General features: G+C 70.3%; 52 protein-coding genes and 3 tRNA genes (2 of these 55 cut by a window edge). 25 read left to right on the top strand and 30 right to left on the bottom strand.

Features of this window, described 5'->3' with window-relative positions; genetic code table 11:
• The 7 genes from ACWGIH_RS14925 to ACWGIH_RS14895 form a co-directional block, all read right to left on the bottom strand.
• Positions 1–328, bottom strand: the 5' portion of a protein-coding gene (locus ACWGIH_RS14925; RefSeq protein WP_453449158.1) for a Cof-type HAD-IIB family hydrolase. Its footprint begins 548 nt before the window's first position; the window shows 328 of its 876 coding nt (coding positions 1–328); its start codon is at positions 326–328; its stop codon lies off the left edge, out of view.
• 85 nt (positions 329–413) lie between these two features.
• Entirely contained in the window at positions 414–1,337 is a 924-nt protein-coding gene (locus ACWGIH_RS14920; RefSeq protein WP_453449159.1) for an LLM class flavin-dependent oxidoreductase, read from the bottom strand.
• 69 nt (positions 1,338–1,406) lie between these two features.
• The gene (locus tag ACWGIH_RS14915; RefSeq protein WP_453449160.1) at positions 1,407–1,985 is read right to left on the bottom strand and encodes an RNA 2'-phosphotransferase; all 579 of its coding nucleotides are present in this window, start codon (positions 1,983–1,985) and stop codon (positions 1,407–1,409) included.
• Between the two features lie 150 nt (positions 1,986–2,135).
• Positions 2,136–3,119 carry a MerR family transcriptional regulator gene (locus ACWGIH_RS14910; protein ID WP_453449161.1) on the bottom strand — a complete coding sequence of 328 codons (984 nt, stop codon included), beginning with the start codon at positions 3,117–3,119 and terminating at the stop codon, positions 2,136–2,138.
• A gap of 26 nt (positions 3,120–3,145) precedes the next feature.
• Positions 3,146–4,078, bottom strand: coding sequence for a metal-dependent hydrolase (locus tag ACWGIH_RS14905; protein ID WP_453449162.1), 933 nt, complete (start codon positions 4,076–4,078; stop codon positions 3,146–3,148).
• Positions 4,075–5,856, bottom strand: a complete 1,782-nt coding sequence (locus tag ACWGIH_RS14900; protein WP_453449163.1) for an SDR family oxidoreductase — start codon at positions 5,854–5,856, stop codon at positions 4,075–4,077. The genes ACWGIH_RS14905 and ACWGIH_RS14900 overlap by 4 nt, the downstream gene beginning before the upstream one ends.
• Positions 5,853–6,704 (bottom strand): M24 family metallopeptidase, encoded by an 852-nt coding sequence (locus ACWGIH_RS14895; protein WP_453449164.1) that lies wholly within the window; start codon positions 6,702–6,704, stop codon positions 5,853–5,855. Before ACWGIH_RS14895 ends, ACWGIH_RS14900 begins: the two co-directional genes overlap by 4 nt.
• A 253-nt stretch (positions 6,705–6,957) precedes the next feature.
• Between ACWGIH_RS14895 and ACWGIH_RS14890 the strand changes: the two genes are divergently transcribed.
• From ACWGIH_RS14890 to ACWGIH_RS14875, 4 genes are read left to right on the top strand one after another with little or no spacing between them, the layout of a single operon-like run.
• Complete coding sequence (locus ACWGIH_RS14890; protein WP_453449215.1) at positions 6,958–7,968, top strand: ABC transporter ATP-binding protein; 1,011 nt, start codon at positions 6,958–6,960, stop codon at positions 7,966–7,968.
• Positions 7,958–8,863, top strand: coding sequence for an ABC transporter permease (locus tag ACWGIH_RS14885; protein ID WP_453449165.1), 906 nt, complete (start codon positions 7,958–7,960; stop codon positions 8,861–8,863). Before ACWGIH_RS14890 ends, ACWGIH_RS14885 begins: the two co-directional genes overlap by 11 nt.
• Before the next feature lie 49 nt (positions 8,864–8,912).
• Positions 8,913–9,824: an ABC transporter ATP-binding protein gene (locus ACWGIH_RS14880; protein WP_453449166.1), complete on the top strand. Its 912-nt coding sequence runs from the start codon at positions 8,913–8,915 to the stop codon at positions 9,822–9,824.
• 11 nt (positions 9,825–9,835) lie between these two features.
• Positions 9,836–10,555 (top strand): ABC transporter permease subunit, encoded by a 720-nt coding sequence (locus tag ACWGIH_RS14875; RefSeq protein WP_453449167.1) that lies wholly within the window; start codon positions 9,836–9,838, stop codon positions 10,553–10,555.
• 293 nt (positions 10,556–10,848) lie between these two features.
• Here ACWGIH_RS14875 and ACWGIH_RS14870 read toward each other — a convergent pair whose 3' ends face one another.
• The 9 genes from ACWGIH_RS14870 to ACWGIH_RS14830 form a co-directional block, all read right to left on the bottom strand.
• Complete coding sequence (locus ACWGIH_RS14870) at positions 10,849–11,682, bottom strand: HAD family hydrolase (protein ID WP_453449168.1); 834 nt, start codon at positions 11,680–11,682, stop codon at positions 10,849–10,851.
• Positions 11,679–12,968, bottom strand: coding sequence for a serine--tRNA ligase (gene serS / locus ACWGIH_RS14865; protein WP_453449169.1), 1,290 nt, complete (start codon positions 12,966–12,968; stop codon positions 11,679–11,681). The genes ACWGIH_RS14870 and serS overlap by 4 nt, the downstream gene beginning before the upstream one ends.
• 570 nt (positions 12,969–13,538) lie before the next feature.
• On the bottom strand, positions 13,539–14,474 hold the full coding sequence (pheA, locus tag ACWGIH_RS14860) for a prephenate dehydratase (RefSeq protein ID WP_453449170.1): 936 nt from the start codon (positions 14,472–14,474) through the stop codon (positions 13,539–13,541).
• A gap of 90 nt (positions 14,475–14,564) precedes the next feature.
• Positions 14,565–15,797 carry an iron uptake transporter deferrochelatase/peroxidase subunit gene (gene efeB, locus ACWGIH_RS14855; RefSeq protein WP_453449171.1) on the bottom strand — a complete coding sequence of 411 codons (1,233 nt, stop codon included), beginning with the start codon at positions 15,795–15,797 and terminating at the stop codon, positions 14,565–14,567.
• A gap of 11 nt (positions 15,798–15,808) precedes the next feature.
• Positions 15,809–17,851 (bottom strand): copper resistance CopC/CopD family protein, encoded by a 2,043-nt coding sequence (locus ACWGIH_RS14850; protein WP_453449172.1) that lies wholly within the window; start codon positions 17,849–17,851, stop codon positions 15,809–15,811.
• A 14-nt stretch (positions 17,852–17,865) separates the two neighbouring features.
• Entirely contained in the window at positions 17,866–18,354 is a 489-nt protein-coding gene (locus tag ACWGIH_RS14845; RefSeq protein ID WP_453449173.1) for a copper chaperone PCu(A)C, read from the bottom strand.
• Positions 18,351–19,001, bottom strand: a complete 651-nt coding sequence (locus ACWGIH_RS14840; RefSeq protein WP_453449174.1) for an SCO family protein — start codon at positions 18,999–19,001, stop codon at positions 18,351–18,353. Before ACWGIH_RS14840 ends, ACWGIH_RS14845 begins: the two co-directional genes overlap by 4 nt.
• Before the next feature lie 80 nt (positions 19,002–19,081).
• Entirely contained in the window at positions 19,082–19,810 is a 729-nt protein-coding gene (locus ACWGIH_RS14835; RefSeq protein WP_453449216.1) for a YcnI family copper-binding membrane protein, read from the bottom strand.
• A 192-nt stretch (positions 19,811–20,002) separates the two neighbouring features.
• A complete protein-coding gene (locus ACWGIH_RS14830) occupies positions 20,003–20,824 on the bottom strand; it encodes a hypothetical protein (RefSeq protein WP_453449175.1) in 822 nt (273 codons plus the stop codon).
• A 269-nt stretch (positions 20,825–21,093) separates the two neighbouring features.
• Here ACWGIH_RS14830 and ACWGIH_RS14825 point away from each other — a divergent pair, with 269 nt between their 5' ends.
• Positions 21,094–21,540: an ATP-binding protein gene (locus ACWGIH_RS14825; protein WP_453449176.1), complete on the top strand. Its 447-nt coding sequence runs from the start codon at positions 21,094–21,096 to the stop codon at positions 21,538–21,540.
• 106 nt (positions 21,541–21,646) lie between these two features.
• On the opposite strand, the gene pdxR is transcribed toward ACWGIH_RS14825, so the two are convergent.
• The gene (gene pdxR / locus ACWGIH_RS14820; RefSeq protein ID WP_453449177.1) at positions 21,647–23,122 is read right to left on the bottom strand and encodes a MocR-like pyridoxine biosynthesis transcription factor PdxR; all 1,476 of its coding nucleotides are present in this window, start codon (positions 23,120–23,122) and stop codon (positions 21,647–21,649) included.
• Positions 23,123–23,169: 47 nt separating this feature from the next.
• Between pdxR and ACWGIH_RS14815 the strand changes: the two genes are divergently transcribed.
• Positions 23,170–23,661, top strand: coding sequence for a carboxymuconolactone decarboxylase family protein (locus tag ACWGIH_RS14815; RefSeq protein WP_453449178.1), 492 nt, complete (start codon positions 23,170–23,172; stop codon positions 23,659–23,661).
• Between the two features lie 84 nt (positions 23,662–23,745).
• Here the strand turns inward: ACWGIH_RS14815 and ACWGIH_RS14810 are convergent, their stop codons facing one another.
• The gene (locus ACWGIH_RS14810; RefSeq protein ID WP_453449179.1) at positions 23,746–25,251 is read right to left on the bottom strand and encodes an aminopeptidase P family protein; all 1,506 of its coding nucleotides are present in this window, start codon (positions 25,249–25,251) and stop codon (positions 23,746–23,748) included.
• Positions 25,252–25,350: 99 nt separating this feature from the next.
• Positions 25,351–26,784 (bottom strand): PP2C family protein-serine/threonine phosphatase, encoded by a 1,434-nt coding sequence (locus ACWGIH_RS14805; RefSeq protein ID WP_453449180.1) that lies wholly within the window; start codon positions 26,782–26,784, stop codon positions 25,351–25,353.
• A gap of 539 nt (positions 26,785–27,323) precedes the next feature.
• Here ACWGIH_RS14805 and ACWGIH_RS14800 point away from each other — a divergent pair.
• Together ACWGIH_RS14800 and ACWGIH_RS14795 are read left to right on the top strand one after the other, a co-directional pair.
• A complete protein-coding gene (locus ACWGIH_RS14800; RefSeq protein WP_453449181.1) occupies positions 27,324–28,001 on the top strand; it encodes a bifunctional DNA primase/polymerase in 678 nt (225 codons plus the stop codon).
• Positions 28,002–28,058: 57 nt separating this feature from the next.
• Entirely contained in the window at positions 28,059–28,664 is a 606-nt protein-coding gene (locus ACWGIH_RS14795; protein WP_453449182.1) for a hypothetical protein, read from the top strand.
• Between the two features lie 193 nt (positions 28,665–28,857).
• Here the strand turns inward: ACWGIH_RS14795 and ACWGIH_RS14790 are convergent, their stop codons facing one another.
• The 3 genes from ACWGIH_RS14790 to ACWGIH_RS14780 form a co-directional block, all read right to left on the bottom strand.
• A complete protein-coding gene (locus tag ACWGIH_RS14790; protein WP_453449183.1) occupies positions 28,858–29,823 on the bottom strand; it encodes a DUF5926 family protein in 966 nt (321 codons plus the stop codon).
• Between the two features lie 183 nt (positions 29,824–30,006).
• A complete protein-coding gene (locus ACWGIH_RS14785; protein ID WP_453449184.1) occupies positions 30,007–30,627 on the bottom strand; it encodes an ATP-binding protein in 621 nt (206 codons plus the stop codon).
• Positions 30,628–30,689: 62 nt separating this feature from the next.
• Positions 30,690–31,502, bottom strand: coding sequence for a glycerophosphodiester phosphodiesterase (locus tag ACWGIH_RS14780; protein WP_363210254.1), 813 nt, complete (start codon positions 31,500–31,502; stop codon positions 30,690–30,692).
• A gap of 184 nt (positions 31,503–31,686) precedes the next feature.
• Here ACWGIH_RS14780 and ACWGIH_RS14775 point away from each other — a divergent pair, with 184 nt between their 5' ends.
• From ACWGIH_RS14775 to ACWGIH_RS14760, 4 genes are all read left to right on the top strand, one after another.
• Positions 31,687–33,174: a trypsin-like peptidase domain-containing protein gene (locus ACWGIH_RS14775; protein ID WP_453449185.1), complete on the top strand. Its 1,488-nt coding sequence runs from the start codon at positions 31,687–31,689 to the stop codon at positions 33,172–33,174.
• A gap of 42 nt (positions 33,175–33,216) precedes the next feature.
• A tRNA-Ser gene (locus tag ACWGIH_RS14770) sits at positions 33,217–33,301 on the top strand.
• A 208-nt stretch (positions 33,302–33,509) separates the two neighbouring features.
• Positions 33,510–33,743: a hypothetical protein gene (locus ACWGIH_RS14765; protein WP_453449186.1), complete on the top strand. Its 234-nt coding sequence runs from the start codon at positions 33,510–33,512 to the stop codon at positions 33,741–33,743.
• 298 nt (positions 33,744–34,041) lie between these two features.
• Entirely contained in the window at positions 34,042–34,716 is a 675-nt protein-coding gene (locus ACWGIH_RS14760; RefSeq protein ID WP_453510356.1) for a sensor domain-containing protein, read from the top strand.
• A 112-nt stretch (positions 34,717–34,828) separates the two neighbouring features.
• Here the strand turns inward: ACWGIH_RS14760 and ACWGIH_RS14755 are convergent, their stop codons facing one another.
• On the bottom strand, positions 34,829–35,701 hold the full coding sequence (locus ACWGIH_RS14755; protein WP_453449188.1) for a bifunctional DNA primase/polymerase: 873 nt from the start codon (positions 35,699–35,701) through the stop codon (positions 34,829–34,831).
• Between the two features lie 373 nt (positions 35,702–36,074).
• On the opposite strand from ACWGIH_RS14755, the gene ACWGIH_RS14750 reads away from it, so the two are divergent.
• The 9 genes from ACWGIH_RS14750 (at position 36,075) to ACWGIH_RS14710 (ending at position 45,046) form a co-directional block, all read left to right on the top strand.
• A complete protein-coding gene (locus ACWGIH_RS14750; protein ID WP_363210232.1) occupies positions 36,075–36,386 on the top strand; it encodes a hypothetical protein in 312 nt (103 codons plus the stop codon).
• Between the two features lie 243 nt (positions 36,387–36,629).
• Positions 36,630–37,820 carry an acyl-CoA dehydrogenase family protein gene (locus ACWGIH_RS14745; RefSeq protein ID WP_453449189.1) on the top strand — a complete coding sequence of 397 codons (1,191 nt, stop codon included), beginning with the start codon at positions 36,630–36,632 and terminating at the stop codon, positions 37,818–37,820.
• Entirely contained in the window at positions 37,817–38,725 is a 909-nt protein-coding gene (locus tag ACWGIH_RS14740; RefSeq protein WP_453449190.1) for a bifunctional MaoC family dehydratase N-terminal/OB-fold nucleic acid binding domain-containing protein, read from the top strand. Before ACWGIH_RS14745 ends, ACWGIH_RS14740 begins: the two co-directional genes overlap by 4 nt.
• 1 nt (position 38,726) lies before the next feature.
• Entirely contained in the window at positions 38,727–39,851 is a 1,125-nt protein-coding gene (locus ACWGIH_RS14735) for an acyl-CoA dehydrogenase family protein (protein ID WP_453449191.1), read from the top strand.
• A gap of 77 nt (positions 39,852–39,928) precedes the next feature.
• Positions 39,929–40,360 carry a MaoC family dehydratase gene (locus ACWGIH_RS14730; RefSeq protein ID WP_453449192.1) on the top strand — a complete coding sequence of 144 codons (432 nt, stop codon included), beginning with the start codon at positions 39,929–39,931 and terminating at the stop codon, positions 40,358–40,360.
• On the top strand, positions 40,357–41,523 hold the full coding sequence (locus ACWGIH_RS14725; protein ID WP_453449193.1) for a lipid-transfer protein: 1,167 nt from the start codon (positions 40,357–40,359) through the stop codon (positions 41,521–41,523). The genes ACWGIH_RS14730 and ACWGIH_RS14725 overlap by 4 nt, the downstream gene beginning before the upstream one ends.
• A gap of 52 nt (positions 41,524–41,575) precedes the next feature.
• Positions 41,576–42,493: a DUF1906 domain-containing protein gene (locus ACWGIH_RS14720; protein ID WP_453449194.1), complete on the top strand. Its 918-nt coding sequence runs from the start codon at positions 41,576–41,578 to the stop codon at positions 42,491–42,493.
• A gap of 172 nt (positions 42,494–42,665) precedes the next feature.
• Positions 42,666–43,229 (top strand): SigE family RNA polymerase sigma factor, encoded by a 564-nt coding sequence (locus ACWGIH_RS14715; RefSeq protein ID WP_453449195.1) that lies wholly within the window; start codon positions 42,666–42,668, stop codon positions 43,227–43,229.
• 167 nt (positions 43,230–43,396) lie between these two features.
• Complete coding sequence (locus ACWGIH_RS14710) at positions 43,397–45,046, top strand: long-chain fatty acid--CoA ligase (RefSeq protein ID WP_453449196.1); 1,650 nt, start codon at positions 43,397–43,399, stop codon at positions 45,044–45,046.
• Between the two features lie 72 nt (positions 45,047–45,118).
• Here ACWGIH_RS14710 and ACWGIH_RS14705 read toward each other — a convergent pair whose 3' ends face one another.
• Positions 45,119–49,537, bottom strand: coding sequence for a PAS domain-containing protein (locus ACWGIH_RS14705; RefSeq protein ID WP_453449197.1), 4,419 nt, complete (start codon positions 49,535–49,537; stop codon positions 45,119–45,121).
• A gap of 246 nt (positions 49,538–49,783) precedes the next feature.
• Positions 49,784–50,269, bottom strand: a complete 486-nt coding sequence (locus tag ACWGIH_RS14700; protein ID WP_453449198.1) for an SSI family serine proteinase inhibitor — start codon at positions 50,267–50,269, stop codon at positions 49,784–49,786.
• Positions 50,270–50,443: 174 nt separating this feature from the next.
• Here ACWGIH_RS14700 and ACWGIH_RS14695 point away from each other — a divergent pair.
• Both ACWGIH_RS14695 and ACWGIH_RS14690 read left to right on the top strand, forming a co-directional pair.
• Positions 50,444–50,534: transfer RNA gene (locus ACWGIH_RS14695), tRNA-Ser, on the top strand.
• A gap of 191 nt (positions 50,535–50,725) precedes the next feature.
• Positions 50,726–50,798: transfer RNA gene (locus ACWGIH_RS14690), tRNA-Arg, on the top strand.
• A gap of 79 nt (positions 50,799–50,877) precedes the next feature.
• Here the strand turns inward: ACWGIH_RS14690 and ACWGIH_RS14685 are convergent.
• From ACWGIH_RS14685 to ACWGIH_RS14675, 3 genes are read right to left on the bottom strand one after another with little or no spacing between them, the layout of a single operon-like run.
• On the bottom strand, positions 50,878–52,158 hold the full coding sequence (locus ACWGIH_RS14685) for a tyrosine-type recombinase/integrase (RefSeq protein ID WP_453449199.1): 1,281 nt from the start codon (positions 52,156–52,158) through the stop codon (positions 50,878–50,880).
• A complete protein-coding gene (locus ACWGIH_RS14680; RefSeq protein ID WP_453449200.1) occupies positions 52,158–52,361 on the bottom strand; it encodes a helix-turn-helix domain-containing protein in 204 nt (67 codons plus the stop codon). The genes ACWGIH_RS14685 and ACWGIH_RS14680 overlap by 1 nt, the downstream gene beginning before the upstream one ends.
• Positions 52,361–53,818, bottom strand: a complete 1,458-nt coding sequence (locus ACWGIH_RS14675) for a replication initiator (RefSeq protein WP_453449201.1) — start codon at positions 53,816–53,818, stop codon at positions 52,361–52,363. Before ACWGIH_RS14675 ends, ACWGIH_RS14680 begins: the two co-directional genes overlap by 1 nt.
• 128 nt (positions 53,819–53,946) lie before the next feature.
• On the opposite strand from ACWGIH_RS14675, the gene ACWGIH_RS14670 reads away from it, so the two are divergent.
• Positions 53,947–54,921: a GntR family transcriptional regulator gene (locus ACWGIH_RS14670; RefSeq protein WP_453449203.1), complete on the top strand. Its 975-nt coding sequence runs from the start codon at positions 53,947–53,949 to the stop codon at positions 54,919–54,921.
• A gap of 429 nt (positions 54,922–55,350) precedes the next feature.
• Here ACWGIH_RS14670 and ACWGIH_RS14665 read toward each other — a convergent pair whose 3' ends face one another.
• The gene (locus tag ACWGIH_RS14665; protein ID WP_453449204.1) at positions 55,351–55,614 is read right to left on the bottom strand and encodes a DUF7848 domain-containing protein; all 264 of its coding nucleotides are present in this window, start codon (positions 55,612–55,614) and stop codon (positions 55,351–55,353) included.
• Positions 55,615–55,634: 20 nt separating this feature from the next.
• The gene (locus ACWGIH_RS14660; RefSeq protein ID WP_453449205.1) at positions 55,635–55,982 is read right to left on the bottom strand and encodes a hypothetical protein; all 348 of its coding nucleotides are present in this window, start codon (positions 55,980–55,982) and stop codon (positions 55,635–55,637) included.
• A gap of 201 nt (positions 55,983–56,183) precedes the next feature.
• Between ACWGIH_RS14660 and ACWGIH_RS14655 the strand changes: the two genes are divergently transcribed.
• Positions 56,184–56,527: the start of a helix-turn-helix domain-containing protein gene (locus tag ACWGIH_RS14655; RefSeq protein WP_453449206.1), read on the top strand. The gene runs 910 nt beyond the window's last position; the window shows 344 of its 1,254 coding nt (coding positions 1–344); it begins with the start codon at positions 56,184–56,186; its stop codon lies off the right edge, out of view.

Below are 56,527 nucleotides of genomic sequence, written 5' to 3'. Positions count from 1 at the left end.
GCCGGACGACGTCGAGCGCGTCCTCGCGCCCCAGCTCACGCACCTTCACGAAGCGATGGCCGCCCGACCCGTCGTGCAGGTCGACCACGGCTGCGCCGTTGCCGCAGATGGCGAGGCCGTGGCCATGCACGTGCGCGCTGACGACGTCCATCCAGCGTGCCGGGCGTCCGGTCACGAAGAAGACCTCGATCCCGGCCCGCTCGGCGGCGGCGAGCGCGGCGACGGTGCGATCGGACACGGATTTGTCGTCACGAAGGAGAGTGCCGTCCAGGTCCGTGGCGATCAGCCGGGCCTTGGGCCGGTGGGGGGCGGATGCGGCCGGGGTCATGGGCCGTGGGGTAGCTGAGGTCACGCCATCGATTGTCCCGCATCTGCCTGCACGGGCGTGCGCTGGGGCGCACATCTGAGTGCCTTTATGCCCCTGCTGTGCTGTCTCCCAGCTGCACCAGCGCCTCCGTGGCGATCCGCTCGAAGATCTTCTCGTCGGCCGCGAAATCGGTTCCGGGCAGCGGCCAGTGCAGCACGATCTCGTTGAAGCCCAGCTCAGCGTGGTTGCCGGCGAAGTCGACGAACGCGTCGAAGGAATCGAGGGGGCGGTCCGGGGTGAAGCCGGTGAGCAGGATCTTGTCGAGCTCGGCGACGTCCCGGCCGATCGCGTCGCAGGCCGCGGCCAGCTTGTCGGCCTGTCCGCGGATGGCTTGAAGTGATTGCTCCGGGGTGCCGTTCTCGAAGAGTTTGGGGTCGCCCGTGGTCACCCACGCCTGCCCGTGGCGCGCGGCGAGCTTCAGGCCGCGCGGTCCGGTGGCGGCGACCGCGAAGGGAAGGCGGGGCCGCTGGACGCAGCCCGGGATGTTGCGCACCTCGGACGCGGAGTAGTGCTCGCCCTCGTACGAGACGACGTCCTCGGTGAGGAGGCGGTCGAGCAGCGGCAGGAACTCGCCGAAGTGATCGGCCCGTTCGCGCGGGGTCCAGGGCTCCTCGCCCGCCTTGAGCAGCGCGGTGGCGTCGAAGCCGTTGCCGCCCGCGCCGATGCCGAGGGTGATCCGGCCGTCGGACACGTCGTCCAGCGTGATCAGGTCCTTGGCGAGGGTCACCGGGTGCCGGAAGTTCGGGGAGGTGACCAGGGTGCCGAGGCGCAGCCTGTCGGTGGCGGCCGCGGCGGCGGTCAGGGTCGGCACCGCGCCGAACCAGGGACCGTCGCGGAAGGTCCGCCAGGAGAGGTGGTCATAGGTGTACGCGGTGTGGAAACCCAGCTCCTCGGCCCGCTGCCAGCGCTCCTTGCCCCCCTCGTGCCAGCGGCGGACGGGCAGGATCACGGTGCTCAGACGCAAACTCATGTAGCAGAGCGTATGCCCCCGGAAACCGCGTCCTTGCAGCTCGCCCGGCCGGAGGGGTGTCCGGCCGGGTCAGTGGCCGGTCGGGAAGCGGAGATACCCCGGGGGCACGGCGGCGGTGAGCCAGACGCCGTTGGCGCTGACCTGGAAGACATGCCCGTCACGGTGCATCGCGCCCGCGTCGACGGAGAGAACGACGGGCCGTCCGCGACGGGCGCCGACGCGGGTGGCGGTCTCGCGGTCGGGCGACAGGTGCACGGCGTGACGGTTCATGGGCCGCAGGCCTTCGGCGCGGATCGCGGCGACGCTGTGGGCCACCGTGCCGTGGAAGAGATACGCGGGCGGGGGCGCCGGAGGCAGATTCAGGTCGACGTCGACGGAGTGACCCTGGCTGGCGCGGATCCGGCCGCCCGCCACGGCGAAGCGCTGTTTGTCGTTCACGGCCACCACGTGCTCGAGCTCTGCGCGGGTGAAACGGAAACCGTGGGCCGCGGCTGCCGCGACCAGGGCGTCGATCTCCACCCATCCGTTCTCGTCGAGTGTGAGTCCGATTCTCTCCGGCTGATGGCGCAGGTGCCTGGAAAGGTATTTCGACACCTTCACGGTGCGCCGCTCGGCCGCCGCGTCGGCGGAGGGTGCTTCTCCATTCATCCGTTCAGCCTCGCGCCGAACCGTTCTTCTCGCACTCGATTTTCGTCCACCGACTTTTCATCCGCTACTTTTCGTCCACAGGTTTGATCCACAACCAAGTCCAGTTATCCACAGGGGAATTGGCGATTCTGTGGACAACACCCAGTCAAATTAAGCCTTTTGATCAACAGATCCCGCATTGGGCCGACTTGCGGCGAGTGCGTCCAATGTCCTGGCCTGTACCTCGCGTTCAGCGGCCGCTGCCACGAACGCCGCTGCGTTCTCCCGGCCAACCAGCGCCTCCACGGCCCGCATTGTCGCCGAGGGCAGTGCCACCGGAAGCGGCTCATTCGTACGGTGGGCCGGCTGTCCCGAGGCGAGGTGGTGCTGGAGGTGGCGCGTGGCGAACAGGCGCATGGCACGGGCGAGTTCAGCGTCGACCGATTGCTGGGCCAGCGGCCTCAGGCGCCGGACGAGAGCGGCAGCTTCCGCCGCATCCGCCTCGCTCGGCGGATGCTGACCGAGGTAGCGCGCGAAGACATGCTCGGTGGTGAACTCCAGGAAACGGGCGGCTATGTGCTCGACCTGACCCCTCAACTCCCGCAAATGACCCGAGATCGCGGACAGCGGAACTCCGGCGGCATGCAACTCCACTGCCACCGCCAGCTCTTGGGGGCTCGGCACGAGGAATTCGTCGTCCCGCCCGGGCACGGGCTCCAGCACGCCGAGGGCGATCGCGTCGGCCACCGCGGCCTCGTCCGGTTCTCCGCCGAACGCCGCGTCCAGCTCCGCCCGGGTCATCCGGTCGGCCTTCTCGTCCGTCCACGGGCCACCGACCTCGGCTGCGAGGCCCAGGACGCCGCCGAGCCCCCGGCCCGCGTCCCAGGCCTCGAGCAGCTCCTTGATGGAGGCCAGGGTGTAACCCCTGTCGAGCAGGTCGGCTATCTGTCTCAACCGGGCCAGGTGCGTGTCGCCGTACACATTGGCCCGGCCGCGCCGCTCGGGCCGGGGGAGCAGGCCGCGGTCCTGGTAGGCGCGGATCGTGCGGACCGTGGCGCCGCTGTGGTGCGCCAGGTCCTCGATGCGGTACTCGGCCGGCCTGTGCCCGGCGCCGTGATCCACGAGCCCCTGCCCGGCGTCCGACTGCTCGTCCACGCTCCCCGCCTCCGTAAACCCTCGTGCTAGGCGATGGCCGCTCGGCCGACCGCAGCGGCCGCGGCCCGTGCCGCGGGTGACTCCGTCAGATATTCGACGGCCTTGCGCAGCGAGCCTTCCTGCGAGGGATGGTACGACCGCCGCAGATAGCGGGGTATGGCCGTGCCGATCTCCCGCCACGTGGGCAGCAGGCCCTTCCTGACGGCCTTGTTGTGCTCCGCCAGGGAGTAGCGGAGGCGCCCCGCGAGCTGGGGGTCCCTGCGCATCAGATAGGCGGTGCCCCAGACCCACAGGTACAGCATCACGGGCGCCGTGACCGTCATGCCCGCGATGCGGCGGGCATAGCGGGGCAGGCCTTCGCCGCCGCAGTGCTGATACATGTCGAAGGCGACCGAGCGGTGCTCCACCTCCTCCGCGCCGTGCCAGCGCAACAGGTCGAGCATGACCTCGTCGGCATCCGCGCGGTCCAACCCCTCGGCGTGCAGCACCCAGTTCCCCAGGACCGCCGTGAACTGCTCGATCGCCGCGACGACCGCGAGGCGGAACCGCAGCCACTCCTGCGTCGGTATCGGAGCGCCCAACGGCGGTGCCTCGCCGAGGAGTTTTTCGAAGAGGAAATCGACGTACCTGGTGAACCCGGCGGTGTCGAGCCGCTGTGCCGCCAGGTGGTCCAGCACATGTGCGTGCTGCACGCTGTGCGTGGCCTCCTGGCCCATGAAGCCCTTGACGTCCTTCAGCAGCACCGGATCGGTGACCAAGGGCAGGCCTTCCTTGAAGACCTTCACGAACCACCGCTCCCCCGCGGGGAGAAGCAGATGCAGCACGTTGATCACGTGGGTGGCGGTGGGCTCGTCCGGTATCCAGTGCAGCGGGGTCCGCTCCCAGTCGAACGAAACCCGGCGCGGAACGATCGTGTAGTGCTCCTCGGTGTTCGTGCCGGTGCTTTTCTCCGTGCTCACAGCGGCGGCTCCAATCGGGCTATCGCACGCAGGGCCTTGGGCGTGAAGCGGGACATGAGGTGGGCGCCACGGGCCTCCGGGGTGACCGGCACCACGGCCTGGTTCTTGACGACCGCGCGCAGGATCGCGTCCGCGACCTTCTCCGGGGGGTAGTTCCGCAGGCCGTACAGGCGCGAGGTCTTCTTCTGGCGGCGCTTCTCCTCCTCGGCGTCGACGCCGGCGAAGTGCGTGGTCGCCGTGATGTTCGTGTTCACGAAGCCCGGGCATATCGCGGAGACCCCGATGCCCTGCCCCGCCAGCTCCGCGCGCAGGCACTCGCTGAGCATCAGGACAGCGGCCTTGGAGGTGCTGTAGGCGGGCAGGGCCTTGGACGGCTGATACGCCGCCGCGGACGCGGTGTTGACGATGTGGCCGCCCTGGCCGCGCTCCGCCATCTGTTTGCCGAAGAGCCGGCAGCCGTGGATCACGCCCCACAGATTGACGTCGAGGACCTTCTTCCAGTCCTCGGCGCTCGTGTCGAGGAACGAGCCGGAAAGGCCGATCCCCGCGTTGTTCACCAGGACGTCGACGATGCCGTACTCCCTGGCGACCTTCTCGGCGAGCTTCTCCATGGCTTGCTCGTCGGCGACGTCGACCGTCTCGCCCCAGGCCTCGGGGGCGCCGATCAGACGCGACATCTCCGCCGTGCGGGCCGCGCTCTCCGCATCCCGGTCGACGGCCACGACGCGTGCGCCCGCCTCGGCGAACGCGAAGGCTGTGGCGCGGCCGATGCCGCTGCCCGCCCCGGTGACCAGGACCAGCTGGCCGCCGAAGCGATCGGCGTGCTTCCCCGTGGCCACGCTGTCGTTCGCGGGCACTCCGTCCTCGTTCGACGTGACGAAGTCGGTGATCCAGCAAGCCAGTTGATCGGGGCGTGTGCGCGGCACCCAGTGCTTGGCCGGGATGCTGCGGCGCACCAACTCCGGGGCCCACAGCTCCAGCTCGTCGTAGAGCCACTCCGACAGGAACATGTCCCCGGACGGCGTGATGAGCTGGACGGGGGCGTGCGCGTACGCGTCGGCGCGGGGCCTGCGCATCCGGGCGCGGACGTTGTCGCGGTAGAGCCAGGCTCCGTGCGCCGCGTCCGAGGGCAGCGACGACGTCGGGTAGTCGCCCGCAGGCACCTTCTCCATGCGCTGGAGGATCTTCGGCCACTGCTTGCCGAGCGGCCCGCGCCAGGCGAGCTCGGGGAGCACCGGGGTGTGCAGCATGTACACGTACCAGGACTTGGCGCCCTGGCCGAGGAGCTGGCCGACCCTGCGGGGCGTGGGGCGGGTCATCCGCTTCTTGATCCAGTGCCCGAAGTGGTCGAGCGAGGGCCCTGACATCGAGGTGAAGGACGCGATGCGCCCCTCGGTGCGCTTGACCGTGACGAACTCCCAGGACTGCACCGATCCCCAGTCGTGACCGACCAGGTGCACCGGCTTGTCCGGGCTCACCGCGTCGGCGACGGCCAGGAAGTCGTCGGTCAGCTTCTCCAGCGTGAAGCCGCCGCGCAGCGGCTGCGGAGCCGTCGACCTGCCGTGGCCACGCACGTCGTACAGCACGACGTGGAAGCGGTCGGCGAGGCGCTCGGCCACCTCCGACCAGACCTCCTTGGAGTCCGGGTAGCCGTGCACGAGCAGCACCGTGGGCTGCGTCGGGTCGCCGAGCTCGGCGACGCACAGCTCCACCCCGCCCGTGCGCACCCGGCGCTCGCGGGCGCCCTTGATCCCCTTGGTGTTTCCTCCCGTGGTCATGCGGCGGCCCTCTCCTCAGCCCAGCGCCGCACATGCGGCAGATCGTCGTCCAGCCAGAACGCGCTCTGTTCGGGGTCCCTGGAGTCGGTGACGACCAGGATTTCCTCGAACTTCGCGCCCGTACCCCTGAATCCGAGGTGCGGTTCGACCGCCCAGAGCCCCTTCTGGGGCGGGTGGTCGGAGAATTTGTACGGCGACCAGAGCGGCGACCAGCCGTCCCGGTGGCCGTGGATCGCGTCGCTCGCGAGGCCCTTCAGGGACTGCGTGCCGAAGCCGAAGACGTGCGGCGACAGCCGGCGCTCCTTGACCCGGTCGACCTTGTGCGCGATGACGCCGAAGGGATACGCGCGATGACGATTCGCGTAGCCCTGGCGCACCATGAGCCGGTCCACGTCCTCATAGATCTCGCGCAGCGGGCGGCGCTCGCGCACCTCGCGCAGGATCAGCTCGCGGTGTGCCTCGAGGTCGGCGAGCAGCTTGTCGTGCACGGGATTGAGACCGAGGCAGCCCGAGTAGCCGATGTCCGCCGTGCAGCCCTTGTAGACCGGGGCCATGTCGAGGATGAAGGGCATCCCCGGCTCGAGCCGGCGGTTGGTGGGGAAGAACTGCAGCGGAATGCGGAAGTTCGCGAACGCCGTGCGGTCCCCGAACCAGGCGAAGGGCAGGTGGAACCAGTCCCGCACACCCCGCTCGCGCAGCCAGTCACGCTGCATCCGAGCCGCCTCGCGCTCGGTCACCCCCGGCCTGAGCTGCGCCGCGACTGCCTCCGCGCACTCATACGCGAGGGTCTGCACTTCCCTGAACCCCCGCAGCTCCGCGGAGAGTTCACCTGCCACTGCTGAGGTCATGCCACCGTCCGTCCGTGTCCGGTCCATCGCAGTACGCGTCCGTAACTTGACACTGATGAATGTGACAATGCTCGGCGGCTACGTCAATAGCTGTGCACGAGCCGGGCCCGACTCCAGGGCTGGCTGCGGGACATCCCCCAAGGGTCGACCTCAGGAGGACCCTTACGGGCCCGTAATACCCGAGAGTGAGGCGAGGACAGGACCCTGGTCTGACGCCCGATGTGGCCTGCGCCACTACCTTCGAATCGTGACTGTGATCGCGACCGAAAGCCTGAGCAAGCGGTTCCCGAGGGTGACCGCACTTGACCGGCTCTCCATGGATATCGGGCCCGGTGTGACCGGACTCGTCGGAGCCAACGGAGCCGGCAAGTCCACACTGATCAAGATCCTGCTGGGTCTGTCCCCCGCCACGGAGGGCACCGCCGCCGTGCTCGGACTCGACGTCGCCACCAGTGGCGGTCAGATCCGTGAGCGCGTCGGCTATATGCCCGAGCACGACTGCCTGCCGCCGGACGTCTCGGCCACCGAGTTCGTCGTCCACATGGCGCGCATGTCGGGGCTGCCGCCCACGGCGGCCCGCGAGCGCACCGCGGACACACTGCGGCACGTCGGTCTGTACGAGGAGCGCTACCGCCCCATCGGGGGCTACTCGACGGGCATGAAACAGCGCGTCAAGCTCGCGCAGGCCCTCGTCCACGACCCCGACCTGGTCTTCCTGGACGAACCGACCAACGGCCTCGACCCCGTGGGCCGCGACGAGATGCTCGACCTCATCCGCCGCGTCCACACGGACTTCGGCATCTCCGTCCTGGTCACCTCGCACCTGCTCGGTGAGCTGGAGCGCACCTGTGACCACGTCGTCGTCATCGACGGCGGCAAGCTCCTGCGGTCCAGCTCCACCACCGACTTCACCCAGACCACCACGACGCTGGCCGTCGAGGTGACGGACACCGACGAACACCCCGACGGCACCCAGGTGTTCCGCGACGCGCTGCAGGGCCGGGGGGTCGCCACCCACGAGGGAAGCGGCCTGCCCGGCGCCGGGCACACCGTGCTGCTCGAAGCGACCGGCGAGGAGACGTACGACCTGGTCCGCGACCTCGTCGCGGACCTCGGCCTCGGTCTGGTCCGGATGGAGCAGCGCAGGCACCACATCGCCGAGGTCTTCCAGTCCGAACGAACCGAGCAACCCGAACCAACCGAGCAGCCCGAGCAACCCGAGCAGACGGATGCGCGGAAGGAGGCGGTCCGCCATGGCGGTTGAGCAGCCCCCGGCACACGCCGGTGAACAGACCCAGATCCACAACATCGGCTATCGCAACTACGACGGCCCGCGCCTGGGCCGCGCCTACGCCCGCCGCTCGCTCTTCTCGCAGAGCCTGCGCGGGGCTTACGGCCTTGGCCGCTCGGCCAAGTCCAAGGTTCTCCCCATGATCCTCTTCGCGGTGATGTGCGTACCCGCCGCGATCATGGTGGCGGTCGCCGTGACCACCAAGGCGAACGACCTCCCCCTCGACTACACCCGCTACGCGATCGTGCTGCAGGCCGTCATCAGTCTCTATCTCGCCGCCCAGGCCCCCCAGACCGTCTCGCGCGACCTGCGCTTCAAGACCGTCCCCCTCTACTTCTCCCGCCCCATCGAGCACAGCGACTACGTACGCGCCAAGTTCGCGGCGATGGCCTCGGCTCTCTTCGTCCTCACGGCCGCACCGCTGCTCGTCCTCTACGTGGGAGCGCTGCTCGCCAAGCTCGACTTCGCCGACCAGACGAAGGGCTTCGGCCAGGGTCTCGTCTCCGTGGCGCTGCTCTCGCTCCTCTTCTCCGGTCTCGCCCTCATCATCTCGGCGATCACACCCCGCCGCGGCTTCGGGATCGCCGCCGTCATCGCCGTCCTGACCATCAGCTACGGGGCGGTGTCCACGGTCCAGGCCATTGCCTACGAACAGGGCAGCACCGACGCCATCGCCTGGCTCGGTCTCTTCTCGCCGATCACGCTCATCGACGGCGTACAGACCGCCTTCCTCGGCGCGACCTCCGCCTTCCCCGGAGGGGAAGGCCCCTCGTCCGGCACGGGCGTGGTCTACGTGATCGTCGTCCTCGCCCTCATCGCGGGCTCCTACGGCGCACTGCTGCGCCGCTACCGAAAGGTCGGGCTGTGAGCGCCCACCCGTCGCCCGCCACCACCCTTCTAAGGAACGGGCTGCGCCCATGAGCACTATCCTCATCGACCACACCAGCCGCTGGTTCGGCAACGTGGTGGCGGTCAACGACATCACGATGAACGTCGGTCCGGGCGTCACCGGCCTCCTCGGCCCGAACGGCGCGGGGAAGTCCACCCTCATCAACATGATGGGCGGATTCCTCGCCCCCTCCACCGGCAGCGTCACCCTCGACGCCAAGCCGATCTGGCGCAACGAACAGATCTACAAGGACATCGGCATCGTTCCCGAGCGCGAGGGGATGTACGACTTCCTCACCGGACGCGAATTCGTCGTCGCCAACGCCGAGTTGCACGGTCTGGACGAGCGGGCCGCGCACAAGGCCCTCGCCACGGTCGAGATGGAGTACGCGCAGGACCGCAAGATCTCGACGTACAGCAAGGGCATGCGGCAGCGCGTGAAGATGGCGTCCGCCCTCGTCCACGAACCCTCCGTGCTCCTGCTCGACGAACCGTTCAACGGCATGGACCCCCGCCAGCGCATGCAGCTGATGGACCTGCTGCGACGCATGGGAGACGAGGGCCGCACGGTTCTGTTCTCCTCGCACATCCTCGAAGAGGTCGAGCAACTGGCCTCGCACATCGAGGTGATCGTGGCCGGCCGCCACGCGGCGAGCGGTGACTTCCGCAAGATCCGGCGCCTGATGACCGACCGCCCCCACCGCTACCTCGTGCGTTCCAGCGACGACCGCGCCCTGGCCGCCGCCCTGATCGCGGACCCGTCGACGGCGGGGATCGAAGTCGACCTCAAGGAAGGCGCCCTGCGCATCCAGGCCATCGACTTCGGGCGCTTCACCGCTCTGTTGCCACGCATCGCCCGCGATCACGACATCCGGCTCCTCACGGTCTCGCCCTCGGACGAGTCCCTCGAGTCGGTCTTCTCCTACCTCGTCGCGGCCTGAAGGGAGCCATCGTGTACGACCCCACTGTCGCCCGGCTCACCTACCGGGCCCTGCTCGGCCGCCGCCGGGCACTGATCCTCCTGGCCCTGCCCGTCCTGCTGGTCGTCATCGCCGCCGCGGTCCGCGGATTCAACGGCGCCGACGACCAGGTCGCCTCCGACCTCCTCGGTGGCTTCGCGCTCGCCACGATGGTGCCGATCATCGGTGTCATCGCGGGCACCGGAGCCATCGGCCCGGAGATCGACGACGGCTCCGTCGTCTATCTCCTCTCCAAGCCGGTCAAGCGGCCCACGATCATCGTCACCAAGCTCACCATCGCCATCGCGGTCACCATGGCCTTCTCCGCGGTCCCGACGTTCATCGCGGGCATGATCCTGAACGGCAACGGCCAGCAGATCGCCGTGGCCTACACGATCGCCGCCCTGGTCGCCTCCATCGCGTACGCGGCGATCTTCCTGCTCCTGGGCACCATCACCCGGCACGCGGTCGTCTTCGGGCTCGTCTACGCCCTCGTGTGGGAGACCCTCTTCGGGTCGCTCGTCCCTGGTGCGCGCACGCTCAGTGTCCAGCAGTGGTCGCTCGCCGTCGCCCAGAAGACGGCGGGCGGCGACCTGGTCACCTCGGACGTCGGACTGCCGGTCGCCACGGTGCTTCTTGTCGGTGTCACGGTCCTGGCCACCTGGTACGCCGGGCAGAAGCTGCGGTCGCTGACCCTGGCCGGGGAGGAGTGATTAATTCGGTGGCGGGCACATCGCGGCGCGGGCACAGTAGGTGTGTCACCGCGCCACGACCCTGGCGCCCGCTTACCGGGAGAGGAGCCGACGTGTCCTTCACCAGTCCGTCGAGTTCCCGGCAGGGCAGCCCGCGGCAGGCTCCGGAGTAGTCACTCGCTCCGTGGAGCCCCGCCCGGCGGAGAGCTGCCCGGGGCGGCCGCTTCGAGCGCGCACCTCGCTGCGCGGGCCGCCCACCCGAACACGCACTGAGCCGGGCACCGCCATGCGGAGCCCGGCTCAGTGCGTGGTGCTCAGACCCGCTGACCGAGAAGCTTCTCCAGGACCGCCGCGATGCCGTCGTCCTCGTTCGACGTCGTCACCTCGTCGGCAACCGTCTTGAGCTCCTCATGGGCGTTGGCCATCGCCACGCCGTGAGCCGCCCAGCCGAACATCGGTATGTCGTTGGGCATGTCCCCGAAAGCGATCGTGTCCGCGGCCTTCGCGCCGAGGCGGCGCGCCGCGAGGGACAGGCCCGTCGCCTTGGAGAGACCGAGGGGAAGCAGCTCGACGATGCCCTCGCCGGCCATCGTCACGCCGACCAGACCACCCGCCACCTGACGCGCGACCGAGGCCAGCTCGTCGTCGCTCAGGCCCGGGTGCTGGACGTACACCTTGTTCAGCGGAGCGGCCCACAGCTCGGCGACATCCGTGAACGGGACGGCGGGCAGCGGACCGTCCTGCACCACGTACCCAGGACCGACGATCACCTCGCCGTCGAGGCCGTCACGGCTCGCGGCCAGCGCCAGCGGGCCGATCTCCGCCTCTATCTTGGCGAGGGCGATACCGGCCAGCTGCCGGTCGAGCGTGACCGACGTGAGCAGCCGGTGCTCGCCCGCGTGGTAGACCTGCGCGCCCTGCCCGCACACCGCCAGGCCGTCATAGCCCAGGTCGTCGAGGATGTGCCGGGTCCACGGCACGGCACGGCCGGTGACGATGATGTGCGCGGCGCCCGCCGCGGTGGCCGCGGTGAGCGCGTCGCGCGTACGCGCCGAGACCGTGTCGTCGGAGCGCAGGAGCGTTCCGTCGAGGTCGGTCGCGACCAGCTTGTACGGGAAGGAGGGCGTGGCGGGAGCAGGGTGGCTCACTTGTTGATGGGCTCCAAGATCTCTCGTCCCCCCAGATACGGACGCAGCACCTCGGGCACCCACACGGAGCCGTCGGCCTGCTGGTGGTTCTCCAGAAGGGCGACGATCGTGCGCGGGACGGCGCAGAGCGTGCCGTTCAGCGTCGCGAGCGGCTGCGTCACCTTCTTGCCGTCGCTCTCGTCGCGCATCCGGATCGACAGCCGGCGCGACTGGAAGCTGTCGCAGTTCGACGCGGACGTCAGCTCGCGGTACTTGCCCTGCGTCGGGATCCACGCCTCGCAGTCGAACTTCCGCGACGCTGATGAGCCCAGGTCGCCGGTGGCCACGTCGATCACCTGGAACGGCAGGCCGAGGCCCGTCAGCCACTGCTTCTCCCACTCCAGGAGCCGCTGGTGCTCGTTCTCCGCGTCCGCCGGGTCGACGTACGAGAACATCTCGACCTTGTCGAACTGGTGCACGCGGAAGATGCCGCGGGTGTCCTTGCCGTACGTGCCGGCCTCACGGCGGAAACAGGGCGAGAAGCCCGCGTACCGCAGGGGCAGCTTGTCGGCGTCGATGATCTCGTCCATGTGGTAACCGGCGAGCGCGACCTCGGAGGTGCCGACCAGGTAGTAGTCGTCCTTCTCCAGGTGGTAGACGTTCTCGGCGGCCTGGCCGAGGAAGCCCGTGCCCTCCATGGCGCGCGGGCGGACCAGGGCGGGCGTCAGCATCGGGATGAACCCGGCCTCCGTCGCCTGGGCGATCGCCGCGTTCACCAGGGCCAGTTCGAGCAGGGCGCCGACACCGGTCAGGTAGTAGAAGCGCGATCCGGAGACCTTCGCGCCGCGCTCGACGTCGATGGCGCCGAGCAGCTCGCCGAGCTCCAGGTGGTCCTTGGGCTCGAAGCCCTCGGCCGCGAAGTCGCGCGGGGTGCCGATGGTGTCGAGGACGACGAAGTCCTCCTCGCCGCCGACCGGGACGTCCGGGTGGACCAGGTTGCCCAGCTGGCCAAGGAGCCGCTTGGTCTCCTCGTCGGCCTCGTCCTGCGCGGTGTTGGCCGCCTTGACGGCGGCGGAGAGCTCGCCGGCCTTCTTCAGGAGCTCGGCCTTCTCGTCACCCGAGGCCTTGGGGATGAGCTTGCCGAGCGCCTTCTGCTCGGAACGGAGCTCGTCGAAGCGGAGCCCGGACGACCTGCGCCGCTCGTCGGCGGAGAGCAGGGCGTCGACAAGCGCGACGTCCTCTCCACGGGCGCGCTGGGAGGCGCGAACACGGTCGGGGTCCTCACGGAGCAGGCGAAGGTCAATCACCCCACCAGGCTACCGTCGAGCGCTTCCGGCTCTCGACTCGATATAGCACCGCGTAGCGTTATGACCGATTTGCCGGAATGGGAATTCCTGCCTCGATGCGTCCCATGAGTGCCGGGCTCAGGGTCAATGAAAAGGGTGCCATTCCCCGAAATGGGGCAGAGGGGACTCGCCCCCTTGACCCGATCTCCTTGCGTGGGGCGGGACTTGAGGCCTCGTTGTCCACAGGAATATCCCCTGTCGAAAAGTTATCCACAGGCTGTGCGAAAGATCTGTGGATGCCGGAAGAGATCGTTCCGAAAGCCGCATGCGCGACGAAGGATTCCCGTCCCAAACCACCCTCACACCCACTTTCGAGTGGAAATGGTTCGCTCCAAAGAGTTGATCAATGGAAAAGAGTGGACGAGGGGTGACGTGCGCGGCTGTGGACGGACTTGTGGGTTGTAGGCCGATTTGTCGACCATGTCACGCTTCGTTGTCGACTTGTCCCCAGGTCGAGAACGGCCCCTGTGGATAACTTTGTGGACAACGTAAATCAGCAGGTAAGACCGCTCGCTCGACCCGGCGGTCGGCTCAGAACCGGCCGTCCTGGCACTGGGTCAGCCAGTCCGACGCCGCGAGGAACTCGCCGTCGGTGGTCCCCGGCCGCGGCGGCCGCAGATCGGCGGGCGACACTCCCGCACGCGGGTACGACCCGAGGAAGCGCACCTGAGGGCAGATCCGCTTGAGGCCCATCAGGGCCTCGCCCACGCGGCGGTCCGTGATGTGGCCCTCGGCGTCCACGGAGAAGCAGTAGTTGCCGATGCGCTGGCCGGTGGGCCGCGATTCGATCCGCATCAGGTTGACGCCCCGTACGGCGAACTCCTGGAGCAGTTCGAGCAGGGCGCCGGGATGGTCGTCGCCGAGCCAGATGACCACCGAGGTCTTGTCCGCGCCGGTCGGCGCAGCGGGGCGGGCCGGGCGACCCACCAGAACGAAGCGGGTCTCGGCGGTCGCCGCGTCATGGATCTCGCTGACCAGGGGCTCCAGGCCGTACGTCGCCGCCGCGAACTCGCCCGCGAAGGCCGCGTCGAAGCGGCCCTCCTGGACCAGGCGCGCACCGTCCGCGTTCGAGGCGGCCGACTCCCACAGGGCGTCCGGCAGGTTCGCTGCGAGCCAGTTGCGGACCTGGGGCTGGGCAACCGGGTGGCCGGTCACCGTCTTGATGTCCTTGAGCTGCGTGCCCGGCCGGACGAGCAGCGCGAAGGCGATCGGCAGCACGACCTCGCGGTAGATCATCAGGGGCGCGCCCTTGGCGAGCTCGTCGACGGTGGTCGTGACACCGCCCTCGACGGAGTTCTCGATCGGCACCAGCGCGGCAGCCGCGTCGCCGCTCCGGACCGCGTCCAGCGCGGCCGGCACGGACACCATCGGAACGAGCTCCCTGGTGGCCGCTTCCGGGAGCGTACGGAGGGCGGCCTCGGTGAAGGTGCCCTCGGGGCCGAGATAGGTGTAGCGCATCGCCGACATACCGTCACCCTAATGGCCTGCCCGTGGCACGGCTCGCGCGTCTCACGAAGCGGCGCCCGCCCCGCGTACCCACGAGACCGGGTCCCAGCGCTACCCCTCCAGCAGCCGCTGCCCCACGTACTCGCCCTTCGCGGCCCCGCCCGGCACCGCGAAGAGCCCGCTCGCCTCGTGCCGGATGAACTCCGACAGCGCGTCCCCGCGGTCGAGCTTGCGCTGCACCGGCACGAAGCCGCGGAGGGGGTCCGCCTGCCAGCACACGAAGAGCAGGCCCGCGTCCGGCTCCCCGTCCTTGTCGAAGCCGTCGTGGTACGAGAACGGGCGGCGCAGCATCGCGGAGCCGCCGTTCTGGTCGGGTCGGGTGATGCGGGAGTGGGCGTTGAGGGCGATGACGTACTTGCCATCCGCACCCGCCTTCTCCAGCTTCGGCTCGGTGGTCTCCGTGCCGCCGGTCAGCGGTGATCCGTCCGACTTGTGGCGCCCGATGACCGCCTCCTGGTCCTTGACGCCGAGCTTCTCCCAGTCGTCGAGGAGCATCCGGATGCGGCGCACGACGACGTACGAGCCGCCCGCCATCCAGGACGGGTCCCCCGTGGCGGGCACGAAGATCCGGCGGTCGAAGTCGTCCTCCGACGGCTTCGGGTTGTTGGTGCCGTCGATCTGGCCCATCAGGTTGCGGGTCGTCATCGGCTGTGCGGTCGCGCCGGGTGAACGGTTGAAGCCGTTCATCTGCCAGCGCACCCGTGCCGCGTCGCCCGCCTCCTTCTGGAGTGCGCGCAGCGCGTGGAAGGCGACGAGCGGGTCGTTCGCGCCGATCTGCACCCACAGGTCGCCGTCGCTGCGCGCCTTGTCGAGGTGGTCGGAGGAGAAGTCCGGCAGCGGGTCGAGCGCCGACGGGCGCTGCTTCTCCAGGCCGGTGCGCCCGAAGAAGCTGTGCCCGAAGCCGAAGGTGACGCTCAACGACGACGGGCCCGCGTCCCGGGCGACATCCGTGTCCTCGCCCGCCGGAGCCTTGCCCGCCATCAACCGCTCGGCCGTCGCCGACCAGCGCCGCAGCAGCGCGGCGGCTTCCTTGCGGCCCGCGCCCGCGGTCAGATCGAAGGCGACCAGATGGCCGCGGGACTGGACGGGCGTGGTGATGCCGGGCTGATGTTTCCCGTGAAACATGACCGTGTCCGCGCCAAGGGACGCAAGCGACGCCGCTTTCCCGGGGGTGTCCGAGGGCGCCGCCGCATACCCGGCCGCACCACCCGCCGCGCCGAGCGCGAGACCGGTGGCGCCAGCGGTGCCGAGCAGCCGCCGTCTCGAAATCCCGTTGTCCGCCATGGTGGTTCCGTTCAGCCGATCTGCGCGTTCTTGTTCACGGTCACTTGGTCGATGTCGGAGGTGCGCACCGTCACCGCGACCTTCCAGTTGCCCGCCATCGGGATCTGGACCCCGGTGGAGCTCCAGTGTCCGGTGGCGATGTGGTCCGGGACGACGGGCAGCGGTCCGACATCCTTCGACTTGAGGGTGAACGACACCTTCACCTCGGGGATGTCGAAGGCGCTGCCGTTCGGCCGCTTCACGAAGATGTGCATGTCGTTGCTGCCGGTGCGACCGGGGTCCAGGTCGAGCTGCAAGGTGCCCTTGCCGTCCTCGGAGCCCGTGTCGAAGGGGATCTTGAGGGTGAGCGGACCGGTTCGCTGGGCGGCCGCGGCCGTCTTCGAAGCCGCCGCTTCCTCCTCCGTGCGGCCCGGCTCGGTCGAGGTGAGGACCGTGGTGACGGCGAGCAGGACGACGGCGACGCCCGCCTCGGCGAGCACGGAGCGCCGCAGGCCTGACCGGTTCGGGTCGGCGTCGCGGATCCGCTTCTCGCGGGCGGTGGTCATGGCGGCCTGCTGGCGGGCGAGTTGAGCGGAGCGCTTGGCGTCCTTGGAATCCTTGGGGCCCTTGGAGTCCTTGGGGCCCTTGGAGTCCTTGGCGTCCTTGGAGTCCGCGCCGGCGCCCCCGGCGGGCACGGTCACCGGCTTCTTCTCCACACGCTTGGCCGCCGCGCGCTTCTCGGCCTGCTTGTGGGCGTGCTTCTCGACGACGCTCGCCGCGGCGGCCTCCGGCGCCATGTCGCCCGCCTGGCCCGCGATCCGCGCCGTCCAGCGCCGGGAGATCCAGGCGATGCCGACGAGGACGACCACCAGGCCGATCTTGATGAGGAGCAGCTGTCCGTACCACGTGCCGGTGAGCGCCGACCATGAGCCGACCTGCCGCCAGGACTGGTAGAGCCCGGTCGCGGCCAGGGCGACGACGCTGCAGAACGCCACACGCGAGAAGCGCCGCACCGCCCCGGCCTCCACCGACGGCGCGAAGTAGAGGGCGACGACGAGCGCCGCGAGCCCGCCGAGCCAGGCAGCGACGGCGAGCAGGTGCACGACGTCCACAGGCATCGCGATACCGGCCTGGATGCCGGTCGAGGCATGCTCGGCCATGGCCCAGGTCGCGCCGAGTCCGACGGCGACGACGCCTCCGCCGATCGCGAGCCCGAAGGTGAGGTCCTTGCGCTCCTTGGGGTCGGTCCGCTTCTCGTACGCGCCGAAGAGCACCGCGATGAAGAGCGCGGCGGCGGCGAGCAGCAGCAACCGTGAGACGAGCGCGGCGCCCGTCTTCGTCTGGAGCACGTCGCCGAGCTTGGCCATGTCGAAGGCGTCGGCGAGCTTCCCGGACCCGGTGTAGGGCGCGCGGAGCAGCAGCATCACGAGGGTGGACGCGGTGAGCGTGACCCAGCCCGACACCACGAGACGCTGCACGGGGCGTACGCCGGCGCCGCGCGGCCAGCAGCCGAGCACGAAGGCGGCCCCGCCGACGACGAGGATGAACCCGGCGTACGAGAGGTAGCGCGTGAAGTCGTAGAGCCCGCCCACGAACCCGCCGCCCGCCTCCTGGTCCGGCAGCGCGACCTTTGTGTCGGAGGGCGCCCCCACGGAGAAGGTGTAGGCGCCGGAGATCGGGTGGCTGTCGGCGGAGACGACTTGATAGGCCACGGTGAAGGTGCCGTCGGGCAGCCCCTTGTGCAGCTTCACGCCGTACGTGTTCGAGCCGAGGTCACTGGTCTTGCCGGTGTCGACGCGCTTGCCGGCCGGGTCGAGCACCCGTACGGAGCCGTCGGACATGGCGACCTTCTCCGAGAAGGTCAGCGACACGCCGGCGGGCGCCTGGTCGACCACCGCCCCCTGCTTGGGATCGCTGCCCGTCAGCGCGGCATGGGCGGAGGCGGGTGCCGCCGTGGCCAGCAGGGCGCCGAGGAAGACGGCGACGACGAGCAGGAGCCGTCCGACGCCGGGGGTTATCCCGAGGCGGGCGGCGGCCCCGGAGCGAGCTCCACTGCGGGGAGCGATGGTCTGCATCAGCGATCAGTCCCTCAGTGCGACGCGTGCTTGCCGGGCTTGGGGTTGTACGTGGCGGCCTTCACCGGGACCTCAATCTCGATCGGGTCCGACTTCTCGAAGTGCAGTGTCACGGCGACCTTGTCGCCCTGCTTCGGCTTCTGCTTCAGCTCCTCGAACATGAGGTGGTTGGCGCCCCGCGCGAAGTCGAGCTCGCCGTTCGCGGGCACGTCGAAGGACTTCTGTTCCTTCATCGCGTTGCCCTTGGTGCTGTGCAGCGTGACCTTCTTCGCGATCCCACTGGTGACCGAGGTGAGCTTGTCGGCGCCGCCCTTGTTCGTGACGGTGAAGAACCCGGAGGCCATGGTGTCCATGACGGGCTCGGGCATGAAGGCGCCGGCGACCTCGAGATCGGGCTTGTCGGCGGCCTTGGCGGCCTTGTCGGGGGAGGCGTCCGAGCAGCCCGCGAGGGCGAGCCCCGCGGTCACGGCCAGGGCGCCGCCGAGAAGGATGCGGCGGTTCACGGAGTCGCTCCCTTGACGATCTTGGGGAGGTCCTTCGTGTAGTCGTCCACGGTGGTGTCCTCGCCGTACAGCACGTACCCGGCGTCGGTCTTCGGCGAGAACGCGATGACCTGCGTGCCGTGCATCGAGACGACCTTGCCCTTCTCCTTCTTGGAGGGCTCGATGCTGATGCCGAGGGTGCGGGCGCTGCCCTGGATGGTGTCGAAGTCACCGGTCAGACCGATGAAGTCGGTGTCCTGTGCCTTGAGCCACTTGCCGAGGGCCGCGGGGGTGTCGCGCTCGGGGTCGGTGGTGACGAAGACGACCTGGAGCTTGTCCTGTTCGGCCTTGGGCAGCGCCTTCTTGGCGACGGCGATGTTGCTCATCGTCAGGGGGCAGACGTCCGGACAGTTGGTGTAGCCGAAGTAGACGAGCGTGGGCTTGCCCTTGGTCCGCGCGCGCAGGTCGTACTTCTTGCCGTGCGTGTCCGTGAGGACGAGGTCCGGCTTCTCGAAGGGCTTGTCGAGGATGGTCGCGGCCTTGTCGCCGTTGGACTCGACGGAGACGTCCGCGACGGGCTTCTTGCCGTCGTCACCGCCACCGCAGGCGGACAGGGTGAGGGTGGCCGCGGCCAGCATGGCGGCGGCGAGCAGCTTCTTCTTGCGCATACGAAAATGTCCCAGATGTGAGGGGGGCCCGGGCGTACCGGGGGCAGGCGAAACGCCCCCGGTACGGCCCGAAGGGTGGCTCAGCTGTTGGCGCGCCGACGCCCGGCGAGCACGCCGAACGCCACACCCGCGGCGCCGACGACGATGCCGACGATGCCGAGGACGCGTGCGGTGGAGTCGCTGCTGTCGGCCGAGGCGGTCTCGCTCTCGTCGCCGGACTTCGCGTCTTCCTTGGCGTCGTCGTCGTGCGAGGCGGCGGCGCCGTGGCCCTCGGAGGCGGCGGTGAGGGCGAGGGCCGGCGCCGGGTACTCCGGCTCCTCCTGGCCCTTCTGCTGCGGCTCGATCCAGCGGACGACTTCCTTGTTGTCGTACGTCTGGACGGCCTTGAAGACGAGCTCGTCGGCGTCCTCGGGCAGTGCGCCGATGGAGAGCGGGAACTTCTGGAAGGTGCCCGGCTGGACACCCTTGCCGTCGGCGGTCCAGGTGACCTTGGAGACGGCCTCGTCGATCTTCTCGCCGTGCATCTCCAGCGGCTTGTCGAGCTTCGTCTTGGTGACCTTCGCGGTCCAGCCGGGGACGGGCGCCGTCATGACGGAGGCGAGCGGGTGGTCCTCGGGGAAGGAGATCTCGAGCTTGTTGGTCGAGGCGTCGTCCATCTCGTTCGGCACCTTGAAGTTGACCGTGGCGTAGCCGCCCTTGGCGGCCTCGCCCTCGGCGGAGACGCTGACGTGCGCGAAGGCGGGGACGGAGAGCAGCAGGACGGCGGAGGCGGCGACGCCACCGACGACGGAGACGCGGGAGGCCTTCACGGTGGACAGCGCAGACAGAACAGACATGGCAGAAACACTCCACTTTCAGCGGTGATGATCAGCACCGCCGATCAGGTCGGCAGCGGTGATCAGGGGAGAGTGCGCGCGGCGGCGAACCGAGCGGGCACGCGCGCGTGGACGCCGCCGCGCGTGAGGCACCTCTCCGTAGTGCTGCGGTAGGAGTGCGTCGCGTCAGGCAGCGAGTGCGAGTGCGGCGGTGGCCGGCGGCCCTCGCCTGATCACCGTGTGCTGGAGCGCGGTGGTGGGCGGCTTCGGCGGACCCAGGAAGGCGGTACGGGGCGCGCGGAGATCGACGCCGGGAGCTCCGGGGAGCCCGGCGCGGAGGGCGCGTACGAGACCGAGCGCCGCGCGCAGAGAACGGACGAGCGCCCCCTCGGCGACTCCGTACGCCCCGTGTGCCGAGAGCCGCACAAGGCGGAGCAGCGCGATGTCGCCGCGGCGCAGCAGCCATCCGGCGGCGACGGCGGCGAGTACGTGTCCCAGGAGCATCGGAAGCGACGGGAGCAGCGCCATCGAGCCCATCGCGGTGTCCGCCGTGGTGGCCGGAGCGCTGTGATGCGGGGAGTGGCCCGCCGCCCCGGCGCCCGGTTCCATGCCGGCGGTCGTCAGGATCCGGTGGGCCTGGGCGGGGCTGAGGGTGGCTGCTCCGGCCCCGCACACCAGACGCGCGGCCCGCTCCACCATGGAGGGCTCGGCGGACGCCACCGCCGTGCCGCCGTGCTGGCCGACACCGAAGAGCGCATGCAGGCCCACCTGCCCGGCAGCGAGTACGGCGGCGATGCCCGGCAGCGAGCGCTCACGCCCGGCGAGCGGTGCCGCCACGGCGAACACGGCGAAGAACCCGACGCCCAGCGTCCACAGCGGGACGGCGGCGCAGGAAGCGAGCACATGGCCCCCGGCGGACAGCACGACGCAGAGCACGGCGAACACCGCGGCTCTCAGCAGCCGGATGTCGACTCCGGTGCGCGCCTCGCGCTGGTGGGGGGCAGTCATGGCCGGAACATCATCGCACTGGGCCCAACCGCCGCATACGTCAGGTCCGCAAGCTCCCATGGATGCCGATGAGTGGCGTTCGATGCCCATCAGCACCGAATGGGTGCTTTTGGAGGGGCGCGAAAGAGGCTCGTGAGAGGCGTGTCTACACCGTCCCCAGCCATCCGCGCGTCGGCCGTATGGGCGGCATCACGTCAACTGCGCGCTTATACACGGGCGCTTGCGGCAATACGTATCGGTATGTCGAGCCGCGGCCAGGAGGCTGGAGCATGAGCATGTGGTGGTCTCTCCATTTGCGGCGCGAAGCTGCGAGCGTCCCGCTGGCCCGCCGATTGCTGATCGGCACGATGGAGACCGCGGGGGTGGACCCCGACGTCTCGTACGACCTGTCGGTGGCTCTCAGCGAGGCCTGCGCCAACGCGGTGGAACACGGCGGCGACGCGGTGCCTCCGGAGGGCGCGGCCGGTGCCTACCGGGTGACGGCCTACCTGGACGGCGAGAAGTGCCACATCGAAGTGGTCGACTCGGGCCCGGGATTCGTCCCCGTCGCGCAGCCCGCATCCGACACCGCCGAGCACGGGCGCGGTCTGTACCTCATCCAGGAGCTCGCCGACCACGTGCACTTCGGCAACAAGCCGGGGGGCAGGGGCGGCACGGTGATCAGCTTCGACAAGATCCTCAAGTGGCGCGAGGACACGCCGCTCGTCACGGCCTGAGGATGCTCGTCACAGCCTGAGGCCGCTCGTCACAGCCTGAGGATCCGTCCTGCCGACCGCTCTGCCGCCCGGGCCGTTGGGTTGCCGAGCCGGGTGTCCCGATGGCTCAGCCGGGCGGCAGCGCCCTGCACAGGGCCTCCAGGGCCGCTCCGTAGGCATGCTCCGGCGGGGTGGAGTAGCCGACGACCAGGCCGTCGGGCGCGGGCATCGTGGCCTCCGGGTGACGGAAGACGGCGAGGCCCTCCAGGGCAAGGCCCTGCCAGGAGGCCGCCTTCGCCGTGGACTGTTCGGTGCCGGGCGGCAACCGCAGGACGGCGTGCAGGCCCGCGGCGACACCGGTCGGGCTGATGTGCGGGGCGTGCGCGGCCAGAGCGGCGACGAGCTGGTCGCGGCGCCGGCGGTAGCGCTGACGCATCCGGCGGATGTGCCGGTCGTAATGACCTGACTCGATCAGATCGGCCAGCGTGAGCTGGTCGATCACACTCACCCACGCCTCTCGCTCGCCCTTCGCCGCGAGCACTCCGTCGATGAGGTGTTCGGGCAGAACGAGCCACCCGAGGCGCACCCCCGGAGAGAGGCTCTTGCTGACCGAGCCCATGTAGACGACGCGTTCGGGGTCCAGGCCCTGTACGGCACCCACCGGCTCCCGGTCATAGCGGAACTCGCCGTCGTAGTCGTCCTCCAGGACGAGGCCGTCGCGGGTGCGCGCCCAGTCGATCACCGCCGCGCGGCGGGTCGGGTGCAGGGGGCCGCCGGTCGGGAATTGGTGTGCGGGCGTGAGCAGTACGCCCCGGATGCCCTGACTCCCGGTCAACTCCTCGATCCGGGCGCCCTTTTCGTCGAGGCCGAGCGGGACCGTCCGTACGCCCGCGGTGGCGAGGATCGACCGATGGAAGCCGAGGCCGTACGACTCCACGGCGAGGGCGTAACCCCTGCCCGAGCGGAGCCGAGAGCTTGGCGAAGGCCCTTGCAGCATCCCGCCTCCCCCGCTCCCGAACAGCAGCCGCAGGGCGTGCGCGAACCCTGAGCACACCACGATCCGCTCCGGGTCGGTACGCACTCCACGGGCGCGCCCCAGATAACCGGCGAGCGCCCGGCGCAGCTCGACGCGCCCCCGCGGGTCACCCGGCCCGAAGGCCTCGTTCGGCGCGGAGTTGAGGGCGCGCCGGGCCGCGGCGAGCCAGGCGGTGCGCGGGAAGGAGGCGGCGTCCGGCTGGCCCTGCCGCAGGTCGTACGTGGGCGGGGCGGGCGCGGTGGGCCGGGCGGGCGCCCGCTTGGGGACGCGGGTGCGGGCGGGCGGCGCCGCCCGTTCGGCCACCCGGGTGCCGGATCCCTGCCGCGCGGTCAGCCAGCCCTCGGCCACCAGCTCGGCGTAGGCGTCGGCGACGGTGTTGCGGGCGATGCCCAGATCGGCGGCGAGGGAGCGGTAGGGCGGAAGCCGCGTCCCCGGAGCGAGCCGCCCCTCGCGCACGGCGTCCCGCAGCGCGCGGATGAGGACGGCCCGGCGGCCACCCGCGCCGGAGAGCTCGAGGTGCAGGTCGCTCCCGATGCGCTCGGCCAAATTGACCCATGATTCCGCCATGGGAATGCACCTTATCCGAGGTCTATTCCGCCCGTAGATTCATGGACATGACGAACAACGAGAACGCCGCAGCCGCACAGATTCACCCGCACACCCCCCGCCTCAACTTCGCCAAGGCCGCCCCCAAGGCCTTCAAGGCAGTGATCGGACTCGACGCCGCCGCCCGCGACGGCCTCGACCCGGCCCTGGTCGAGCTGATCCAGATCCGCGCCTCGCTGCTCAACGGCTGCGCGTACTGCCTCCACATGCACACCTCCGACGCACGCAAGGCGGGCGAGGACGAGGCACGGCTGCACATGGTGGGCGTCTGGCGCGAGGCCAGGAACTTCTTCACGGAGAAGGAGCAGGCGGCCCTCGACCTGACCGAGGCCGTCACGCTCGTCCACCGGGGCGGTGTCCCGGACGACGTCTACGCCCGCGCGGCCGCACACTTCGACGAGACGGAACTGGGCCACGTCCTGGCTCTGATCTTCACCATCAACACCTGGAACCGCATCGCCCTGAGCACCGCCAAGGTGGCGGGCGAGGACGAGCGCTAGACCTCGCCGGAGAACGCGAAACCGGGCCCCTTCTTAAAGAAGGGGCCCGGTTCCTGAAACGGAGCGGGCTCGGCCGGAGAGGGCTCAGCCCTTGAGCTCGGCCATCCACGCCTCGACGTCGTCCGCCCGCCGCGGCAGCGCGGCCGACAGGTTCTTGTTGCCGTCGGCCGTCACGAGGATGTCGTCCTCGATCCGCACGCCGATGCCGCGGTACTCCTCGGGCACCGTCAGGTCGTCCGCCTGGAAGTACAGGCCGGGCTCGACGGTCAGGCACATGCCGGGCTCCAGGACACCGTCGGCGTACGTCTCCCGGCGCGCGGCCGCGCAGTCGTGGACGTCCATGCCGAGCATGTGACCGGTGCCGTGCAGGGTCCAGCGGCGCTGCAGACCCAGCTCGAGGACGCGCTCGACCGGGCCCTCGACGAGGCCCCACTCCACGAGCCTCTCGGCGAGCACGCGCTGCGCGGCTTCGTGGAAGTCGCGGTACTTGGCGCCCGGACGCACGGCCGCGATGCCGGCCTCCTGGGCCTCGTACACGGCGTCGTAGATCTTCCGCTGCAGCTCGTCGAAGCGGCCGTTGATCGGCAGCGTCCGCGTCACGTCGGCGGTGTAGTACGTGTGCGTCTCCACACCGGCGTCGAGCAGCAGCAGCTCCCCGGAGCGCACGGCGCCGTCGTTGCGCACCCAGTGCAGCGTCGTGGCGTGCGGGCCCGCGGCGCAGATCGAGCCGTAGCCGATGTCGTTGCCGTCGACGCGGGCGCGCAGGAAGAACGTGCCCTCGATGTAGCGCTCGCTGGTCGCCTCGGCCTTGTCCAGGACACGCACGACGTCCTCGAAGCCGCGGGCCGTCGAGTCGCACGCCTTCTGCAGCTCGCCGACCTCGAACTCGTCCTTGACCAGACGGGCCTCGGAGAGGAAGACGCGCAGCTCCTCGTCGCGCTCGGCGGTGACCTTGTCGGTCAGCGCGGCCTCGATGCCCGCGTCATGTCCACGGACGACGCGGACGGAGCCGGTCGCCTCGCGCAGCTGCCCGGGGAGCTCGCGCACGTCGGACGCCGGGATGCCGTACAGCGTCTCGGCCTCGGTGAGGGAGTGCCGGCGGCCGACCCACAGCTCGCCCTGGCCGTCCAGCCAGAACTCGCCGTTCTCGCGGTTGGAGCGCGGCAGCAGGTAGATGGTGGCCTCGTGGCCGCTCGTGCCGTCCGCGAAGTCCGTGGGCTCAAGGACGAGGACGCCGTCAGTGCTCTCATTGGGCCGGCCGCCGGTGAGGTACGCGTACTCGACGGAGGCGCGGAAGGCGTACTCCGTGTCGTTCGAGCGGGTCTTGAGGTTGCCGGCGGGAATCACGAGGCGCTCGCCCGGGAAGCGCGCGGAGAGCGCGGCACGGCGGGCGGCGGTGTGCTCGGCCTGGGCGATCGGCTGCAGGTCGTGCAGCTCCGTGTCGGCCCATCCGGACTTCATGTTCTCGGCGAGCTCGTCGGAGACGCCCGGGTACAGGCCGTTCTTGCGCTGCTTGATCGGCTCTTCCTCGGACTCGATCTCCAGGTCTTCCGGGGTCTCCGGGTTCTCCCGAATGAGCTCCTCCGACACGATCTGCCTCCTATGTACGACACTGGGCCCCCTCCATCGTACGGGCGTACGGAAGGGGGCCCAGAGCCGGAAGGCCCATTACATGGCGTATCGCGGGGGTCACTCGAAACGGGCCGCGAGGAGAATCACGTCCTCGTCGCTCTCGACCGTGTCGAGCCCGTCGGGCAGCACCGTCCGCAGGATGTGGTCGACGAGCGCGTCCGGGTCGTCGCGCACCTGCTTGGGCACGCTCGCCGCGGCCGCGTGCAGCCGCGCGAAAGCCCGGTCCATCGGGTCGCCGGTGCGGTGCAGGAGGCCGTCCGTGTAGAGCAGCACCGTTTCTCCCGGTGTCGTCTGGAACTCCACGCTCGGCGCCTCCCAGCAGGCGAGCATTCCCAGGGGCGCCGACAGCGAGGTCTCCACGAACTCCGTGCGCCGCTCGCCGATCACCAGGGGCGGGCTGTGGCCGGCTCCCGCCAGGATGATCTTGCGCAGCGCCGGTTCGCAGTACGCGAAGAGGGCCGTCGCGGACCGCGCGGGCTCGGTGAGCCGAAGGAGCAGCTCCAGATCGGACAGTACGGCGACGGGGTCCTCGCCCTCCATGACGGCGTACGCCCGCAAGGAGGCCCGCAGGCGCCCCATCGCGGCGACGGCGCTCGGCCCGGCCCCCGTGACGGACCCGACGGCAAGGCCGAGCGCGGCGTCGGGCAGCGGCAGTGCGTCGAACCAGTCGCCGCCGCCGAGCGCGGAGGTGCGGTGCCGGGCGGCGAGCCGCACCCCGGCGACCCGCGGCAGGCGCGAGGGCAGCAGTTCCTCGCGCAAGGTGGCCTCCGTCGTGCGGGCACGGTCCAGTTCGATCAGCCGCGCCAGGTGCTCGGCGGCCTGGCGTGCGTAGAGACCGACGAGGTGGCGCTGGCGCTCGGTCGGCTCGGCGGGCTCGTCGTACAGCCAGACGGCGGCGCCGATCCGGCCCGCCGTCTCGGTGGACAGGGGAAGCGCGTAGCTCGCGGCGTAGCCGAGCCGGGCGGCCACTTCGCGGTGGCGGGGGTCGAGGCTGCTGTCGGCGAGCAGATCGGCGTCGACGATCTCGGTCTCGGCGGCCCGGGGCGTGGGCGGCGCGTCGAGGAGCCGCCCGAAGGCGGTGGCGGCGCGGGGGACCGTCTCGATGTGCCCGAGGTCGGCGCGGGCGAGGCCGAGGCCGACGGTGGTGTCGGGGCCGAGACCGTCGGTCGGCTCGAGGACGAGCAGGCCGCGGCGCGCGCCGACGAGGGCGGCTCCGGCGCGGAGCAATTCGTGCAGGGCTTCGTCGAGGGCGGCCGTGCGGGCCAGGCGTTCGGTGAGCTCCTGCAGCGTGGTCAGATCGGAGATCCAGCCCGCGAGCCGGTCCTGGATCAGGAGCGTCGGTGCGCCTTGGGCCTGTGGGGCGGGCGGGACAGTGTGGTCTTGTGGCGGAACAGTTGAATCGATTCCGGCCACTTTCGGGAGGTGCGGTGCGTTCATGGCTGACGGCTTTCCGGCCGGTGCGTATTGCTCAATAGCATCGCAAACCCCCATGTCATTCTGCGCCGCTAGCAATGTTCTCCACATCTACACGCACTGGTTAGGGGATGTCCAGCATTGTCCAGCTGGGATTCCTGGTGTCCGTGGGAATTCTGTGGCGTATCGCGATCTTGAGAACTTGGCTCAAAAGTGCCTGAGGCGACGGCTTATTGCGATCGACTGGGATTGTTCAACAAGGGGTACTCCCAAGCCCTCAGGTTCGGGAGGCGCGTCACAGCGGCCGTGATGGGTACGTACTCGGTGATGACCAGGGGCAGTTGAGATCCGCCCGGAACCTGGTGACGGACCCGGGCGTCTTAACTCACGACGACCGTGCCCCATCCTCCCGTGGGGGAGGCGGCGAAGAAGTACGCGGGACAGCAAACGCCAGGCACCGCCACCCCACGCCACGCTAACGCTCGGCCCTAACGGGTTCCCCATGCCGCAGGCTGGGGATGTGATGCGCCAGTTCTACGCACAGCGAAGTGATCCACACATGGTGTGATGTGGCCCGCCGTGTTCCTCGGCGTGTAAACGGAAAGGAACGAGCGCTCATGCGCGAGATCCTCGGAAGGCGAAGCAGGCTCCTGGCCAGGCTCACCGGCAGGAAGTCTGACCAGAGTCCCGGTCTGATCGGTGCGGCCCTGACCTCTGCCACGGCATGGAAGTGGCCCGTGGTTCCCGGTGTCGGTCTCGACCGTCGAGACGGCACCCGATGCGCCTGCCCCGACCCCGACTGCACAGTGCCAGGAGCCCACCCCCTCGACCCCGGCCTGCTGGCCGCGACGACCGACGAGCGCATGGTGCGCTGGTGGTGGACGAACAGCCCGGACGCGCCCATCGTGCTCGCCACCGGCGCGGGCGCCCCGTGCGCCGTCAGCCTGCCCGCCATCGCGGGAGCGCGGGCCCTGACCGCGCTCGACGAGATGGGCATCAGGCTCGGCCCGGTCATCGCGACCCCCGCCCGCCTCTTCCTGCTCGTCGCGCCGTACTCCATGGAGCAGTTGGGCGACCTGCTGTACGCGAAGGACCACGTACCGGGCTCGCTGCGCTTCCACGGAGAGGGCGGCTATCTCGCGCTGCCGCCCTCCGGGACCGGCCAGGGGCAGGTGCGCTGGGAGCGGGCTCCGCTGCCCGGCTCGGCGGCGCCGTGGGTGCCCGATGTCGAGGCCGTGGTGGACGCGGTGGTCGACGCACTCACTCGTACGGGTGTGAGCGCGCCCGAGTTGTAGGGGAAATGGGCGCGCGGGGAGCCGGGCGCCCGTCGAACGTCGTTAGGGTCAGGCCTCATGAACCCCCGCCTGATCGCGCTCATGGGCGTCGTGGCCATTACGGTTCTCCTGCCGCTCGCCGGCGCGTCCGCGGGGCCCGTGGGCGACGGTGACGCCGAAGCCGGGCCGACGGAGCGGTCGGCGGACGCGGCACCGGGGGCGGCGCCGGATCCCGACGCGAAACAGCCCTCCACGGAGAAGCCGACTTCGCGACGCTCCACTACGGAGGACGCGGCTTCGTCCGCGGACGACTCCTCGCTCCTCACGGGGCTCGGCCTCGACAGCGCCGCGCAGTGCGGCCCCGAAGTCACCTCCCCCAAGGGCATCGAAGCCCAGACGTGCGTCCTGACCCAGGGACGCGACACGTGGGGGCGCACGTACTACCGCAACACGACAGGCGATGAGCTGAGCGCCGTACTGAGCGTTATGGCGCCGGGTGGGCGCACCGTGCAGATGCATTGCGCGGTCGGTGCGGCGGACGAGCCGGGGGCGTGCGAGACACCCCGGGAGCGTACGACGGGGAATGCAGCGGCGTATTCGGCGGTGGTGGAGTTCGCTGACGGGAGTGGCGGGCCGTTGCTCCTGCGCTCCGGAAGCAACTCCGCGCGGCCGAAGGCCAGTTGACTCAGCAGGCCGGGCCGGACATGGAAGCGCCCGGTTGCTGGCGACGGGGGATGCACCAGCAACCGGGCTACCTGAACGGTAACAAGAGATCTGCTCTGGGCAAATTCGATCTCGGATATCCGGACAGGGATTTACCTGCGACGACAGGGAGTTGTGACAGGAGTCACCCCTCCCCATCCGACTGACTGGTGGGTCAGCTCAACGTCACCTGGCGGTTGGTGAGACCGCCGCGCGCCCGGCGCTCCTCCGGCGTGAGCGGGGCCTTGTCGTCCAGCGCCGTCGCGAGCCGCTCGGCGAACTCCGCTGCGGGCTTCTCGATGTCCTCGGCGCTCATTCCGGTCGGCAGGTCCCACACCGGAACGGTCAGACCGTGCGCCCGGAAGGATCCGACCAGACGGGTGCCCTCGCCGAGGCTCGACGTGCCGGCCGCGTGCAGCCGGGCGAGCGCGTCGAGAAGCTGCTCCTCGGGGTGCGGCATGACCCAGCGCAGGTGGTTCTTGTCCGGGGTCTCGCACCAGTACGCGCTGTCCACGCCGGAGAGCCGCACGGTCGGGATGGCGGCGGCGTTCGCCCGCTCCAGGGACGCCGACACCTCCGTGGAGGCGTTCTCCGAGTCCGGCACCCAGAACTCGAAGCCCGTGTGCACGATCGGCTCGAATGCGCCCTCGGGGTCGAGGAGATCCTGCAGGCGCGGCCCGTCGGCGGGGGCGCGGCGGGCCTGGACCGGCGAGCCGGGCTCGGCGCTCAGGGCGCGCTGGAGCGTGTCGGCGAGGTCGCGGCTGATGTCGCCGGACGCGGTGTCGTTCTGCAGGCCGAGCAGGACCGAGCCGTCGTCGCGGCGCAGGGCGGGCCAGGCCATCGGCAGGACGGTCGCCAGCGAGACGGAGGGCACGCCGTCCGGCAGCCCGTCCTTGAGGGGCAGTTCGACGGTCGCCGCCGGGACGAGCTCGCGCAGAGCCACCCAGTCGCCCTCGCCGGGCAGGCCTTCGAAGGGGCGGTGCACGAGCTCGGTCACCGCGTGCGCGGCGGCCCGGCCGTGACAGGCCTTGTAACGGCGGCCCGAACCGCAGGGGCAGGGTTCGCGGGCACCGACGACAGGAACCTGCCCGTCCGTCAGCTGCGGCTGCTTGCCCTTGGTCTGAGGGCGCTTCTTGGCCATCTTGGGTGTCTCCCGGATGCGGCTTTCCAGCGTGGCTCTTCGTACGTCTTGGGCGTACGGGCGCGAGCCTAGCCGCTCACCGTCAAGGCACCGGGTTTCAGCCTCGGCCGGACGGAGCCGTCATCGGGAGCCTTCCATCGGCAGCCCTCCATCGGGAGCCTTCAGTTGAAGCCGGCGCCCGAGTCACCGCTCGCGGTCGTCGAAGGGGTCCGCGAACGCGAGGTCGGGCACGGCCGAGCCCGCGGGGGCCGCGACGCGCGTAGCGAAGTCCTCGTGGCAGTGCCCTGCTTGTACGACGACCCAGACCGTGACCTCGCCGTGGGTGTCGTCACGCACACCCCATGTCTCGGCGAGGGCCGTGATGATGTTGAGCCCGCGCCCACCGTGCGCGGTGACCGAGGGGGTGGCCGGAACGGGACGGGTCGGGCCGCCGCCGTCCGTCACCTCGACGGTCAGCCTGCCTGTCGCGTCCACGCGCCAGGCGGCCCGGACATCACCGTCGCCCACCATTCCCTCGCCCAGCGGCCTGCCGTGCCGGCAGGCGTTGCTGAGCAATTCCGAAAGGATCAGTACGGCATCGTCGACGACCGATTCCGGCACCCCGTTCCCGCGCAGTTGATCGCGCATACGGTGCCTTGCTTCTCCCACGCCCGCCGGGCCATGGGGTACGGCCATGCTCGACGACGCGGGCACCTCCCGTGCCACCACCAACGCCACCCCCGAGACCTCCTTCGCCCCACGCCACGGTGTGAATGCCCCAATGGACTGGACCGGAAACCGGCCAATCCTTGTGCGGTGACGCACTCGTAACGATCGAATACGGACCGAACGCGCCGGTGTACACCCCGTAACAGACGGGATCGTGGTTAGCGGCGGCCCAACTGGGACAGCACTTGCTTGGGGCGATTGGTGATGATGGCGTCGACGCCGAGTTCGGCGCAGAGCTCCACATCCTCGGGTTCGTTCACGGTCCACACGTGCACCTGGTGCCCCGCACGCTTGAGTTTGGCGACGTAGGCCGGGTGGTTGCGGACGATCCGCATGCCAGGACCGGCGATCCGGACGCCCGCGGGCAGGCGGCCGTCGCGGTGGCGCGGCGAGACGAACTGCATCAGGTAGACCGTCGGCAGGGTGGGGGACGCGGCCCGCACGCGCTGCAGTGAGCGCGCGGAGAAGCTCATGACGCGTACGGGAGAGGGACCGTCGGCGGGTGGGGAATCCAGACCGAAGCGCTTCAGTAGAAGAAGCAGCCTTTCCTCGACCTGACCCGCCCAGCGGGTGGGGTGCTTGGTCTCGATGGCCAGCTGGACATCGCGCCCCGACGCGTTGCTTTCGGCCACGAGCTCGAGGAGCCGCTCCAGGGTGAGGACGGAGGTGTCCTCCCAGTCGGGGAGTTCGTCGGCCTCACCGTGGTTGTTCTTCCACGAGCCGAAGTCGAGGGTGGCGAGATCGGCGAGCTCCAGGGCCGACACGGCTCCCCTGCCGTTGGACGTGCGGTTCACGCGGCGGTCGTGGACGCAGACGAGGTGCCCGTCCGCAGTGAGGCGTACATCGCATTCGAGAGCGTCGGCCCCGTCGTCGACCGCCTTCTTGTAGGCGGCCAGCGTGTGCTCGGGGGCGTCTTCGGAGGCTCCGCGGTGGGCGACGACCTGGATCTGTTGCTGTCGTGCGAGGGTCACCGCGTCATGGTGCCATCACGGGGTACTCGAAAGCTTGCCCAAGGTGTCGCACGCAGAGCCGGATCCACAGGATCGGCTTATGGTGCCCTGACAGCCCATGGGAAAAGCTGACTGCAGACAGATGCACAGTTGGGCACAGCCAGGCCGTGACCGAGAACGACAGCGTGGACCGAGGAGAAGAGCTGTGAGCACCGAGAACGAGGGCAACGAGGTACCCCCGGCCCCGTCAGCGCCCCCTGCGCCGGTGGAGTCTCCCGCTGCTTCCGCCGACCCCGTGACGCACGCTTCCGGAACCCCGGGCCCCGTGCCGAACGCTTCCGGAGCACCCGACCCCGTGCCGTCGCCCGCCGCCCCCGGCCAGGAACCGTCGGCGCACCACGCGCCCCCGCACGCCGGTACCACCGCGGGCGCGCCCTCGCACGCCTCCGGGGCCGGGGCGTGGCCGCCTCCACCGCCGCCCACCGTTCCCTCGTACGCCCAAGGTGGAGGCTCCGGCTCCGGATGGGGCGCGTCCTACGCGGCGCAGCACCCGGAGGGGTCCAAGCCCGCGGGACGGCGCGGTGGCCTGATCGCCGCGGTGCTCGTCGCCGCCCTCGTCGCAGGCGGTGTCGGCGGCGGCATCGGCTTCTGGGCGGCCGACCGGAACGACAGCAGCACGGGCTCGACCACGGTGTCCGCGTCGAACACGCCGGCCGACCTCAAGCGTGACCCCGGCACCGTCGCCGACATCGCGGGCAAGGCGCTGCCCAGCGTCGTCACCATCGAGGCCCAGGGCGGCAACGGCGAGGGCGGCACGGGCACCGGCTTCGTCTACGACAAGCAGGGCCACATCCTGACGAACAACCACGTCGTGGCCTCCGCGGCCGACGGCGGGAAGCTCGCGGCCACGTTCTCGGACGGCAAGAAGTACGACGCCGAGGTGGTCGGCCGTGCCGAGGGGTACGACGTGGCGGTCCTCAAGCTCAAGAGCCCGCCGTCGAACCTGAAGCCGCTCCCCCTCGGCAACTCCGACAAGGTGGCGGTCGGCGACTCGACGATCGCCATCGGCGCCCCCTTCGGCCTTTCGAACACGGTCACGACCGGCATCGTCAGCGCCAAGGACCGCCCGGTGACCTCCAGCGACGGCGCGAGCAGCAAGAGCTCGTACATGAGCGCCCTGCAGACCGACGCCTCCATCAACCCCGGCAACTCCGGCGGTCCGCTGCTCGACGCGGGTGGCGCGGTCATCGGCATCAACTCCGCGATCAAGCCCGCGGAGAGCGGCGGCGGCCTCGGCGGAGGCGGCCAGTCCGGCTCCATCGGTCTGGGCTTCGCGATCCCGGTCAACCAGGCCAAGTACGTCGCCCAGCAGCTGATCAAGAACGGCCAGGCCGTCTACCCCGTGATCGGCGCCTCGGTCGCCCTGCAGGAGAACACGGGCGGCGCCACGATCTCCCGGGAGGGCGCGAGCGGTACGCAGGCGGTCACCCCGAACGGCCCCGCGGACAAGGCGGGCCTGAAGCCCGGTGACGTCATCACCAAGCTGGACGGCTCGGTGATCGACAGCGGCCCGACCCTGATCGGCCAGATCTGGACCCACAAGCCGGGCGACACCGTCGAGATCACGTACAAGCGCGACGGCAAGGAGCACAAGGTCGACGTGATCCTGGGCGAGCGCAAGGGCGAGAGCTGACCCGCTACTCTTGTCCCCGCACCGCCCTGAACGGCGGTGCGGGGTGGGTTGCCCGAGCGGCCTAAGGGAACGGTCTTGAAAACCGTCGTGGCGCGAGTCACCGTGGGTTCAAATCCCACACCCACCGCACTTCTTGAGAGCCCCTGACCAGCGCAATCGGTCAGGGGCTCTCGGGTTTTCGGGTGGGGGGCGGGTGCTTGGGGGCGCGTAGGTCACCTTGGATGAACCTGGTACTCCACGTGGCCGCTGCGCGGCGAGCCTGGGAGAAGGCGCGGGTCGATTGAGGTGTCGTTTTGCTGCAGAGGATCACTGGATCACCCCAAAAGGAGATAACCGTGTTGCAGCGCATCGCATCCGCCCTCGCCGTGGCCACCGTCGCCGGATTCCTGGCTGCCGGCACCGCCGTCGCCTCGGACGGACCGACCGGCACCCTGGACGAGGGCCGCTACGCAGGGCAGTCGTTCACCAACATGGGCGGCCCCTACGGCATCACCACCGCCGGCCAGGTGGACGGCGGGCACCGCGACGGGACCGCCCTCAACGGCGTCTTCGACGGGTTCAACGACTGACGGCTTCTCCGTCTGGTCGGGGGGTGTCTCTCATCGGGAGGCACCCCCTCCTTGTGCCCCGGACGCCCCGGCGCCGTCCTGGGGTGGTGCCAGCAACACCCCGGAGAGGCCGGGTCACCGTATGTCCCGGGCCGCTCGGATTCGCGAACGTGGAGGACGTCAGCACGGCACGTCCCCGGCACGTCCCCACCGCGAAGATTCGAGGCCCGTCATGAGCACCAGCGCACTGCCTTGCCCAGCCGCTCCCGCCGCCGTTCCCGCTGCTGCTCTTGCTGCTCCCGCCGCTTCTTCCGCCTCCTTGGGTGAGCGTGTCCCGGAGTCGCCGGGCTTCTGGCGGGCGCCGTTCGCCGTCTCGACGTACCGGGAGATCGGCTACACGGTGGCTTCGCTGCCCATCGCCATCGTGGGCTTCACGTTCGCGGTGACGATGTTCTCGCTCGGCGTGGGGTTGTTCGTCACCGTGCTGGGCCTGCCGGTCCTCGCCGCCGCGCTGGCCGGGGCGAGGGGGCTCGGGGCGGCCGAACGGGGGAGGGCCCGGGGGATGCTGGGGCTCGATGTGGTCGGGCCTGCCGCCGTGCGGACGCCGACGGGTGCGGGTGCGTGGGGCGGGATGCGGGCGCGGCTCGCGGACGGTGCGGGCTGGCGGGCGCTGCTCTTCCAGGTCGTGATGTTCCCCTCGCGCGTGGTGTCCTTCGTCCTCAGCGTGACGTTCCTGGTCACCGGCTGGGTCGTCGCGCTCCTTCCGGCGTACTCCTGGGTGTTCCCGCGGTACGTCGACTGGCCCGGCTACCGGGTGTTCGACTACACCTCCGGCGGTGAGCGCCACGCGTACTACCTGGAGTCGCCGGTGCAGATAGCCGGGGCGTCCCTGCTCGGCCTCCTCATCGTCTTCCTCACCCCGAAGCTGGTCCGGGCCCTGACGAACATCGACCGCGCCGCGGTGCGTTCGATGCTCGGCCAGCCTCGGCGGTAGGTGTGCCGGAGAACGCGGTAAGGGGCGTCCGCCATTGCGGGCGTCCCTTACCGCGCCCCCTGCTGCGTCACACCTGTCACATCTGTCCTACCTGTCACACCCGTCCCGCCCGTCACGCGTACCCCGTCAGCCGCTCCGCCGACGCGATCGTCGAGCGGGCCTCGCGCTCCGTGAGGCCCACCTGGAGCGCGGCGGCGACGAGTTCGGCGGCCAGTGATGCGCCGATGCCGTTCTCGTAGGCGCGGCAGGCGGCCCAGAACAGGCGGGTGTTGCGCTGGCCCTCGTGCGCGGCGAGGACGAACTGGACCAGGCCCTGGCCTCGTTGGGCCGGGGCCGGCATCTGCGGGAGCGGGGGGTGGTGGGCGCGGTTCGGGGGCGTGAGCAGGCGCAGCAGTGCGGGAGGGCAGCTCGCCGGAGGGAGATGGGCGGTACCGGCCACGGTGCTGTAGACGCCGTGCTCGGTGCGCGAGCCGGGGCCGACGAGATAGCCCCCGGCGCCCCTGATGTCGATGCCGGGGGCCAGGCGGCCCGCGGAGTTGGGGACGACGGCGTCGGGCGGGCCCGCGAGCCAGATGTGACGGCCGCCGCTGGGGGTCGCCACGACCACCGTGGCCGGGATCGTGAAGAGGTGGCGCAGCGCGAGTTCCCGCAGGGCCGCCGGAGCGTCCGTACCGGACTTGGTGTCCAGGTCGATGCCGATCAGATGGTGTGGGGGCAGACCGCACGCGATGCCGTAGCCGGTGGCCCAGGGGGCGGCGGCGAAGAGTTCACGGATGCGCAGGGGATCGGTCGACGCGTCGTACACGCCGTGCCCGGGGCGGCCGCATTCGCCGTGGCAGGGGGGCGTATCGGGTTGCTCGTGGTGGGGGGAGCGGAGCGCCGGCAGCTTCGTCCGGGAGAGCGGGATGACGGCGAGGCCGCGCTCGGCGGCGGACAGTGCGTGGGCGAGTACGAGGGCTGTGGCATGGCGGTCGATGGTGGCCATGACTTCATTTTCGTACAAGCGTTCGAAGAAAGGAAGAGGGGCGAGTGCGGCGCGCGGACAAAACGCGGACGCGCCTGCCGATCTTTCGGCTGTGGCGGAACGCTTCAGCCCGTGCGGCGCCTGGGTTTGAGCCTGCTTTGTGGGGCTGAACAGGGGCTTTGGGGGAGCCGAGCATGTTTATCGACTTGTACTCACGCTTGCGGGGGAATCGGGGCTTCCGGGGTGGTTCGCCGGGGATTCGGTGGGCAACTCTGGACTCGCGACGTCGTGCAGAACCCCTCAAGGCGGTCGGCCAACTGCCTTGGAACAAGACGCACTTCAGGTGCGCCCCGGCACATCGCCGGTGCGTACCCCCGTAACGGAGGAAACTGACATGGCAAGCATCCGTACCGCCCGCGTCATCGCTGCAGCCGCGGCCCTGCCCCTGGCTGCCGCACTCTTCACGGGTGTCGCGACGGCCGACAACGGCTCCTTCGCGAACGACGGATCGAATGCGGGCGTGGCGACTGTCAACGGCAGCGGCGTCGGCGGCAACAACAGCGGCAACTCGTCCACGTCGCAGCAGCAGGCCGTCGGCTCGGGCGCCTCGAACCAGAACAACACCGCCCAGGTGAACGGTTCGGCGTTCACGGCGATCGACCAGTCGAACGAGAACATCGCCGTCAACTTCACCCACCTCTGGTGAGGTGACGGGGCCTCGGGGTGGCTCCCCGGGGTCTGCTGGATGGGGTGTGTGGCGTTCTGCGCGGCGGTGCATCTGCACCGCCGCGCAGTCGTGTCCGGACCTTCCGTAGCGCTTCCGTAGCCGGGCCCCCGCGCCCCCGGCCTCCCGTATCCGGGGTGATCTCTTGACACCACGACAGTTTCTGACGGACAGTCAGAAACCATTGTCGGTGCGACGCCCTGACGCGAAGGAGAGGCCGCCGCCGTGCACCTCGCCCCCACCGAACGCCAGCAACGGTTGCGCGCCGAACTGCGTGGCTACTTCCGCGATCTGATGCCGGGCGGGCCACCCGAAGGCAGCGACCCGGAGGGGCAGCGCCGGCTGCTGCGGCGCATCGGGGCGGACGGCATGCTCGGCCTCGGCTGGCCGGTCGAGTACGGCGGGCAGGGGCGCGGGCCCGACGAGCAGTTCGTCTTCTTCGACGAGGCCTACCGCGCGGGCGCCCCCGTTTCGATGGTCACCCTGAACACCGTCGGGCCGACCCTCATGAAGTACGGCACCGAGGAGCAGAAGGCCGCTTTCCTGCCGCGCATCCTCAGCGGTGACCTCGTCTTCGCGATCGGGTACAGCGAGCCGTCGGCGGGTACGGACCTGGCCTCGCTGCGGACACGGGCGGTGCGCGAGGCCGAGGGGCCCGGTGGCACCTGGGTCATCGACGGGCAGAAGATCTTCACGTCGAACGCCCAGAACGCCGACTGGATCTGGCTGGCCTGCCGCACCGACCCCGAAGCCCCCAAGCACCAGGGCATCTCGATCATCCTCGTCCCGACCGACGCACCCGGGTTCTCGTGGACGCCGATCGAGACGGTGGGCGGCCTGACGACCACGGCGACGTACTACGACGGAATCCGCGTGCCCGCCACGCACCTCGTCGGCGAGGAGAACGGCGGCTGGGGGCTCATCACCAACCAGCTCAACCACGAGCGGGTGGCGCTCGCGGCGATCGGCATGCAGGCCGAGGACTTCTACGCCGCGGCCCTCGCCTTCGCCCGCACACGCGACCCGGTCACGGGCGAACGCCGGATCGACGCCCCGTGGGTCCGGTCCCGGCTGGCCGAGGCGCAGGCCCGGCTGGCGGCGACGCGCCTGCTCAACTGGCGCCTGGTGGGGGACGTCGGGGCGGGCGCGCTGGCGCCGGGAGACGCGAGCGGCGTGAAATTCGCGGGCACCGAATCGGCGGTGGAGGTGTACCGGATATGCCAGGAAGTCACGGGCGATGCGGGTCTGGTCCGGTCCGGTTCCCCCGGCTCCCTGACGCTCGGGACGGCGGCTGAGGGGGAGCTGGAGCGGATGAACAGAGCGGCACAGATCAATACGTTCGGGGGCGGGGTGAGCGAGGTGCAGCGGGAGATCGTGGCGACGATGCGCCTCGGGATGCGGAGGGGCCGGCGGTGACCGATCTTTCGTACGAGACGCTGAAGGCCTTCGAGGGGCGGGCCGCCGCTACGTCGGGCGAGGGCAAGGACCCGGTCAACGAACCGATGATCCGGCACTGGTGCGAGGCCATGGGCGACACGAACCCGGCCTACGCGGGGGCGGATCCGATCGCGCCGCCGACGATGCTCCAGGCCTGGACGATGGGCGGGCTCTCCGGGCACCAAGGGCGTTCGGCCGCGTACGACGAGCTGTTCGCGCTCCTGGACGGCGCGGGGTACACCTCCGTCGTCGCGACGGACTGTGAGCAGGAGTATCTGCGGCCGCTGCGGCCGGGTGACGAGATCACCTTCGACGCGGTCATCGAGTCGGTGTCGGAGCGCAAGACGACCAAGCTCGGCACGGGCCACTTCGTCACGACCCGGATGGACGTCAGAGCGGGCGGCGAACCGGCGGGCACCCACCGCTTCCGGATTCTCAAGTACGCACCCGCGCGGCAGAAACCCCGGGGCAAGCGACCCCGCCCGGTGATCAACCGGGACAACGCGGGGTTTTGGGAAGGCGTGGCCCGGCATCAGCTTCTGATCCAGCGCTGCGGCGGCTGCCGGACTCTGCGCTTCCCCTGGCTGCCGGGCTGCAACGCCTGCGGGTCGCTCGTCTGGGACACGGTCGAGGCGAGCGGCGAGGGCACGGTCTATTCGTACGTCGTCATGCACCACCCGCCCTTCCCCGCCTTCGATCCCCCGTACGCCGTGGGGCTCATCGAGCTGGCGGAGGGCGTGCGCATGGTCAGCAATGTGGTGGGAGTGCCGAGCGACAAGGTGCGGATCGGGCAGCCGGTACGGCTCGAATTCCAGCAGGTGGACGCGGAATTGGAGCTCCCGGTGTTCCGGGCCGTCGAGAGCATGGCGGGGGGCGAGGGCTGACATGGACTTCACCCCCACGGAGGAGCAGGCCGCGGCACGGGACCTCGCCGCGGAGATCTTCGGCGACCTGGCCACGCCCGAGCGGCTCACGGCGGCGGGGCCGGGATCGGACGCCGAGCTGTGGAAGGCGCTGTGCGCGGCGGGGCTGCCGGGCGCGGTGGAGGATGTCGGGCTTCTCGGGCTCGTGCTCTTGCTGGAGGAACAGGGGAGGACGACGGCCCAGGTTCCCTTCGCGGCGAGCTGTGTCTATGGGCTGCTCGCGGTGGCCGCGCACGGCACCGAAGAGCAGCGGAGGCGACTGCTGCCGGGACTGCGGGAGGGCACGGCGGTGGCGACGGGGGCATTCCCGGCGCGGGGTGGCGTGGTGGCCGTCGCGGAGGGGAAGCCGGCCGGCGGGGCGCCGGGAGCGACCGGCGGGCTGACCGAGGCGCTGACCGGAACGCCGACTGGAACGCTGATCGGGGTGGTGCCGTGGGTGCCGTGGCTGCGGGATGCCACGGAGGTCCTGGTGGCGGTGCGCGAGCCGGAGACGCGGGGCGGCCACAGCCTGTGGCGGGTACGGGTGGCCGACGCCGAGACCGAGCCGGTGGAACTGACCGCGCCGTGGGCGGCGGGGCGGCTGGTCCTGGACGGGACGCCCGGGGAGCGGATCGGCGGACGTGAGGCGTACGAGGACGTCCTGGCGAGCGCGCGGACCGCCTTCGCGGGATTGCAGGCCGGGGTGTGCGCGGGGTCGCTGGCCCGCGCGGTGGCGCACACGAACGAGCGGGAGCAGTTCGGGCGGCCCCTCGCGGCCAAGCAGGGAGTCCAACTCCGGGCGGCGGACGCCCATATGGACACCGAGGCGATACGGGTCACGGCGTACGAGGCGGCATGGCGGCGTGACGCGGGCCTGGCGTACGGCATCCATGCGCTGACCGCCGCGTGGTGGGCATCGGAGGGCGGAAAGCGAGTCGTGCACGCGGGCCAGCATCTGCACGGCGGCATGGGGGCCGACCTCGACCATCCCGTGCACCGGCACTTCCTGTGGGGGCGGCAACTGGACGCGTACCTGGGATGCGGGAGCGAAGTCCTGGCGGAAATGGGCGACTTGATCGCACGGAGCACGCACGAGGGGGCGGCATGACGGGGGGACAAGGTGCTGAAGGAGGAGACGGCGTGACGGGGAGGGGGAGACCGTATGCCGGAGGAGAAGGGCGCGGCGTGCGCGTCGGGGACGAGCTGCCGGAGCTCACCGTCCCGGTCACCCGGACGTTGATCGTCTCCGGTGCGATCGCCTCGCGGGACTACCAGGACGTCCACCACGACGCCGTGGCGGCACAGGAGAAGGGCTCCCCCGACATCTTCATGAACATCCTGACCACGAACGGTCTGGTGGGCCGGTACATCACCGACCACTTCGGTTCCGGGGCGATCCTCCGCAAGGTGGCGATCCGGCTAGGTGCGCCCAACTACCCCGGGGACACGATGGTGTTGACCGGCTCCGTGGAGCAGGTCGACGGCGACACGGCCACGGTGAGGGTGGTCGGCGCCAACGGCATCGGCAAGCACGTCACCGGAACGGTCACGCTCACGCTGCCGGGCGGGGAACGAAGCGGTGCGTCGGACGGGCCCTCGGCAGGGGGCGCGGCATGAGCGTACGTACGCGCGACCGCCTGGGCGGGAAGGCCGCAGTGGTCGGGATAGGGGCCACCGAGTTCTCCAAGGACTCGGGGCGCAGTGAGCTCAGACTCGCCGTGGAGGCGGTGGGCCGCGCGCTCGACGACGCCGGGCTGAGCCCCGCCGACGTCGACGGCATGGTCACGTTCACCATGGACACGAACCCGGAGATCACCGTCGCGCAGGCGGCCGGTATCGGGGAGCTCTCGTTCTTCTCGCGCGTCCACTACGGCGGTGGTGCCGCCTGCGCGACCGTGCAGCAGGCGGCGCTCGCGGTGGCGACGGGGGTGGCCGAAGTCGTCGTCTGCTACCGCGCGTTCAACGAGCGCTCGGGCCGCCGCTTCGGTTCGGGCGTGCAGCACCGGGAGCCGTCGGCGGAGGGGGCCGCGCTCGGCTGGTCCCTGCCGTTCGGGTTGCTGACCCCCGCCTCCTGGGTGGCGATGGCGGCCCAGCGCTATCTGCACACCTATGGCCTCACCCCCGATGCCTTCGGCCATGTGGCCGTCACCGACCGGAAGTACGCGGCGACCAACCCGGCGGCCTATTTCCACGGGAAGCCGATCACGCTCGCCGAGCACGCCGCCTCGCGCTGGATCGTCGAGCCGCTCAGGCTCCTGGACTGCTGCCAGGAGACCGACGGCGGGCAGGCGCTCGTCGTGACGAGCGTGGAGCGGGCCCGCGATCTGCCGAATCCACCGGTGGTGATCGCGGCGGCGGCCCAGGGGGCGGGCCGGGCGCAGGAGCAGATGACGAGCTTCTACCGCGACGACCTGAGCGGGCTGCCGGAAATGAGCGTGGTGGCACGGCAGTTGTGGCGCGGCTCGGGGCTCGCGCCCGGCGACATCGACGTGGGCATCCTCTACGACCACTTCACCCCGTTCGTGCTGATGCAGCTGGAGGAGTTCGGCTTCTGCGGGCCGGGCGAGGCGGCGGACTTCGTGGCCGAGGAGGCGCTGCCGTTGAACACGCACGGAGGGCAGCTGGGGGAGGCGTATCTGCACGGGATGAACGGCATGGCGGAGGCGGTCCGGCAGGTGCGCGGCACGTCCGTGAACCAGATACCGGGCGCGGCGCGCACGCTGGTCACCGCGGGCACCGGCGTCCCCACATCAGGGTTGATTCTGGCGGCGGACGGCTGAACGCGGCGCGTGTCCCGGGGGCATCGGGGGCTCGGGGCCCTTCACTCGGCGTATGAGCTGCCGAAAGCTGATGATGGGACTTGTCCTCTCCGCGACCCTCGCCGTCGCCCTCCCCGCCCCAGCCGCCCCTGCCGCCTCGCCGGTCTCGCCCGCTCCGGCCAAGGGCGCACCGCCGACCGGTGCCGTGAGCGGAGCCGGGGCCGGGGGCCGCGGGGCCGGAACGGAGGGCGGAGCTGCCGGGTGGCCGGCCGGGGTGTCGACCTTCCGCGGCCGGGCCTTCGACACCTGCCTGGCTCCGTCCGCCGACACGATGCGCCGCTGGAAGGCCTCCAAGTACGGCGCGGTCGGCGTCTACTACGGGGGCCGCGGCCGGGCCTGCAAGCGCCAGCCGAACCTGACCCGCGCCTGGATGCGCACGGTGCGGGGGCAGGGGTGGAAGGTGTTGCCCGTGTACGTCGGTTCGCAGTCGCCCTGCGTCACGGCGAAGCACAAGAAGAACGTCCGCATGGGGCGGTACCCCGTGCGGCAGGGGACGCAGGAAGGGCGTGACGCCGTACGCAAGGCGAGGGCACTCGGGATGCGGCGGCTCAGCCCGCTCTACCTGGACATGGAGTCGTACACCTACCGGCAGAAGGCGTGCGCGCACGGCACCCTGGCGTTCGTGCGGGCCTGGAACCGCGAGGTGCGCAGGTTCGGGTACGTTCCCGGCTTCTACAGCAGTGCGAACTCCGGCGTACGGCACATGGAGACGGCGCGCCGGGCAGGGGTGCGGGATCTGCCGTCGGTGATGTGGTTCGCGCGCTGGCACACGCGGCCGCACCTCTACCGCGAGCCGGTGCTGCGGCGCACCGCATGGCACCCTGAGCGGCGCATCCACCAGTACGCGGGCAACGTGAAGGAGCGGCACGGCGGGCGCACGATCAAGATCGACCGGAATCTCGTGCACGCACCGGTGGCCCGCGTCGGCTAGTCCCCGGGCGGGCCGGGAGCGCGGCCCTCTCAGGGGTGAACCCTCAGGGGTGTGCTCCGCCTCCTCCACCTTCAGGAGGTGGAGCTACCACCCCGCGTACAACCTGAGGCGGACACGGCTTAGGGACCTGCGGCCGATCCGCTGAAGTAGGGGGCGCTTCTAGCGTGGAGCCATGACCGTATCCATGGTGCCCATGTGCGCCAGCGCATCGAAGGCCGCGACGCGGACCGCGAGTCCTTCGGCGTATCCGTCGTTCGCGTCGTACGTCCGGGCACGTCAGCCCGTGTTGCTGCGCACCGCGCGCTCGCTGACCGCGAATCCCAGCGATGCCGAGGATCTGCTGCAGACCGCCCTCACCAAGACCTATGTCGCGTGGGACCGGATCGAGGACCACCGGGCGCTCGACGGCTATGTGCGCCGGGCCCTCCTGAACACCCGGACCTCGCAGTGGCGCAAGCGCAAGGTCGACGAGTTCGCGTGCGACGAGCTGCCCGAGCCCGAGGTGACGCCGGTCGCGGACCCGGCCGAGCAGCAGGTGCTCAGGGACGCGATGTGGCGCGCGATCATGAAGTTGCCCGCGCGGCAGCGGGCGATGGTCGTCCTGCGGTACTACGAGGACCTCAGCGAGGCCCAGACCGCCGAGGTGCTCGGGGTGTCCATCGGCACCGTCAAGAGCGCGGTGTCCCGTGCGCTCGGCAAGCTGCGCGAGGACCCGGAGCTCACGCCGGTCCGGTGACCGGACGCACGCCGGTCCGGTGATCACCGCAGTTCCGCAGGACCTTTCTTCTCCCGACCTAGTGACATACCGTGCGGTATGCGGCAAGAATCTGGCGAGCCCTACTGCCAGGTAGGTCATCCGGGAGCCGCCCCGGATGAATGCCGCGCGCCCATCGGGAGGACGCCGTGCTGAGCACGATGCAGGACGTACCACTGACCGTCACCCGCATCCTCCGGCACGGGACGACCGTGCACGGGTCGTCGCAGGTCACCACGTGGACCGGTGAGTCCAGCCCGCAGCGCCGCAGCTTCCGCGAGATCGGTGAACGAGCGGCCCAGCTGGCGCACGCGCTGCGCGAGGACCTCGGGGTCGACGGCGACGAGCGTGTGGCCACCTTCATGTGGAACAACGCCGAGCACGTCGAGGCCTACTTCGCGGTCCCCTGTATGGGCGCCGTCCTGCACACCCTCAATCTCCGGCTGCCCGCCGACCAGTTGACCTGGATCGTGAACCACGCGGCCGACCGCGTCATCATCGTCAACGGCTCGCTCATCCCGCTGCTCGCGCCCCTCCTCCCGCAGCTGCCGACCGTCGAACACCTGGTGGTCTCGGGCCCCGGCGACCGCTCGCCGCTGGCCGGAATCCAGGCGCAGGTGCACGAGTACGAGGACCTGATCGCCGCCAAGCCCACGGCCTACGACTGGCCCGAGCTCGACGAACGCACGGCCGCCGCCATGTGCTACACCTCCGGCACCACCGGAGACCCCAAGGGTGTCGTCTACTCCCACCGCTCCATCTACCTGCACTCCATGCAGGTCAACATGAGCGAGTCCATGGGCCTGACGGACGCGGACACCACGCTCGTCGTCGTCCCGCAGTTCCACGTCAACGCCTGGGGCCTGCCGCACGCGACCCTGATGACCGGCGTGAACATGCTGATGCCGGACCGGTTCCTGCAGCCCGCCCCGCTCGCCGAGATGATCGAGACCGAGCGGCCCACGCACGCGGCCGCCGTCCCCACCATCTGGCAGGGCCTGCTCGCCGAGCTCTCCGCGAAGCCGCGTGACGTCAGCTCGCTCGGCCAGGTCACCATCGGCGGCTCGGCCTGCCCGCCCTCGCTGATGGAGGCCTTCGACAAGCTGGGCATGCGGGTCTGCCACGCCTGGGGCATGACGGAGACCTCCCCGCTCGGCACGGTCGCCCGCCCGCCGGCCAAGGCCATCGGCACCGACGACGAGTTCGCCTACCGCCTCACCCAGGGCCGCTTCCCCACCGGCGTCGAGGCCCGCCTGGTCGGCCCCGGCGGCGAGTACCTGCCGTGGGACGGCGAGTCCGCGGGCGAGTTGGAGGTGCGCGGGCCGTGGATCGCGGGCGCGTACTACGGCGGCGCCGGCGGCGAGGAGCTCAAGCCCGAGGACAAGTTCAGCGCGGACGGCTGGCTGAAGACCGGCGACGTCGGCGTGATCAGCGCCGACGGCTTCCTGACGCTCACCGACCGCGCGAAGGACGTCATCAAGTCGGGCGGCGAGTGGATCTCCAGCGTCGAACTGGAAAACGCGATCATGGCTCACCCGGACGTCGCCGAGGCGGCGGTCGTCGCCGTCCCCGACGACAAGTGGGGCGAACGCCCGCTCGCCACGGTCGTGCTGAAGGAGGGCGCGAGCCTCGAATACGCCGCCCTGCGCGACTTCCTCGCGGGCACCATCGCCAAGTGGCAGCTGCCCGAGCGCTGGGCGATCGTGCCGGCGGTGCCCAAGACGAGCGTCGGCAAGTTCGACAAGAAGGTGCTGCGCAGGCAGTACGCGGCCGGCGAACTGGACGTCACGAAGCTCTGACGCGAGGCCTGACAGCGGGTTGATGCGCCGCGCCCCCGGCCGGGGGCGCGGCGCATCACCGTACTGCGAGGTCTAGTTCGTGCCGATCTTCGCCAGCAGGTCGACGATGCGGCCCTGCACCTCGGTGCTCGTCGACCGCTCCGCGAGGAACAGCACCGTCTCCCCCGCCGCGAGCCGCGGCAGCTCCGTCTCGTCGACGGCGGCGGTGTAGACGACGAGTGGGGTGCGGTTCAACTGACCGTTCGCGCGCAGCCAGTCGATGATCCCGGCCCTGCGGCGACGCACCTGCATCAGGTCCATCACCACCAGGTTCGGCCGCATCTGCGCGGCGAGCGTCACCGCGTCCGCGTCGCTCTCGGCCCGCGCCACCTGCATGCCACGCCGTTCCAGCGTCGCGGTCAGGGCGAGCGCGATCTCCTCGTGCTCCTCGATGAGCAGGACGCGCGGCGGGTGCTGCTCGCTGTCGCGGGGCGCGAGGGCCTTCAGGAGTACGGCCGGGTCGGCGCCGTACGCCGCCTCGCGCGTCGCCTGGCCGAGTCCCGCCGTGACGAGCACGGGAACCTCGGCGGCCACAGCGGCGGTGCGCAGCGACTGCAGAGCCGTACGCGTGATCGGCCCGGTCAGCGGGTCCACGAACAGCGCCGCGGGGAATGCCGCGATCTGGGCGTCGACCTCCTCGCGGGAGTTCACGATGACGGGACGGTAGCCGCGGTCGCTCAGCGCCTGCTGGGTGGTGACGTCGGGCGCGGGCCAGACGAGCAGGCGGCGCGGGTTGTCCAGCGGCTCGGGCGGCAGTTCGTCGTCCATGGGCTGCGGCTGGGGCCGGTTGGCGACCTCGACCGCGCCGCCGGGTCCGTCCAGCGGCTCAGGGCCCTCGTCGGCGTCCTCGTCGGGTGCGCCGATCGCGTACGAGCGTCCGGTGCCCTCGCTGGAGGACGCGATACGGGACTGCGGGTGGGTCTGCGCCTGGGGGTGCGGGCGCGCCGTTGGCTCCGGGCGGTCATCGCCCGCGGCGGCGGGGGGAGTGGACAGCCTGCGCCGACGCCCCGAACCTCCCACGGAGCCGCCGAGCGACCCGCCCTGGGAGCCGCCGAGGGTGTGCGACTGCGCCTGGCCCGAAGCCGCGGGCTGCGCGGGCGCCTGCTCCGGGAGCGGTCCGGCGGTAGGCGGCTGCGGGGCCGGAGCGGGCTGCGGGGCTTGAGGGGCCTGCGGGGACTGCGTTGTCTGCTGGGACTGCGGGGCCTGTGGGGCCTGTGGGGCCTGTGGGGCCTGCTGGGTCGGGGGAGCCTGCGGAGGCTGCGGTGCCGTCGCCGGAGCTGCCGAACCTGCCGGGGCACCCGGAGCTGCCGGAGCCTGCCCCCGCCCCTGCAACCCGAGACGGCGCTGCTGCTGCTCCGCGATCTGCTGGCCGAAGGGCACGCCCTGCCCGAGCGTGCGCACGCTGATGGCGCGCCCCTGCGTTGAGTTGGGGTCGGGCGCGGCCTCGGCGGGCAGCGGCTGCGCGGCCCGCCCGCCCTGGGTCCCGCGCTCGGGCGGGAGCGCGACACCCCTGCCGGGCGTGTGGACGCCGCGCGCCGGAGTGCCTTCGGCGTACGTCGTGGGCTGCGAGGGAACACCGGCGGGCGGCGTCCCGTGCGCGCTCCCCGCGGGACCGGCGGCCGCGGGCGACGCGGGAGGAACGGGCGCCCCCGGCGCGGCGGGCGCGGCAGCGGCGGCGGGCGCCGCCCCCTGCTCCAGCCCCTGCCCCTGGCTTTGGTCCAGCCCCTGCGCCTGTCCCTGCCCCTGGTCCTGGTCCTGGTCCTGTGCCGGACGTGACCGGCGGCGGCCCGTCGGCGCGTCCGCGGGGTGCGGCTGCGGCGGGGTGTGGTCGTCTGCCGGGTGGTGCAGGGCCGCTTCGTGCTGCCCCGTGTCGTCCTGGTCCGCGGAGGCCGGCGGCAGCGCGAAGACGCGCCCGCTGGGGGCCTCCTCGGCGGCGGCCCGCTCCTTGGCGGCGGCCAGCGCACGGCGACGCCGTCCCGTCGGACGAGGCGAGCCCTCACCGGAATCACCGGCGACCGCCACAGCCGTCCCGGCCCCGGAAGCACCGCTCCCGGAAGCGTCGCCCGACGGCAGAGCGGGCGGCAACGCCAACTGGTCGTCGTTCCGTCGAGCCCGCTGCCCGGAAGCGGCAGGAGCCACCGCCCCCGCGGGAACCGGCACGCCCTGCGGCGGCACCGTCTCCCCCAGAGCCGCGGACCCGGCAGCATGCTCGGCAGCCGTCACCACGGAGCCGACGGAGCCGACGGAACTCACGGAACTGGCAAGGCCCTCCGCGGCGCTAGGCCGGCCACGCCGCCGCCCCGTACCACCGGCAGCCTGCGTGCCCTCGGCCCGCGCGGGCGCCTCCGGAGCAACCGGCCCCTCAGCCGAAGCCGCGGCATCCGCGGTGGCCTGCGCCTCGGTGGCCTGCGCCTCCGCGGCCTCCGCCGCACGCCGGCCTCGACGCCGCCCGGTCCCGCTGGGTGACGCCGGGCCCCCCTCGGGGACGGCACCCCCCGATGTCCCGCCGTCGGAAACCGAACTCTCCAGGAAGGAGTCGACCGAGGGGCCGGCGGCCCGCCGTGCCCTCCGCCGCCCGCCACCCGTGGCGGGCGAAGCCTGCGCGGGCACCACGACCGAAGAGCCGACAGAGCCGACAGAGCCGTCCGTGCCACCGGCGCCACCCGTCACCGCGGGCGCGGCAGGCGCGGCGGGAACAGCCCCGCTCCCGGCGCCGATCGGTACTTCGAGCACGTACGCGTTGCCGCTCATCCCCGGCACCTCGTGCGTCTGCAGCACACCGCCGTGCGCCCGCACGATGCCCCGGACGATCGGTTCGTGCACCGGGTCTCCCCCGGCGTACGGACCCCGTACCTCGATGCGGACGACCTCGCCGCGCTGGGCCGCGGCCACGACCACCGTCGAGTCCACGTACCCGCCGGGGGCCACGGCCGAAGGGGCCGCGCCGGCCCGCGCGTTGCCCGTGGCGTCGATGCCCGCCACGTCGGCGACCAGGTGGGCGAGCGCCGTGGCGAGCCGCCCCGGGTCCACCTCGACCTCGATCGGCGGCGCGTGCACCGCGAACTGCGCGCGTCCGGGCCCGATCAGCTCGACCGCGCCCTCCACGCCGCTCGCGACGACGGCGTCGAGCATGACCTTCACGCGCGTCAGCTGATCCGCACCCGAGTCGAGCAGCTGGAAGCCGAGGACGTTGTCGACAAGGGTGGTGATGCGGGCGTACCCGGCCGAAAGGTGATGAAGGACCTGATTCGCCTCGGGCCACAACTGCCCGGCGTCGTCCGCCGCGAGAGCCGACAGCTCACGCCGCAGCTCGTCGAGCGGACCCCGCAACGACGAACCGAGCACGGCGAGCAACTGCTCGTGCCGCGCGGCCAGCGCGTCGTACCGCGCCTTCTCGCGCTCGGCCAGCGCGTCGTACCGCGCCTTCTCGCGCTCGGCCAGCTCCTCGAACCGGTCCTTCTCGCGCTCGGCGAGCGCCGCGTACCGCTCCTGCTCGGCGGCGATCTCCTCGGCGCGCTGCTCGGCGGCGGCGGCGAGTTCCGCCGCGTGCCGCTCCGTCGCGGCCCGCAGCTCCTCCGTGCGGCGCTCCGTCGCGGCCTTCATCTCCTCGGCGTGCGCGGCGATCGCGGCCTCGTGCTCCTCGGCCAGCGCGTCGTAGGGCCGCCGGTCGGTGAACGTCATGACCGCGCCGACGAGCTGGTCCCCGTCCCGCACCGGCGCTGTCGTCAGGTCGACGGCGACCCGGTCGCCGCTCTTGGACCACAACACCTGCCCGCGCACCCGGTGCTTGCGCCCGGAGCGGAGCGTGTCGGCGAGGGGGGACTCCTCGTACGGGAAGGGCTCACCGTCGGCGCGCGAGTGGAGCACCAGATGGTGCAGTTCCTGCCCGCCGAGGTCGCTGGCCCTGAAGCCCAGTATCTGCGCGGCGGCCGGATTGACGAGGACGACCCGTCCGTCGGTGTCCGTGCCGACGACGCCTTCGGCCGCGGCACGCAGGATCATCTCGGTCTGCCGCTGGGAACGCGCGAGTTCGGCCTCGGTGTCCACGGCGCCCGAAAGGTCGCGTACGACGAGCATGAGCAACTCGTCGCCGGTGTAGCCGTAATTGTCGTACGCGTCCCGGATGTCCTCGAGGTTCGAGCTGGTGACCTCGACGGGGAACTCGCTGCCGTCCGTGCGCCGCGCGGTCATCCGCGTCGGCTTCGTACGCCCGCGCTCGTCGATGGATTCGGGTCGGCGCATCGATCCGGGAATGAGCCGGGAGTCGAACTCCGGCAACAGATCGAGGAGCCCTCGTCCCACGAGGGCGGTGCCCGGTGTCTCGAACGCCTCCAGCGCGATCGCGTTCGCGTTCACGACGGTCCCGTTCGCGTTCACGAGGACCAGCGCGTCCGGGAGCGCGTCGAGTATGGCTGCGAGGCGAGCAGCGCCTCGGGATGGCCTGCTGCTCACGACGACGCTTCCTCCCTGGTTACTGCTGCTTGCCGACTCGCCCAGGCCATCTTGCCCCGCGGCCCGCGGCGTGTCACGGGAGGGAGTCTACGGGGAGTGGTTGTGCGCGCGACGCCGGATGAGAGGGAGGTCGCACGCAGAAGATGTGTGGCTTCCGTACCGCCTGGTCACGACGAGGTCCCGGCGGGCCGGTTTTCGCGGTGGCCGGGAATCGTTCCAGAAGTGGCCGGAACAGATCGGCCGGAGTCAGGCGCCGGTCTCGGGCAGCACCGGCACGAGCCTGTTCCACCGGGAGATCTCGCATCCGTTGCTGCGGTTGTACGTCGCGTCGACGGGCCGCCCGTTCCACGTTCCGGTGATGTGCGCGGTGGCGGGGCCGCCGTACTGCATGGTGCAGTTCGAGTCGGCCGGCGTGGGCGCGAACGTGTCGGTGCCCCAGGTGCCCTGGTCGAGCTTCGCGCACGCGTCCTGGGCCTGCGGGTGCGTGCCGCCCGCCGGGTGGCATTCCAGCTCGAACTTCCCGTCCCGGCCGTTCCCGGTGTCGGTGACCTCCACCGTGAGCCGGTTGGGGGTCGACTCCGTCACCGGCGTCGGCAGGGGCAGGGGCCCCATGTCGGCGTGGGCGACGGCGGGCGCGACGGACAGCGCGGCGACGGAAGCGGCGGCGGTGAGGACGAGACGGCGCAGCATGACGGGGCTCCACTGGGTGCGGGGTACCGGGTACGCGGACACGTACGGGCTCTACCGCGTCTAACGCCGTTGACGCCGTGACGTTGCGGGCAGGCGAAAGACGCTTTGCCCTGCGGGCCGCCCGACTAGTACCTTGGAAGCCGCGATTGGTGACACGCCGCCCGGCTGTGTCATCATCTGCAACGCACCCCGCGCGCTCGCGCCGGAGTGCAAGCTGGAGGCGTCGCCTAGTCCGGTCTATGGCGCCGCACTGCTAATGCGGTTTGGGACTTACATCCCATCGAGGGTTCAAATCCCTCCGCCTCCGCTGCAAGATCCGAAGCCCCGGTCCCGATGGACCGGGGCTTCGGCGTTTCCTCCTCATGAGGAACGTTTCCGCAGGTCGCAAGCGGTGTGGTCAATGGATTTCACATGGCGGCGGCGGTCATGTAATGTTCTTCCTGTCGCCGCGAACGGGCCGAAAGGCCGGGGAGCGAAGGCAGAAAAAAGAAAAATCAAGCACTCGTAGCTTAACGGATAGAGCATCTGACTACGGATCAGAAGGTTGCAGGTTCGAATCCTGCCGAGTGCACAGCAGACCAGAGGCCCTAGCGGGTAACCGCTAGGGCCTCTGGCTTTTGCGTTGACGGCAGTCGTTGACGGCAACCGTCCTAGATCGCGACAGGTGACCAGGCTGGGCCGTCATCGTCATCCGGCCCGTTGCCGTCACCCGCCGCCAGGGCATCGCCCACGCGATCGAAGGCCGCTCGCTGCGTGTCGAGGCGTACGAAGGTGTAGATGTCCATCGTCACGCGGATGGAGCTGTGCCCGAGGATTTCCATGATCGTCCGGGCGTCGGCACCCTGCTCGTGCAGGAGGGAGGCGCAGGTGTGCCGAAGATCGTGGAAGCGGACCTGACGGATGCCCGCCCGGTTGCTCAGCGCCTCGAAGGCGCGGTTCAGGTTCCGGGGCTCGATCGGGGTCCCGTTGCGTGTGGTGAACGCAAGATCCGATGCCGTCCACTTCTCACCGGCCGCCAGCCGGTCGGCCCTCTGCTGTGCACGGCGAGCCCGTAACGCCGTCCTGCACTCCTCTGGCAGCGCGAGCCGACGCGTGGAGCGACGGGTCTTCGTGGCGGTCAGCGACAGCTCACCGCCGACCCGCTGGAGGCTCTGCCGGACGTGGATCACGCCGTCCACAAGATCGACGTCCTTCCAGGACAGCCCCAGGACCTCACCACGCCGCAGACCGAGCCGGACCGCCAGTTCGTACGCGGCCCACACGCGATCCCCGCGAGCTGCCGCCAGGAGCTTCCTGCCCTCTTGTACCGACAGCGGTTCGATCTCTCGTTGGGTCCCCATGCTCAGCTCCACGTTTCGGGCCACGTTGCGCGGCAGGTCGTCTTCGTTCACGGCGTGCTGGAGGGCGGCCCGCAGGAGCACGAGCAGAAACCGCACCGTGCGGTCTGACGGGTACTTCTCGCAGCACTTGTGGGTCGCGCAGCACCGCCGCTTGCTCTCCGGACGGGCCTGGTCCTTGCCCTGCGCGCAGCACTGGCAGGTGCGGGCGGTCTTGAGGAGGAAGGCGCGTATGTCCCGTGCGGCCAGGCGCGCGACCTTCTTCGTGCCGAGGTTCGGCAGGATGTAATTCCGGGTCAGTGATTCATAGTTGACCCATGTGCCGCGCCGGACCTTCGGGCGGGAGACGTTCTCTAACCAGTACGTCATGTACTCCGTGACGGTCTGCTTCATGACGGAGACCGGAACGCCATTCTGCGAATCCGCCTTGAGGCGGGTCAGCTTTTCGTGTGCATCGTCCCAGCTTTTTCCGTAGACGCTGCGCCGCTTGTACGTGCCGTCGGAGGTAAGGACGTATGCCGTGCCTTCCCATCGTCCGTCTTTCCGTTGGTAGATCGTGCCTTCCCCATTGACGTTCTTCTTGGCCTTCGCCATCAGGCGCTACCTTCTTCCGAGAGATGTGCGATGTAGTCGTGCAGAGCCGCTTCACTTATGCGCCGGGACCGGCCGATGGTGACGGAGGCCAGCTCCCGCGAGCGGATCAGGTTGTAGACCGTCCACCGGCTCACCTGGAGGCGAGCGGCCACCTGGTCCACCGTGAGCAGGAGCGGTGGGGTTCTGTGATCGTGTGAGGCCACTACATCCAGTCCTCCTCCTCTGCCCTGAGCTCCGCGAGGGCCGCGCGGCCTTCAATTCGGTTTTCCTCGATGGCATCGCGAACCCCTTCAGCGATCTGCCCTTCTGTCTTGCTGGCGTATCCGGAACCGGAAAAGGAGAGCTCGGAATCGATGGCTAGCTCTTCGGTGACTCCGAGGCGGTTCCTGGTCTGGTCAGCCCTGAAATCCGCGCGAGCGCCCCGAAGAGCCTTCAGGGTCGTGCTGTAGCTACGGCTCTTTGTGGAGAAGTGGCCGCCGTAGCCGTATTGGTGAGCCCATCGGCGTAGATTCAGCCCCCGATATTCGGAGAGCCTGCCGAGCCGCGCCGCAGTTCCGACCATGGCCCGCGAATGCAGAGGGCCGGGTAGTTCGGCGATGGATACCCGCAGCCCCGAGCCGTCGCATCCGTGGCAGGCGCCAGCGAAGCCCGTCCCGCGGCACGCCCTGCAATACACGGGGCGATGAGCCATCCCCGTGTCCTCCACGCCCTTGGTCACGTACTTGGCGATGTACGAGGCCACCGCGTCGGCGCCGTGAGCTTCTTCGTCTGTCCCGACCGTCGGTATGGGCTGGACGTCGGTTTGGCTCCCAAAGCCCAAGTCCCATTGCCCGGCGGGGCTGTACGGGGTGGTGAGCCGCGCTAACGGAACCGCCCGATGGACCGCCATCGAGATCAGTTCGAACGTGGCCCAGGCGGGAACCGGGTCTTCATCCGCCACCGGGTCCAAGCGGATCACCGCATGGAAGTGGACGAGGCCGCGCCGCTGGTACTCGGCGACCTTGACGAAGGAGACCCGCACCCGACGGACGAACTCTGCCCGCGTGACGCCTGCCGCTCGCGGTAACTCCTGGCGACGCAGAAGATCGGTGAAGCGGTGCCACAACTTGCCTGCGTACGCGTTCCACAGCACCGCCCCTGCGTAGTCGTAGCAGCCAGCACACAGGGCTTGCCCGATCCCGGCGTCAGCGGACGAATGCCGATCCCAGCAGGCCAGCGGTTCATCGTGCTCGCACTGCCCGCTGCCGCGCCGGGGATGGCAGGGCCGATCCTCGGAGAGCGCATGGACAGGGCCGAACGACGGTGCAGTGAGCGTCACGAATGCGCGAGGCCGTTCGGCGACCGACTCGGGCACGCCCTTGCCGCCGACGAGACCTGCTTTCACCAGGTGCCAGGTGTCCCACTGATAGACGCGGGAGCACGGAGCGCACCACTCCCGACGACGGTTGCCGCAAGGGACCATCAAGGAGGTTCGGCCGCCGTTGGCCAGCTCGTACACGATTTCCCCGGTAGCCGTGTTGACCAGCCGGACCGTTCCCGTCAGGTGGATCGGGTGAGCGCATCCCCCGATCCGTCGAACCCCCTCCTCCCACTCTCGGTAGTCGGGAGCCGTGATCCGCTCCCACCACGCGCTGAAGTCGGCCCACTCTTTGGCCGTCATGTCGGCCGGGCGGGGCCCTAGCTCTACACGTACTACGTCTTGAAGCACGTCTGAAAGCTAGCACCACACGTACTACGTCTGGTAGACCCTTTCTTGGCCAAGAGGGACCGAGGAGATCCGGAGGACCAATGACCGATGCAAAGACCCAAGGCGACGGCCCCGCATGGCGGTTCATCGCAGACGCGCTGCGATCCGACGTGGGCGACGAGGTGTACCCACCAGGCAGTGCACTGCCCAGTGAGAGCCAACTCGCCGAGCGCCACGGCGTATCGCGGCCCACCGTCCGGCGTGCGATCAACGTGCTTGTGGGAGAGGGGCTGTTGAAGGCTTCGCATGGGCGGGGAACGTTCGTGAGGCCGCGCTTCGACCGGCAAGTGATCCTCATCAACGCGGCCGACCCCGTGGACTTGCTCGCCGGGGAGTACGACCCGACCAAACTGGGGTGGTCCCCTTGGGAGCACGCCATGGCCGACGAGATGCGGAGTCGTGGGACGGAGGCGCCGGACGGGGTGATCACGTCTATCGGGCGCAATGAGGCCGAACCCCTGGGAGTCCGAGCCGGGACGAAGGCTGTCTGCCGGTACCGGAACTGGCGGCACCGCACCGTGCACCAGAGCGTTGCCGTCATGTCGGTCATCCCGGCTCACCTTCTGGGGATCTGGCCCGACCCGGAGCCTGAAGAGCCCTCGAATCTGGATGAGTTGATCTCTTCAGGTCAGGCGGAGCCGACTCGGCATGACGATGACTCCCTGTACGAGCCCGATGGCAGCGAGCCTGAAGCGCCCGAGGAACCGGAGGAGGGAGCGGACGACGAGCCTGGCGAGCCTCAGTACGCCCGACTCGCCAGACTTCGCGGGCCAGTCCGGTTCGTCAGCACAGTCACGGCGCGCATGCCGATGGGAGACGAAGCCGCTGATCTGGATGTGCCCGTCGGCACGGCCGTGCTAGAGATTCGCCGCGTCATGACCGACACGAATGGCCACCCCTTGGAACTCACCACGATCACGGCACCAGCCGACCGGTTCGAGGTGGCCAGCGCTCCGGAATGGCTCGCAGCGACCCGATCCACCGGGGGTGACGTCGCAGCCGTTCTGAGGCTGTAGGTTCCGCAGACTTTCTTTACAGGATCAAGGCGCACCTTCGGTGCGCCGGGCGGCCTTCGCCGCCTCGGCCGGGCGTGCGGCCTTCGGCCGGTCCCGTCCGGTCGGCGAACCGCCCGCGATCGCTGAGCGCCTTGCGCCTGTAGTCAACTGCGCCCTACGCCTCAGGTCGGCTCGTGCCCCCCTGTGGCTGGGGCGGACGGCCTTCACGGCTTTAGCCACCTCCCCGGATCGGGGCCCGCGTCGGGCAAGTCCAGGGGGCCACTCGTTCACATTCCGGGCAGATGCAGAGCCTGCCCGAGTTGCCAGCGAGCGTACGGCCCCCTGAACATGCCCGACCCCAACCCAGGCAGGACATCGGCCAAAGCCGCTGCGGCCGGCCGCGTGGGCACGCGCGCCTCCACCTAGGCGAGCCAACGAGAAGCGGGCAGGTCACGAGGCTGGTGGGGGATTCGCTGCCGGGTCGGCCATGCTGGCGGTGAAGTGCTGGAACGCCGAGAGCTCATAGCCGCCGTGCCCAGTGATCCCGGCGTGCTTGAGGCACCACAGTTGGGCATCACCTCCCGCCGCCGTATCGACGCATTGCTCTGAGCAGGTGAGGCACTTGCCGACGTGGCGCACGGCCGCTTCCGGTTCGGCTTTCAGCGTCCACTCAGCGAAGCGATTGACGCCGCGCGAGACTCCGCCCGTGCTCATCCGAATGCCTCAGCCGGGAGCTATGGACCGTCCCCGTCGTCGCGATCGTCCTCCTCCGCGTCGACCGGGCCAGGATCGTCATCGGGTACGGGCAGCCGTGTGCCCCTGCTGTCTGCGATCCGCTTCGTGTCGCGCAGAGACTGGCTCATGCAGGACAGCGCGAACCGGAGCTGATCAGCGGTGGCCTTACTGTCGTCGAGCAACTCGGCAACGTGGCTCAGCAGGTCACCCGCCATACCGAGCTGAACGGACTCGATGTTGTCCGCCACGCGGGCCAAGTAGCCGTTTCCGTCGCTGGACAGGTAGCACGGCTTGCCTTCGGGAGTCGACCAAGGAAGCAGCCGTGCCGAATACGTCGTGATCGTCACGCCATCACCTCCGTACCTTGCGGCAGGATCGGCGCTCGGAGTCTGGCGGTAGCTTGAGTCATGTCGTCAACCTCCTAGGTTGATGGCCACGCCCCCGGGCCGTCCACCACGGTCGCGGGGGTCCTTCTTCAGCAAGACCCTTGCGCCGAACACCTGTTGATCCCATCCCATGGCCCTATAGACCGGTCCTATATTGGAGATATGGGAGACACTCCCGAGAACCTGTGGTCTCACCCGCAGCTAGCCACGGCGGTCACCAGCGAAGACTGGGGCGCCGTCTTTCGCACGTATCGCAAGCTCACCGGCTTGAGTCAGACAAAGCTCGGGGAGCGGGTCGGCCTCGCCCAGCCCGACGTGTCCGACATCGAGCGGGGGCGCCGCCGAATCACCTCCGTCGAGGTGCGGCAACGCATCGTAGCCGGGCTCAGGATTCCGGCCGAACTCCAGGCCGTAGCAGCAGAGGCAGGCCGGACGGAGACTCCGATTCCGGGGCTTTCGCTACCGGGAGCCGCGCCGGATGAGGATCTATTGGCCCGTGTGACAAG

Source organism: Streptomyces sp. NPDC054872 (genome assembly GCF_053610705.1).
Note: the sequence above shows the minus strand (reverse complement) of the source record. Positions and strands in the feature narration are given on the sequence as shown.

What these genes read in the sequence shown, in the direction of transcription:
- ACWGIH_RS14920 (WP_453449159.1), bottom strand. Translation starts at nt 1,337, where the DNA reads ATGAGTTTGCGTCTGAGCACCGTGATCCTGCCCGTCCGCCGCTGGCAC.
- ACWGIH_RS14915 (WP_453449160.1), bottom strand. Translation starts at nt 1,985, where the DNA reads ATGAATGGAGAAGCACCCTCCGCCGACGCGGCGGCCGAGCGGCGCACC.
- ACWGIH_RS14900 (WP_453449163.1), bottom strand. Translation starts at nt 5,856, where the DNA reads ATGACCACGGGAGGAAACACCAAGGGGATCAAGGGCGCCCGCGAGCGC.
- ACWGIH_RS14895 (WP_453449164.1), bottom strand. Translation starts at nt 6,704, where the DNA reads ATGACCTCAGCAGTGGCAGGTGAACTCTCCGCGGAGCTGCGGGGGTTC.
- ACWGIH_RS14885 (WP_453449165.1), top strand. Translation starts at nt 7,958, where the DNA reads ATGGCGGTTGAGCAGCCCCCGGCACACGCCGGTGAACAGACCCAGATC.
- ACWGIH_RS14880 (WP_453449166.1), top strand. Translation starts at nt 8,913, where the DNA reads ATGAGCACTATCCTCATCGACCACACCAGCCGCTGGTTCGGCAACGTG.
- pheA (WP_453449170.1), bottom strand. Translation starts at nt 14,474, where the DNA reads ATGTCGGCGATGCGCTACACCTATCTCGGCCCCGAGGGCACCTTCACC.
- efeB (WP_453449171.1), bottom strand. Translation starts at nt 15,797, where the DNA reads ATGGCGGACAACGGGATTTCGAGACGGCGGCTGCTCGGCACCGCTGGC.
- ACWGIH_RS14850 (WP_453449172.1), bottom strand. Translation starts at nt 17,851, where the DNA reads ATGCAGACCATCGCTCCCCGCAGTGGAGCTCGCTCCGGGGCCGCCGCC.
- ACWGIH_RS14840 (WP_453449174.1), bottom strand. Translation starts at nt 19,001, where the DNA reads ATGCGCAAGAAGAAGCTGCTCGCCGCCGCCATGCTGGCCGCGGCCACC.
- ACWGIH_RS14830 (WP_453449175.1), bottom strand. Translation starts at nt 20,824, where the DNA reads ATGACTGCCCCCCACCAGCGCGAGGCGCGCACCGGAGTCGACATCCGG.
- ACWGIH_RS14825 (WP_453449176.1), top strand. Translation starts at nt 21,094, where the DNA reads ATGAGCATGTGGTGGTCTCTCCATTTGCGGCGCGAAGCTGCGAGCGTC.
- pdxR (WP_453449177.1), bottom strand. Translation starts at nt 23,122, where the DNA reads ATGGCGGAATCATGGGTCAATTTGGCCGAGCGCATCGGGAGCGACCTG.
- ACWGIH_RS14815 (WP_453449178.1), top strand. Translation starts at nt 23,170, where the DNA reads ATGACGAACAACGAGAACGCCGCAGCCGCACAGATTCACCCGCACACC.
- ACWGIH_RS14805 (WP_453449180.1), bottom strand. Translation starts at nt 26,784, where the DNA reads ATGGGGGTTTGCGATGCTATTGAGCAATACGCACCGGCCGGAAAGCCG.
- ACWGIH_RS14800 (WP_453449181.1), top strand. Translation starts at nt 27,324, where the DNA reads ATGCGCGAGATCCTCGGAAGGCGAAGCAGGCTCCTGGCCAGGCTCACC.
- ACWGIH_RS14795 (WP_453449182.1), top strand. Translation starts at nt 28,059, where the DNA reads ATGAACCCCCGCCTGATCGCGCTCATGGGCGTCGTGGCCATTACGGTT.
- ACWGIH_RS14790 (WP_453449183.1), bottom strand. Translation starts at nt 29,823, where the DNA reads ATGGCCAAGAAGCGCCCTCAGACCAAGGGCAAGCAGCCGCAGCTGACG.
- ACWGIH_RS14755 (WP_453449188.1), bottom strand. Translation starts at nt 35,701, where the DNA reads ATGGCCACCATCGACCGCCATGCCACAGCCCTCGTACTCGCCCACGCA.
- ACWGIH_RS14750 (WP_363210232.1), top strand. Translation starts at nt 36,075, where the DNA reads ATGGCAAGCATCCGTACCGCCCGCGTCATCGCTGCAGCCGCGGCCCTG.
- ACWGIH_RS14735 (WP_453449191.1), top strand. Translation starts at nt 38,727, where the DNA reads ATGGACTTCACCCCCACGGAGGAGCAGGCCGCGGCACGGGACCTCGCC.
- ACWGIH_RS14725 (WP_453449193.1), top strand. Translation starts at nt 40,357, where the DNA reads ATGAGCGTACGTACGCGCGACCGCCTGGGCGGGAAGGCCGCAGTGGTC.
- ACWGIH_RS14720 (WP_453449194.1), top strand. Translation starts at nt 41,576, where the DNA reads ATGAGCTGCCGAAAGCTGATGATGGGACTTGTCCTCTCCGCGACCCTC.
- ACWGIH_RS14715 (WP_453449195.1), top strand. Translation starts at nt 42,666, where the DNA reads ATGACCGTATCCATGGTGCCCATGTGCGCCAGCGCATCGAAGGCCGCG.
- ACWGIH_RS14685 (WP_453449199.1), bottom strand. Translation starts at nt 52,158, where the DNA reads ATGGCGAAGGCCAAGAAGAACGTCAATGGGGAAGGCACGATCTACCAA.
- ACWGIH_RS14675 (WP_453449201.1), bottom strand. Translation starts at nt 53,818, where the DNA reads ATGACGGCCAAAGAGTGGGCCGACTTCAGCGCGTGGTGGGAGCGGATC.
- ACWGIH_RS14670 (WP_453449203.1), top strand. Translation starts at nt 53,947, where the DNA reads ATGACCGATGCAAAGACCCAAGGCGACGGCCCCGCATGGCGGTTCATC.
- ACWGIH_RS14665 (WP_453449204.1), bottom strand. Translation starts at nt 55,614, where the DNA reads ATGAGCACGGGCGGAGTCTCGCGCGGCGTCAATCGCTTCGCTGAGTGG.